51 protein-coding genes, 2 tRNA genes, 2 pseudogenes and 1 riboswitch (1 of these 56 running past the window's edge) are annotated in these 56,027 nt (G+C 70.4%); of the genes and pseudogenes, 21 read left to right on the forward strand and 34 right to left on the reverse strand.

Annotation, left to right across the window (positions count from 1 at the left end; translation table 11 throughout):
• Both ACP4J0_RS26160 and ACP4J0_RS26165 read right to left on the reverse strand, forming a co-directional pair.
• A pseudogene (locus ACP4J0_RS26160) lies at positions 1-208 on the reverse strand (hypothetical protein); the annotation flags it as partial.
• Positions 209-276: 68 nt separating this feature from the next.
• Complete coding sequence (locus ACP4J0_RS26165; RefSeq protein WP_426601182.1) at positions 277-1,386, reverse strand: peptidoglycan-binding protein; 1,110 nt, start codon at positions 1,384-1,386, stop codon at positions 277-279.
• Positions 1,387-1,591: 205 nt separating this feature from the next.
• Here ACP4J0_RS26165 and ACP4J0_RS26170 point away from each other — a divergent pair.
• The 3 genes from ACP4J0_RS26170 to ACP4J0_RS26180 all read left to right on the forward strand — a co-directional run bounded on the left by ACP4J0_RS26170 (position 1,592) and on the right by ACP4J0_RS26180 (position 5,883).
• A tRNA-Lys gene (locus tag ACP4J0_RS26170) sits at positions 1,592-1,665 on the forward strand.
• A 292-nt stretch (positions 1,666-1,957) separates the two neighbouring features.
• Positions 1,958-3,949 carry a glycosyltransferase family 2 protein gene (locus ACP4J0_RS26175; RefSeq protein WP_426601183.1) on the forward strand — a complete coding sequence of 664 codons (1,992 nt, stop codon included), beginning with the start codon at positions 1,958-1,960 and terminating at the stop codon, positions 3,947-3,949.
• The gene (locus ACP4J0_RS26180; protein WP_426601184.1) at positions 3,946-5,883 is read left to right on the forward strand and encodes a galactose oxidase-like domain-containing protein; all 1,938 of its coding nucleotides are present in this window, start codon (positions 3,946-3,948) and stop codon (positions 5,881-5,883) included. Before ACP4J0_RS26175 ends, ACP4J0_RS26180 begins: the two co-directional genes overlap by 4 nt.
• Before the next feature lie 75 nt (positions 5,884-5,958).
• Here the strand turns inward: ACP4J0_RS26180 and ACP4J0_RS26185 are convergent, their stop codons facing one another.
• From ACP4J0_RS26185 to ACP4J0_RS26210, 6 genes and pseudogenes are all read right to left on the reverse strand, one after another.
• Positions 5,959-6,990: a glycoside hydrolase family 6 protein gene (locus tag ACP4J0_RS26185; RefSeq protein WP_426601185.1), complete on the reverse strand. Its 1,032-nt coding sequence runs from the start codon at positions 6,988-6,990 to the stop codon at positions 5,959-5,961.
• 149 nt (positions 6,991-7,139) lie between these two features.
• Complete coding sequence (locus tag ACP4J0_RS26190; protein ID WP_426601186.1) at positions 7,140-7,850, reverse strand: class F sortase; 711 nt, start codon at positions 7,848-7,850, stop codon at positions 7,140-7,142.
• 6 nt (positions 7,851-7,856) lie between these two features.
• Positions 7,857-8,444, reverse strand: coding sequence for a hypothetical protein (locus ACP4J0_RS26195; protein ID WP_426601187.1), 588 nt, complete (start codon positions 8,442-8,444; stop codon positions 7,857-7,859).
• A gap of 116 nt (positions 8,445-8,560) precedes the next feature.
• Positions 8,561-9,340 carry an HAD-IIA family hydrolase gene (locus tag ACP4J0_RS26200; protein WP_426601188.1) on the reverse strand — a complete coding sequence of 260 codons (780 nt, stop codon included), beginning with the start codon at positions 9,338-9,340 and terminating at the stop codon, positions 8,561-8,563.
• A gap of 110 nt (positions 9,341-9,450) precedes the next feature.
• Positions 9,451-9,742, reverse strand: a pseudogene (locus tag ACP4J0_RS26205) (GntR family transcriptional regulator); the annotation flags it as partial.
• 164 nt (positions 9,743-9,906) lie between these two features.
• Positions 9,907-10,791, reverse strand: coding sequence for a hypothetical protein (locus ACP4J0_RS26210; RefSeq protein ID WP_426601189.1), 885 nt, complete (start codon positions 10,789-10,791; stop codon positions 9,907-9,909).
• Positions 10,792-11,140: 349 nt separating this feature from the next.
• Between ACP4J0_RS26210 and ACP4J0_RS26215 the strand changes: the two genes are divergently transcribed.
• Positions 11,141-12,610, forward strand: coding sequence for a PQQ-dependent sugar dehydrogenase (locus tag ACP4J0_RS26215; protein ID WP_426601190.1), 1,470 nt, complete (start codon positions 11,141-11,143; stop codon positions 12,608-12,610).
• Between the two features lie 147 nt (positions 12,611-12,757).
• Here ACP4J0_RS26215 and ACP4J0_RS26220 read toward each other — a convergent pair whose 3' ends face one another.
• On the reverse strand, positions 12,758-14,008 hold the full coding sequence (locus ACP4J0_RS26220) for an ROK family transcriptional regulator (protein ID WP_426601191.1): 1,251 nt from the start codon (positions 14,006-14,008) through the stop codon (positions 12,758-12,760).
• Between the two features lie 212 nt (positions 14,009-14,220).
• On the opposite strand from ACP4J0_RS26220, the gene ACP4J0_RS26225 reads away from it, so the two are divergent.
• The 3 genes from ACP4J0_RS26225 (at position 14,221) to ACP4J0_RS26235 (ending at position 16,805) form a co-directional block, all read left to right on the forward strand.
• On the forward strand, positions 14,221-15,324 hold the full coding sequence (locus ACP4J0_RS26225) for a Gfo/Idh/MocA family oxidoreductase (protein ID WP_426601192.1): 1,104 nt from the start codon (positions 14,221-14,223) through the stop codon (positions 15,322-15,324).
• Positions 15,321-15,803 carry a heme-degrading domain-containing protein gene (locus ACP4J0_RS26230; protein WP_426601193.1) on the forward strand — a complete coding sequence of 161 codons (483 nt, stop codon included), beginning with the start codon at positions 15,321-15,323 and terminating at the stop codon, positions 15,801-15,803. The genes ACP4J0_RS26225 and ACP4J0_RS26230 overlap by 4 nt, the downstream gene beginning before the upstream one ends.
• 129 nt (positions 15,804-15,932) lie before the next feature.
• Complete coding sequence (locus ACP4J0_RS26235) at positions 15,933-16,805, forward strand: LLM class F420-dependent oxidoreductase (RefSeq protein WP_426601194.1); 873 nt, start codon at positions 15,933-15,935, stop codon at positions 16,803-16,805.
• Positions 16,806-16,988: 183 nt separating this feature from the next.
• On the opposite strand, the gene ACP4J0_RS26240 is transcribed toward ACP4J0_RS26235, so the two are convergent.
• Entirely contained in the window at positions 16,989-17,846 is an 858-nt protein-coding gene (locus tag ACP4J0_RS26240) for a fumarylacetoacetate hydrolase family protein (protein WP_426601195.1), read from the reverse strand.
• A 159-nt stretch (positions 17,847-18,005) separates the two neighbouring features.
• The gene (locus tag ACP4J0_RS26245; protein WP_426601196.1) at positions 18,006-18,182 is read right to left on the reverse strand and encodes a hypothetical protein; all 177 of its coding nucleotides are present in this window, start codon (positions 18,180-18,182) and stop codon (positions 18,006-18,008) included.
• Positions 18,183-18,255: 73 nt separating this feature from the next.
• Between ACP4J0_RS26245 and ACP4J0_RS26250 the strand changes: the two genes are divergently transcribed.
• The 3 genes from ACP4J0_RS26250 to ACP4J0_RS26260 all read left to right on the forward strand — a co-directional run bounded on the left by ACP4J0_RS26250 (position 18,256) and on the right by ACP4J0_RS26260 (position 20,472).
• Positions 18,256-19,281 (forward strand): SEC-C domain-containing protein, encoded by a 1,026-nt coding sequence (locus ACP4J0_RS26250; protein ID WP_426601197.1) that lies wholly within the window; start codon positions 18,256-18,258, stop codon positions 19,279-19,281.
• Between the two features lie 89 nt (positions 19,282-19,370).
• Positions 19,371-19,790: a DUF3592 domain-containing protein gene (locus ACP4J0_RS26255; protein WP_426601198.1), complete on the forward strand. Its 420-nt coding sequence runs from the start codon at positions 19,371-19,373 to the stop codon at positions 19,788-19,790.
• A 229-nt stretch (positions 19,791-20,019) separates the two neighbouring features.
• The gene (locus ACP4J0_RS26260) at positions 20,020-20,472 is read left to right on the forward strand and encodes an SRPBCC family protein (protein ID WP_426601199.1); all 453 of its coding nucleotides are present in this window, start codon (positions 20,020-20,022) and stop codon (positions 20,470-20,472) included.
• 302 nt (positions 20,473-20,774) lie between these two features.
• Here the strand turns inward: ACP4J0_RS26260 and ACP4J0_RS26265 are convergent, their stop codons facing one another.
• Positions 20,775-21,362, reverse strand: a complete 588-nt coding sequence (locus ACP4J0_RS26265) for a dihydrofolate reductase family protein (RefSeq protein ID WP_426601200.1) — start codon at positions 21,360-21,362, stop codon at positions 20,775-20,777.
• Between the two features lie 554 nt (positions 21,363-21,916).
• Here ACP4J0_RS26265 and ACP4J0_RS26270 point away from each other — a divergent pair.
• The gene (locus tag ACP4J0_RS26270) at positions 21,917-23,266 is read left to right on the forward strand and encodes a DNA cytosine methyltransferase (protein WP_426601201.1); all 1,350 of its coding nucleotides are present in this window, start codon (positions 21,917-21,919) and stop codon (positions 23,264-23,266) included.
• On the opposite strand, the gene ACP4J0_RS26275 is transcribed toward ACP4J0_RS26270, so the two are convergent.
• From ACP4J0_RS26275 to ACP4J0_RS26290, 4 genes are read right to left on the reverse strand one after another with little or no spacing between them, the layout of a single operon-like run.
• The gene (locus ACP4J0_RS26275) at positions 23,192-23,659 is read right to left on the reverse strand and encodes a very short patch repair endonuclease (protein ID WP_426601202.1); all 468 of its coding nucleotides are present in this window, start codon (positions 23,657-23,659) and stop codon (positions 23,192-23,194) included. The genes ACP4J0_RS26270 and ACP4J0_RS26275 overlap by 75 nt on opposite strands.
• 44 nt (positions 23,660-23,703) lie before the next feature.
• Entirely contained in the window at positions 23,704-25,521 is a 1,818-nt protein-coding gene (locus tag ACP4J0_RS26280; RefSeq protein ID WP_426601203.1) for a DEAD/DEAH box helicase, read from the reverse strand.
• Complete coding sequence (locus tag ACP4J0_RS26285; protein ID WP_426601204.1) at positions 25,518-26,939, reverse strand: hypothetical protein; 1,422 nt, start codon at positions 26,937-26,939, stop codon at positions 25,518-25,520. Before ACP4J0_RS26285 ends, ACP4J0_RS26280 begins: the two co-directional genes overlap by 4 nt.
• A 17-nt stretch (positions 26,940-26,956) precedes the next feature.
• Positions 26,957-27,661: a hypothetical protein gene (locus tag ACP4J0_RS26290; protein ID WP_426601205.1), complete on the reverse strand. Its 705-nt coding sequence runs from the start codon at positions 27,659-27,661 to the stop codon at positions 26,957-26,959.
• 310 nt (positions 27,662-27,971) lie between these two features.
• On the opposite strand from ACP4J0_RS26290, the gene ACP4J0_RS26295 reads away from it, so the two are divergent.
• Positions 27,972-28,958, forward strand: a complete 987-nt coding sequence (locus ACP4J0_RS26295; RefSeq protein WP_426601206.1) for a hypothetical protein — start codon at positions 27,972-27,974, stop codon at positions 28,956-28,958.
• A gap of 138 nt (positions 28,959-29,096) precedes the next feature.
• Here ACP4J0_RS26295 and ACP4J0_RS26300 read toward each other — a convergent pair whose 3' ends face one another.
• Entirely contained in the window at positions 29,097-29,729 is a 633-nt protein-coding gene (locus tag ACP4J0_RS26300; protein WP_426601207.1) for an ATP-binding protein, read from the reverse strand.
• Positions 29,730-29,946: 217 nt separating this feature from the next.
• Here ACP4J0_RS26300 and ACP4J0_RS26305 point away from each other — a divergent pair, with 217 nt between their 5' ends.
• The gene (locus tag ACP4J0_RS26305; RefSeq protein WP_426601208.1) at positions 29,947-30,792 is read left to right on the forward strand and encodes a helix-turn-helix domain-containing protein; all 846 of its coding nucleotides are present in this window, start codon (positions 29,947-29,949) and stop codon (positions 30,790-30,792) included.
• Positions 30,793-31,005: a DUF397 domain-containing protein gene (locus tag ACP4J0_RS26310; RefSeq protein WP_426601209.1), complete on the forward strand. Its 213-nt coding sequence runs from the start codon at positions 30,793-30,795 to the stop codon at positions 31,003-31,005.
• A gap of 507 nt (positions 31,006-31,512) precedes the next feature.
• Here the strand turns inward: ACP4J0_RS26310 and ACP4J0_RS26315 are convergent.
• Complete coding sequence (locus tag ACP4J0_RS26315; RefSeq protein ID WP_426601210.1) at positions 31,513-31,995, reverse strand: helix-turn-helix domain-containing protein; 483 nt, start codon at positions 31,993-31,995, stop codon at positions 31,513-31,515.
• A gap of 1,478 nt (positions 31,996-33,473) precedes the next feature.
• Between ACP4J0_RS26315 and ACP4J0_RS26320 the strand changes: the two genes are divergently transcribed.
• Positions 33,474-35,099 (forward strand): hypothetical protein, encoded by a 1,626-nt coding sequence (locus tag ACP4J0_RS26320; RefSeq protein WP_426601211.1) that lies wholly within the window; start codon positions 33,474-33,476, stop codon positions 35,097-35,099.
• 166 nt (positions 35,100-35,265) lie between these two features.
• Here the strand turns inward: ACP4J0_RS26320 and ACP4J0_RS26325 are convergent, their stop codons facing one another.
• From ACP4J0_RS26325 to ACP4J0_RS26345, 5 genes are all read right to left on the reverse strand, one after another.
• Complete coding sequence (locus ACP4J0_RS26325) at positions 35,266-35,841, reverse strand: L,D-transpeptidase family protein (protein WP_426601212.1); 576 nt, start codon at positions 35,839-35,841, stop codon at positions 35,266-35,268.
• 158 nt (positions 35,842-35,999) lie between these two features.
• Complete coding sequence (locus ACP4J0_RS26330; RefSeq protein WP_426601213.1) at positions 36,000-36,350, reverse strand: hypothetical protein; 351 nt, start codon at positions 36,348-36,350, stop codon at positions 36,000-36,002.
• A gap of 317 nt (positions 36,351-36,667) precedes the next feature.
• Positions 36,668-37,897 carry a peptidoglycan-binding protein gene (locus ACP4J0_RS26335; RefSeq protein ID WP_426601214.1) on the reverse strand — a complete coding sequence of 410 codons (1,230 nt, stop codon included), beginning with the start codon at positions 37,895-37,897 and terminating at the stop codon, positions 36,668-36,670.
• A 478-nt stretch (positions 37,898-38,375) separates the two neighbouring features.
• On the reverse strand, positions 38,376-39,203 hold the full coding sequence (locus ACP4J0_RS26340) for an SAM-dependent methyltransferase (RefSeq protein ID WP_426601215.1): 828 nt from the start codon (positions 39,201-39,203) through the stop codon (positions 38,376-38,378).
• A gap of 281 nt (positions 39,204-39,484) precedes the next feature.
• Positions 39,485-39,955, reverse strand: a complete 471-nt coding sequence (locus ACP4J0_RS26345) for a carboxymuconolactone decarboxylase family protein (RefSeq protein WP_426601216.1) — start codon at positions 39,953-39,955, stop codon at positions 39,485-39,487.
• A 445-nt stretch (positions 39,956-40,400) separates the two neighbouring features.
• Here ACP4J0_RS26345 and ACP4J0_RS26350 point away from each other — a divergent pair, with 445 nt between their 5' ends.
• On the forward strand, positions 40,401-40,703 hold the full coding sequence (locus ACP4J0_RS26350; RefSeq protein WP_426601217.1) for a hypothetical protein: 303 nt from the start codon (positions 40,401-40,403) through the stop codon (positions 40,701-40,703).
• 143 nt (positions 40,704-40,846) lie between these two features.
• Here ACP4J0_RS26350 and ACP4J0_RS26355 read toward each other — a convergent pair whose 3' ends face one another.
• The 3 genes from ACP4J0_RS26355 to ACP4J0_RS26365 all read right to left on the reverse strand — a co-directional run bounded on the left by ACP4J0_RS26355 (position 40,847) and on the right by ACP4J0_RS26365 (position 44,348).
• On the reverse strand, positions 40,847-41,206 hold the full coding sequence (locus tag ACP4J0_RS26355; protein WP_426601218.1) for a VOC family protein: 360 nt from the start codon (positions 41,204-41,206) through the stop codon (positions 40,847-40,849).
• 74 nt (positions 41,207-41,280) lie between these two features.
• Positions 41,281-42,792, reverse strand: coding sequence for an MFS transporter (locus ACP4J0_RS26360; RefSeq protein WP_426601219.1), 1,512 nt, complete (start codon positions 42,790-42,792; stop codon positions 41,281-41,283).
• A gap of 161 nt (positions 42,793-42,953) precedes the next feature.
• A complete protein-coding gene (locus ACP4J0_RS26365; RefSeq protein WP_426601220.1) occupies positions 42,954-44,348 on the reverse strand; it encodes a DUF445 domain-containing protein in 1,395 nt (464 codons plus the stop codon).
• A gap of 440 nt (positions 44,349-44,788) precedes the next feature.
• Here ACP4J0_RS26365 and ACP4J0_RS26370 point away from each other — a divergent pair, with 440 nt between their 5' ends.
• The gene (locus tag ACP4J0_RS26370) at positions 44,789-46,153 is read left to right on the forward strand and encodes an SGNH/GDSL hydrolase family protein (protein WP_426601221.1); all 1,365 of its coding nucleotides are present in this window, start codon (positions 44,789-44,791) and stop codon (positions 46,151-46,153) included.
• Between the two features lie 193 nt (positions 46,154-46,346).
• Here the strand turns inward: ACP4J0_RS26370 and ACP4J0_RS26375 are convergent, their stop codons facing one another.
• The 4 genes from ACP4J0_RS26375 to ACP4J0_RS26390 all read right to left on the reverse strand — a co-directional run bounded on the left by ACP4J0_RS26375 (position 46,347) and on the right by ACP4J0_RS26390 (position 49,996).
• The gene (locus ACP4J0_RS26375; RefSeq protein WP_426601222.1) at positions 46,347-47,183 is read right to left on the reverse strand and encodes a DUF1707 SHOCT-like domain-containing protein; all 837 of its coding nucleotides are present in this window, start codon (positions 47,181-47,183) and stop codon (positions 46,347-46,349) included.
• A 32-nt stretch (positions 47,184-47,215) separates the two neighbouring features.
• A complete protein-coding gene (locus ACP4J0_RS26380; protein ID WP_426601223.1) occupies positions 47,216-48,268 on the reverse strand; it encodes an ABC transporter ATP-binding protein in 1,053 nt (350 codons plus the stop codon).
• 14 nt (positions 48,269-48,282) lie between these two features.
• The gene (locus ACP4J0_RS26385; protein ID WP_426601224.1) at positions 48,283-49,125 is read right to left on the reverse strand and encodes an ABC transporter permease; all 843 of its coding nucleotides are present in this window, start codon (positions 49,123-49,125) and stop codon (positions 48,283-48,285) included.
• Between the two features lie 64 nt (positions 49,126-49,189).
• Positions 49,190-49,996, reverse strand: a complete 807-nt coding sequence (locus tag ACP4J0_RS26390; protein ID WP_426601225.1) for an ABC transporter permease — start codon at positions 49,994-49,996, stop codon at positions 49,190-49,192.
• Between the two features lie 275 nt (positions 49,997-50,271).
• Here ACP4J0_RS26390 and ACP4J0_RS26395 point away from each other — a divergent pair, with 275 nt between their 5' ends.
• On the forward strand, positions 50,272-52,650 hold the full coding sequence (locus tag ACP4J0_RS26395) for a transglycosylase domain-containing protein (RefSeq protein WP_426601226.1): 2,379 nt from the start codon (positions 50,272-50,274) through the stop codon (positions 52,648-52,650).
• A 12-nt stretch (positions 52,651-52,662) separates the two neighbouring features.
• On the opposite strand, the gene ACP4J0_RS26400 is transcribed toward ACP4J0_RS26395, so the two are convergent.
• The 3 genes from ACP4J0_RS26400 to ACP4J0_RS26410 all read right to left on the reverse strand — a co-directional run bounded on the left by ACP4J0_RS26400 (position 52,663) and on the right by ACP4J0_RS26410 (position 53,863).
• A complete protein-coding gene (locus ACP4J0_RS26400) occupies positions 52,663-52,983 on the reverse strand; it encodes a DMT family transporter (protein WP_165685864.1) in 321 nt (106 codons plus the stop codon).
• Between the two features lie 31 nt (positions 52,984-53,014).
• A riboswitch (guanidine-III (ykkC-III) riboswitch) is annotated at positions 53,015-53,084 on the reverse strand.
• A 66-nt stretch (positions 53,085-53,150) separates the two neighbouring features.
• A complete protein-coding gene (locus tag ACP4J0_RS26405; protein ID WP_426516736.1) occupies positions 53,151-53,507 on the reverse strand; it encodes a GroES family chaperonin in 357 nt (118 codons plus the stop codon).
• Positions 53,508-53,530: 23 nt separating this feature from the next.
• A complete protein-coding gene (locus ACP4J0_RS26410) occupies positions 53,531-53,863 on the reverse strand; it encodes a DUF3618 domain-containing protein (protein WP_426601227.1) in 333 nt (110 codons plus the stop codon).
• 94 nt (positions 53,864-53,957) lie between these two features.
• On the opposite strand from ACP4J0_RS26410, the gene bcp reads away from it, so the two are divergent.
• The 3 genes from bcp (at position 53,958) to ACP4J0_RS26425 (ending at position 55,700) form a co-directional block, all read left to right on the forward strand.
• Complete coding sequence (gene bcp, locus ACP4J0_RS26415) at positions 53,958-54,425, forward strand: thioredoxin-dependent thiol peroxidase (RefSeq protein ID WP_426601228.1); 468 nt, start codon at positions 53,958-53,960, stop codon at positions 54,423-54,425.
• A gap of 134 nt (positions 54,426-54,559) precedes the next feature.
• Complete coding sequence (locus ACP4J0_RS26420; protein ID WP_426601229.1) at positions 54,560-55,582, forward strand: HNH endonuclease; 1,023 nt, start codon at positions 54,560-54,562, stop codon at positions 55,580-55,582.
• 33 nt (positions 55,583-55,615) lie between these two features.
• Positions 55,616-55,700 (forward strand) — tRNA-Leu (locus ACP4J0_RS26425).
• Positions 55,701-55,745: 45 nt separating this feature from the next.
• Here ACP4J0_RS26425 and rdgB read toward each other — a convergent pair.
• Positions 55,746-56,027 carry the 3' end of an RdgB/HAM1 family non-canonical purine NTP pyrophosphatase gene (gene rdgB, locus ACP4J0_RS26430; RefSeq protein WP_426601230.1) on the reverse strand. 321 nt of this gene lie beyond the right edge of the window, so only the last 282 of its 603 coding nucleotides appear in the window; the start codon falls outside the window, past its right edge — the gene reads right to left on this strand; it ends in the stop codon at positions 55,746-55,748.

Consider the following 56,027-nt stretch of genomic DNA (forward strand, 5'->3'; position numbering starts at 1 on the left):
ACGGTGCCGGCGCCGGCGCCGGCGCCGGCGCCGGATCGGGGTCGTCGCGGAACAGCAGGTGGACGGGGATCTCGGTGGTGGCCTCGTTGTGGATGAGCCGGACGGACCGGTGGCCGGCCCCCGCCGCCCCTTCGGGCTCGGGAGCGGCCGGCGGCCGGGTCTCCGGGTTCGGCCGGGTCTCCGGGTTCGTGGGAGAGGTCGTACTCATGCGTGCTCCAGCCTCCGCGCCAGATGCGTCACGAACGGGGGAACGGGGGGTCACCGCCGGGGCGGACGTCAGGAGAAGAGCCGCCGCCAGGTCTCCGGGCCCGGGTAGCCGTCCGCCGCGCCGCCGCGCCAGCCCTGGGCGCGCTGGAAGGCCTCGACACCACGCCGGTCCGCCTCGCCCCAGCGCGGACCCGGTCCGCTCGTGTAGTACGTGCCGAATCCCCTCTCCACCAGCCGCCTGCCGAGCCGGGTGACGTACGGGTTCTCGGCGCCCGGCCGGAACATCGCCCGGCCGGGGTATCCGGCCACTCCGTGCGAGGCGGGGGTCGCGGCGGACGGCGAGGCGGGGGTCGCGGCGGACGGCGAGGCGGGAGACGTGGCGGGGGCCGTGGCGGCCGGCGGCCCGCCCGCCGCGCCGGCGGTGCCCGCCGTGGCGCTGGTGAGGCCCTTGTAGCGGTAGGGCAGGTACTTGGCGGAGTTGCTCCAGTAGGCGTAGGGCGTCGACTGCTTGCGGGTGTGCGGCGGGGTCTGCTCGTAGGCCGTGTAGGTGGTGTGCGCGGCGTCCGTCCAGCCGCCGAAGATCACCACGTGGGAGCCGTTCAGGGGGTCGGCCGCGTTGTGGAACAGCAGGATGTCGCCGGGCAGCAGGTCCGCCTTCGTGATGCGGTCGGCGAACGTGCCGAGGCTGCCCGTCCATTCGTTCGTGGGCAGCTTCCAGGCCATCGACACATAACCCGAACAGTCCTGCCGGTAGCCGTCGGACCAGTAGGCGGACGTGCTGTACGGCACCTTCGCGGTGACCCAGGTCTGCGCCCGGGCGATGATCTCCGTTCGGGTGATCGCGGCCAGCTCCGCACCGGCCGGGGGCGCCGCCGGCCGGCCGGGCGGACCGTACAGCGGGGCCCTGACCCCCTGGGGGGTGTCAGGCTCGTCACCTGCCGAAACGCCCGGCCGGTGCGGTGCGTGGGCGGCGGCCGGGGCTGCCGCCGCCGGGCCGGCGCCGAGAGCCGAAGCGGCGGTGGCGGCGGTGGCGGCGGCCACGATCAGCGCGCGGCGGGCCGCCGGATGGGCGGGGGCGCGGCCGTCCGGGGAATGCGGCAGGACGCGGCGCCAGTGGCGGCAGCCGGGGCAGTCGCAGTCACTCGCGGGCTCGATCTCCTCGAATACGGGAGCATCCATGCGATTCCCCTCACACTCCCGGCGAACATGTCCGCAGTGGTGCACTTGTGTACATGACGGTCAGTTTCTCAACTGTCTTGTTCACGCGCCTGTTGACGGTCCGAATGATGTACACGGCGGCGGGCGCCGCCCCGGGGGCTCGCGGGGCGCCCGGGAGCGGTCCGGAGCACCTGTCGGCATCCGGTAGAGTTGTGCAGGTCAGCAGGCGCCGCTAGCTCAGTTGGTTAGAGCAGCTGACTCTTAATCAGCGGGTCCGGGGTTCGAGTCCCTGGCGGCGCACCGACGGCCGAAGGCCCCTCGTAGCACACGAGGGGCCTTCGGTGTATCCGGACCCGTGCATCTTGCGATCATGACGAACACCGTAGAACCCTGGTCCGGTTGGGGGGCCGGGTGCCGTGGGGATGCCGAGGGGGGCATCATGCAACCGGGGGTCGCTGTTCCATGTCTATATAAGGTGTGGATGCCGTGGTGACAGCAACCCACCACAGTTACGTCCGTGAAGGTCGAGGGGGACCGGAGCGGGCGATGGAAGCGACGAAACACGCGTGATGCGCGTGTGGGGGGATGACTCATGACGTCGACGCCGACGGGCGCCGGGCAGGACCACGACCCGTCCCAGACCACGCAGCTCCGGGTGCCCGCGCATCGGACCTGGAACACCGGCTCGTTCCGCCGGCTCAAGAAGACTCTGCCGAGGTACGACTACGAGCACTACAGCCGGCTCGCGGGCCCCCTCACCCAGCCCGACCCGAACAAGCCGTACAAGGTGCAGTACCGGTCGCTGATCTCGCAGGAGCCGCACCGCATACGGGTCGCGCTGATGCTGGCCGCCGCCCCGCTGCTGTCGGTCGTACTGCTGGTCTGGCTGCTCCAGCCCACGCACTGGACCGAGCGCGACTACCCGGCCTTCGACTGGCTGCCCACGCTCGACATCGTGATGCTCGTCTCGATCGGCCTGATCGAGCTGTTCCGCTGCCTGAACGTGCTGTCGAACGCGCACGCGACGCTGGTCGCCCGGGACCCGATCCCGGTGGTGCCGGAGACCGGCACCCGGGTCGCCTTCCTCACCTCCTTCGTGCCCGGCAAGGAGCCGCTGGAGATGGTGACGAAGACCCTGGAGGCGGCCGTCAAGATCCGCCACCGCGGTCTGATGCACGTCTGGCTCCTCGACGAGGGCGACGACCCCGAGGTGAAGGCGGTCTGCGAGCGCCTCGGCGTCCACCACTTCTCCCGCAAGGGCGTCGCGAAGTGGAACATGCCCAAGGGCCCGCACCGCGCCAAGACCAAGCACGGCAACTACAACGCCTGGCTGGACGCGCACGGCGACGACTACGACTTCTTCGCCTCGGTCGACACCGACCACGTGCCGCTGCCGAACTACCTGGAGCGGATGCTCGGCTTCTTCCGCGACCCGGACGTCGGCTTCGTCATCGGCCCGCAGGTCTACGGCAACTACGACAACCCGATCACCAAGGCCGCCGAGTCGCAGCAGTTCCTCTTCCACGCGCTGATCCAGCGCGCCGGCAACCGCTACGGCTCCCCCATGTTCGTGGGCACCTCGAACGCGGTGCGCATCAGGGCCCTGAAGCAGATCGGCGGCCTGTACGACTCGATCACCGAGGACATGGCGACCGGCTTCGAGATCCACCGCCACAAGAACCCGGCGACGGGCCGCAAGTGGCGCTCGGTCTACACCCCGGACGTGCTCGCCGTCGGCGAGGGCCCGAACGCCTGGACGGACTTCTTCACCCAGCAGATGCGCTGGTCGCGAGGGACGTACGAGACGATCCTCAAGCAGTACTGGAAGGGCTGGTACTCGCTCCCGCCGAGCAAGCTCTTCAACTACACGATGATGATCATCTTCTACCCGATGTCGGCCCTGAACTGGATCCTGGCGGCGCTGAGCTGCTGCCTGTTCCTGGGCCTGGGCGCCTCTGGCGTGAACATCGACCCGGCGGTCTGGCTGATGCTCTACGGCAACGCCTCCGCCCTGCAGATCGGCCTGTACGTCTGGAACCGCCGCCACAACGTCTCCCCGCACGAGCCGGAGGGCTCCGGCGGTGTGGCCGGCATGGTCATGTCCGCGCTGTCGGCGCCGCTCTACGCGAAGGCGCTCATCGACTCCGTGCTGCGCCGCAAGAGCAAGTTCGTGGTGACGCCCAAGGGCGACTCGGCCAGCCCCGACACGCTGTTCGGGACCTTCCGGTACCACTGGTACTTCATCCTGATCTTCGCCGGCTCGATCACCGCGGGCTTCGTCTACGGGCACGCGCACCCCGCGATGATCATCTGGGCGACGTTCGCGCTGCTGATCACCGCGTCGCCGATGTTCGCCTGGCGCCACGAACTGCGGAAGGCGAAGAAGCAACCGCCGGCCGTGGCGGCGGAGCCCGAGCCGCGGGTCCCGTCGCAGCAGTCGGCACCCGCGGACCCGGCGCAGGCCCACGCGCCGCACGCGCCGCACGCGCCGCAGCAGAAGCCCAGCTGGGCTGCCTCCGCCGACGGAGGCAGCGACCAGACCATGCAGATCGCCCTTGGTGGACTTGGGGGACGTAAGGAATGAAGGACCGTGCCGGCCGCCGCCGCGCCCGTCGCTTCGCGATAGGCACGGCGGTGGTAGTAGCGCTGGCCGGGATGAACGGGCCGTGGCTCTACCGCTTCGGAACCGAGAAATACCACCAGTACAAGATCAATCAGCCGGAGTACAAGGCCGCCAACGGCAAGTGGGAGATCATCGAGTTTCCCGAGGAGTACCGGCAGAACACCATCCACGCGGCGCTGCTGCGCACCGGCAAGGTGCTGCTCGTCGCCGGGTCGGGAAACAACCAGGACAACTTCGACGCGAAGCAGTACGACACCCGGATCTGGGACCCGGTCAAGGGCAGCATCAAGAAGGTGCCGACGCCGACCGACCTGTTCTGCACCGGCCACACCCAGCTCGCCAACGGCAACCTGCTGATCGCGGGCGGCACCAAGCGGTACGAGAAGCTCAAGGGCGACGTCACCAAGGCCGGCGGCCTGATGATCGTCCACAACGAGAACCCGGACAAGCCGATCACCCTGCCGGCGGGCACGAAGTTCACCGGCAAGGAGAACGGCAAGACGTTCGTCTCCAAGGACCCGGTGCTGGTGCCGCGGGCCGAGAAGGTCTTCGACGAGGAGACCGGGAGGTTCCTGCGCAACGACGCGGGCCTCGGCCGGATCTACGTCGAGGCGGAGAAGAGCGGCCAGAAGTACGCGACCGGCACCCAGGACAACTACACCGTCCAGGGCCTGTCGGGCGCCGACGCGCGTAACACGTACGGCATCGCGGAGAAGCTCGCGCTCGACAAGAAGGACTTCCAGGGCATCCGGGACGCCTTCGAGTTCGACCCGATCGCCGAGAAGTACATCAAGGTCGACCCGATGAAGGAGGCCCGCTGGTACCCGACGCTCACCACCCTGAGCGACGGCAGGATCCTCAGCGTCTCCGGCCTCGACGAGATCGGCCAGATCGTGCCGGGCAAGAACGAGGTCTACGACCCGGAGACCAAGACGTGGGAGTACACCGGCAAGGTCCGTCAGTTCCCGACGTACCCGGCGCTGTTCCTGATGCAGAACGGCAAGATCTTCTACTCGGGTGCGAACGCCGGCTACGGCCCCGCCGACGTGGGCCGTGACCCGGGCGTGTGGGACCTGGACACCTACGAGTTCACCAAGGTCCCCGGCATGAGCGACCCCGACATGCTGGAGACCGCCAACACGGTGCTGCTGCCGCCGGCGCAGGACGAGAAGTACATGGTGATCGGCGGCGGCGGGGTCGGCGAGTCCAAGAAGTCCAGCGAGAAGACCCGGATCGTCGATCTGAAGGCGGACGACCCGAAGTTCGTGGACGGGCCGTCGATGGGCAAGGGCACCCGCTACCCGCAGGCCTCGGTCCTGCCGGACGACAGCGTGCTGGTCTCGGGCGGCTCGGAGGACTACCGGGGCCGCGGCGACTCCAACATCCTGGAGGCCCGGCTGTACCACCCGGACACCAACGAGTTCGAGCAGGTCGCGGACCCGCTGGTGGGCCGCAACTACCACTCGGGTTCGATCCTGCTGCCCGACGGACGCCTGATGTTCTTCGGGTCGGACTCGCTCTACGCCGACAAGGCCAACACCAAGCCGGGCAAGTTCGAGCAGCGCATCGAGATCTACACGCCGCCGTACCTGTACCGGGACTCGCGGCCGGACCTGTCGGGTGGGCCGCAGACCATCGAGCGCGGTGAGTCGGGCACGTTCACCTCGCGGGCGGCGCAGTCGGTCAAGAAGGTGCGGCTGATCCGGCCGAGCGCGTCGACGCACGTCACGGACGTCGACCAGCGGTCGATCGCGCTGGACTTCAAGGCGGACGGGGACAAGCTGACGGTGACGGTGCCGGAGAACAAGAACCTCGTCCAGGCGGGGTGGTACATGATGTTCGTCACCGACGGGGAGGGGACGCCTTCCAAGGCGCAGTGGGTGCGCGTGCCGTAGCGCTCCCGCAGGTGGTGACCAGGGGTGCGGGAGCGCTGTGGCTTGTCGCGCAGTCCCCGCGCCCCTGGGTTTTTCTTATCCCTGCGCCAGCTTCAGGGCGTACTCGGACCACCATTCGCCGGCCTTGGGGCCGCCCTTGCACTCGCCGTCCGACTCCCCCGGGCGCTTGACCCACAGGTAGGCGTCCACGAGGGGGTCGGCCGTCTTCGTCGTCGGGGTCTCACCGAGGGCGCGGCCGGGCGGGTTGCACCAGCGTTCGCCCGGGTCGCCCTCCGTGTAGGGGCCGTTGCCGTTGCGGCTGGTGTCGATGACGAAGTGCTTGCCGCCGACCTTGGCGGAGAGCTGCTTGCCGTAGGCGATGGAGTCCTCGGTGGTGTAGAAGTTCGAGACGTTGACCGAGAAGCCGTCGGCCTGGTCGATGCCCGCCCACTTCAGCGGCTCGAAGATCTGGTCGGGACTGCCCCAGCCGGCGTTGCCCGCGTCCAGGTAGACCTTGGTGTTCTTCAGCGCGGAGAGCTTGCCGATGGCGCCCTTGAGGAGGTCGTACCGCTCCTCGTGGAACTGCTCCGGGGTGCAGCCGTCCACCAGGTGGAGCACCGCGTCCGGTTCCAGGATGACCGTGGCGGAGCGGTCGCCGATGCCCTTGGCCACGCCGTCGATGAAGGCGCGGTAGGCGTTGCCGTCGGCGGCGCCGCCGCCCGAGTACTGGCCGCAGTCGCGGTGCGGGATGTTGTAGAGGACGAGCAGCGCGGTGCGCCCGGCCGCGTCGGCGGCCTCGGTGAAACCGCGGGCCTGCTCCTCGGGGTTCTCGGGGCTGATCCACTCGCCCGTCGGCTGCTGGGCGATCTTGCGGATCTGCTCGGCCTGTTCCTTCTTGTCGGACTTCTCCAGGGCCGCCAGCTGCTGGGCCGCGTTGCCGTCGGGGTTGACCCAGAACGGGTCGGCGTCCTTCGGCTGCTGCGTTATCCCGGCGCCCGCGCCCTTGTCCTTGTTCTTGTCCTCGCCCTCCGAGGACGAGGAGCAGCCCGCGAGCAGCAGTGCCGCCCCCAGCGCCACCGCGGACGCTCGCCTCGTGGACAAGGTTCCGGCCCCCCTGCTGCCGTACATCCAACCCCCCTGGGTGCACTGTTCCGAGAGTCAATCCTGACATACGCCTGTGGCACCCACGAGGGTCCCGGGCACCGCCCCGGAGGTTCCTGGGGTTTCGGAGGTCCCGGAGGTCTCGGAGGTAGTGGAGGTTCCGAAGGTTCCGGGAGTCATCGAGGTCCGGTGCCCGTGAGGTACGCCGAGACGACGACGTTGGCCGTGTAGCTGTCGGTGGCGCGGTCGAAGGTGCCGCCGCAGGTGATCAGGCGGAGTTCGGCGCGTCCCGTGCGGTGCGGGCCGTAGGCCTGCTGGGCGTCGAAGCCGTCGCGGGGGAGGACCCGGACGTCGTCGACGGTGAACTCGGCGACCCCGGCGGCCCCGGTGCCGGCGCGGACCACCCGGATCGTCTCGCCGGGTTCCAGGGTGCTGACCTCGTGGAAGACGGCGGGCCGGGTCTCGGTGTCGACGTGTCCCACCATCAGCGCGGTGCCGGCCGCGCCCGGCATCACGCCGGCCGCGTACCAGCCGACGGTGCCGGGCCGGTCGAAGGGCGGTGGTTCGATCGCTCCCTCGGCGTCGAGGCCGCGGGCCACGACCGGGGCCCGGACACCGAGGGCGGGGATGTCGAGCCGCTGCGGCGGGGCGTCGCCGAGGGGCGTATGGGCGGGCGGCAGCGGTACGTCGGGGGGCCGGCCGGCCGCCGCCATGTCGCCGGTGGCCGGCCGGGACACCTCCTCCCGCACGTCGGTGGCCTCGCGGCCCCACAGCCAGAGCCCGAGGAGCAGCACCACCCAGGCGATGCCGGTCACCAGGCGGCCGGAGCCGGTGGCGTCCTGCTGGTCCTGCCAGTCACGCTGGTCCTGCTGGTCCCGTTCGGACATGGTCGGTCAGTCCGTCCCGCGGCTCCGGCTGCGGACGCCGCGCAGCGCGACGGCGACGGCGGCGATGCCCGCGAGGACCAGGCCGGTCACGGTGTGCGCCGTGCCGGGGGGATCGGGGCGGGCCTCGTCGCGGGCGTCGGCGGCCAGTCGCGCGGTGCCGCCGCCGCCCGCGTCGACGGGCGCGACGGGCGAGGCGTGGGCGGCCGGGCGCCGCTGTTCGACGACGGTGACGGTGCCCTCGCGCACGTCGCGGGCGTCGTGCGCGTCGTGCGCGTCGGCGCCGCACGCGACGCGCACGGTGTACGTGCCGGCCGCCGTGGTGGAGCGGATGCTGCTCGACCCGACGAGGACGCCGTCCTGCGCGGACGGGGTGAGCGGTGCGTCCGAGACGAACGCCGCCGAGGCGGCGACGGCCGTCTGCTCGGCGCAGCCCGCCACGCGGACCGTGACGTCGCTGCCGGGCGCGGGTGTGGACGGTGACACCGAGACGCCTCCCCCGCCCGTCGCGTACGCGGTCGGCGCGAGGGGTGCGACCGGTGCGAGCACCGCGGTCAGGGCGGCCCCGGCACGGAGAGTGGCTTTCAGTGAGCCCATCGTGCACCTCCAGTCACCTGGAGACTCCCCCGCGGGGCGGGCCCCCGCATCCTGCGCGGGGGCCCGGTTGCTCCGAACGGGTGGTACCGGGGGGCTGCGGGTTTACCCGGGTTCGATCAGACCCGGTCGACGAGGTCCGCGATCGAGTCGACCACCTTGGACGGGCGGTACGGGAAGTTCTCGACCTGCTCGGGCCGGGTCAGACCGGTCAGCACCAGGAAGGTCTGCATCCCGGCCTCCATGCCGGCCAGCACGTCGGTGTCCATGCGGTCGCCGATCATCGCGCTGGTCTCGGAGTGGGCGCCGATCGCGTTGAGCCCGGTGCGCATCATCAGCGGGTTGGGCTTGCCGGCGAAGTACGGCTGCTTGCCGGTCGCCTTGGTGATCAGCGCGGCCACCGCGCCGGTCGCCGGGAGCGGGCCCTCGGTGGAGGGGCCGGTCTCGTCCGGGTTGGTGCAGATGAACCGGGCGCCCGCGTTGATCAGCCGTACCGCCTTCGTCATGGCCTCGAAGGAGTACGTACGGGTCTCGCCGAGGACCACGTAGTCGGGGTCGTGGTCGGTGAGGATGTAGCCGATGTCGTGCAGGGCGGTGGTCAGGCCCGCCTCGCCGATGACGTACGCCGAGCCGCCGGGCCGCTGGTCGTCCAGGAACTTGGCGGTGGCCAGCGCCGAGGTCCAGATGGACTCGATCGGCACCTCCAGCCCCATGCGCCGCAGCCGGGCGTGCAGGTCGCGCGGGGTGTAGATCGAGTTGTTGGTGAGGACCAGGAAGGGCTTGCCGGACTCGCGGAGCCTCTTGATGAAGGCGTCGGCGCCGGGGATCGGCACGCCCTCGTGGATGAGGACACCGTCCATGTCGGTGAGCCACGACTCGATGGGCCTGCGTTCTGCCATGTGCGGGATCTCCTGCCTGAGCGGTCCTGCGTGCGCCCCAGCCTAAACGGCGGCCCGATCATGGGGAACGGCCAGTTCCCGGGTCAGCTGCCGGTCGCCTCCTTCCAGGCGTCGACGTACGAGGTGAGGTTCTTCTCGATGTCGTCCCAGTCGGGCTCGAAGACCTCCACCCCCCGCTTGTCCTCCAGCACGAGTCCGCGCGGGGCCTGCCGGGTGGTCTCCCGGGCGACCCCGTACCGCTCGGAGGGGTCCCGCTCGGTGGGGATGGCGCTGCCCTCCCCCAGTTCGGCGACCAGACGGTCGATCCCGCGCCTCGACGGCGTAGTACTTCGGCACGCGGCCGTGCTCCGGGATCCCGGAGCGGACGGGGGCGCCCGGGGCCTGGTCGTTCGGGTAGTCCAGGCAGGGATGGTCGCAGACGGGGGTGACAGGGGTGACGGGGGCTCAGGGTGTGTGGGTGTCCGGACTTACCGGAGTGCGGTGACACCTGGGCGTCCAGGTACCCGACGCCCGGGTGCCGCATGCGTCAGCCGGGTGCCGTACCCGTCAGCCGGGCGCCGTACGCGTCAGCCGCGCCTGCGGGCCAGCAGTACGGCCGCGCCGCCGGCGGCGACGAGCAGGGCGGCGGCTCCCAGGGCCGCGCCCGAGCGCCCCGGGCCGGTGCCGGCGAGTTCGTCGGCGAACGGGACACCGGTGCCGCCCTGGTCGTCCGGGGTGGCGGTGGCGGGATCGGCGCCCTGGCCGGTGGGTTCGTCGGTCGCGCCGCCTGGGGAGTCGCCGGGGGAGTCCCCGGCGGTGTCGTCGGTGGGCTTGCCCGCCCGGATGCGGAAGCGGTAGTCGTTCGACTGGCCGATCCACTCGCCGTCGCCGCCCCGGCGCTGGACGACGGCCGCGTTGGCGGTGACCTCGCCCGGCGCGGCGTCGGAGGTGAGCGCGAGCCGGACCTTGACGGTGAGGGTCTTGCCCGGGCCGACGGTGAAGCCGGGGAAGCGGTCCTCCCGCTGCCCGTCACCCTCCGGCCCCCCGGCATCCTCTCCCCTCCCCTCCCCCTCCCCTTCCCCTTCTCCGAAGGCGCCGATCAGCTCGTCCCGGTCGGTCGTCTCGAAGCCGACGGGGCGCGGGCGGGAACCGTCGTAGAACTCCAGGCGGGGCTGCGACGGCTCCAGCGCCCGCTGTTCGTCGACGAGGACGACGACCGGGTGAATGCCCTCGCAGGTGCGGGACGTGGTGTTGGTGAGGTCCAGGTACCAGGTGCCGTAGCCGCCGCCCGCCGCATAGCCGGCGGGGCCGCCGTGGATGCGGGTGGTGAGGGGGAAGGTGTGGTCGTCCGGGGCCGTACAGGCGGGCAGCGGCGCCTGGGGATCCGCGTACGCGGGAACGACGGACGCGGAGGCCACGAGGAGGGCGGCTGTCGCCACCAGGGAGGGGGACGCGGGCGTGAACAGTCGCATAAACACATGAGCGTGCCGGTGGAACGCGGCTTCGGGCACCGCCATTCGGGCCATGACGCCCGGACGGAGGACAACGGAGGACGGACGTCCCTCGATCGGCGACCGACGGCGCGCCGAGCGGCACCGTTTGCGCCAGGCGGCGTGAAAGTGGCGCAATCACGCGTTGCCGCTCCGCTTCATGAGCCGCAGCCTGAGTGCGGGAGCGCTCCCAAATCCCGCCCCCTCGACCTCCCGCATGCAGAGAGAAGGACTCATGGACGCTCTACCTTGTCATATACATGTCTACCACTTATGGCGCCGTCTCCCGCTCGTCCTGACCGCTCTCACCACGGCTCTCCTACTGATCACCTTGGTCCCGTCCCCCGCAGCGGCAGCAACAGCAGAGAAGCTGGCGGAGAAGACGGCGTCCCCCGTCCCCCTCCCCTCACTCAGCGCCACCACCACCCAGGTCGCCTCCGGGCTGAGACGGCCCACCGCGCTCGCCGCCCCCGACGACGGCACGGACCGGCTGTTCATCACGGAGAAGCGCGGCACCGTCCGCGTCTACCACCCGGACACCGGCCTGGCCGGGACCCCGCTGGTCGACATCACCGCGTCCGTGGACGAGTCCGGGAACGAGCGCGGCCTGCTCGGCCTCGCCCTGCCGCCCGACTTCGCCGACAGCCGGGTGCTGTACCTGGCGTACACGGCACTGCCCGACGGCGCGGTCACGCTCGCCCGCTACCGGCTCGACGAGTCCCGCCTGGAGGTCCTGCTCTCCCAGGAGCACGCCGAGTTCAGCAACCACAACGGCGGGCAGCTCGCGTTCGGCCCGGACGGCAACCTGTACTGGAGCATCGGCGACGGCGGCGGCTCCGGCGACCCCTTCGACGCCGGGCAGCGGCTGGACACCCTGCTGGGCAAGATCCTGCGCGTCGACGTGAGCCGTGCCTGCGGCCCGCTCGCCTACTGCGTCCCCGACGACAACCCCTTCGTCGGCACCCCCGGCGCGCGCGAGGAGATCTGGCTGTACGGGCTGCGCAACCCGTGGCGGTTCTCCTTCGACGCCGCCGACGGTTCCCTGTGGATCGGCGACGTCGGCCAGGGCCGCTGGGAGGAGATCGACCACCTCCCCGCCGGGCAGGGCGGGCTGAATCTCGGCTGGTCCTGCTACGAGGGGCTGGAGAAGTTCGCCGACGGGGACTGCCTGCCCGGCGAGGAGTACACGGACCCGGTCTTCACCTACTCCCCCTACACCGGCGGCTGCTCGGTCATCGGCGGCCACGTCTACCGGGGCGAGCGGTACGCCGGCCTGGTGGGCGGCACCTACATCGCCACCGACTACTGCTCGTCCACCGTCTGGGCGCTGCGCCCCGACGGCCGGGGCGGCTACGAGCAGGCGGAGATCGGCGAGATGCCCACCCAGGTGACGTCCATCGGCACGACGGTCGACGGGGAGTTCTACGTGGTGAACGACCTGCCCGGCGGCCTGCACCGCGTGTCGTTCACGCGCGAGGAACCCACCTGCCGGGTGGACCGCGCGGTCACGGCCTGGGGTACCGGTTCGACGGTCGACCTCACCGTCACCAACACCGGCGACGCCCCGGTGAACGGCTGGACGCTCGAGTTCCCGCTGCCCCTCGGGCAGACCGTCGTCTCCGACTGGAACACGGAGCTGACACAGGGGAGCAACACGATCTCGGCGCGCAGCGCCCCGCACAACGCCGTGATCGCGCCGGGCGCGAGCGTCACACTGGGCTACCTCGTCGACCACACCGGTGACGCGTCGCCGCCGCCGCGGTTCATGCTCAACGGGGACGCGTGCGCGATGGGCCGCTGAGCGACAGCGGCGCCGGTACAACGGTCCGCCCGCCGGGAGTACGTTCCGGAAGGCTCCCGGCGGGAGAACCGGAGCCGGGGGGACCGGAGCCGGGGGACGGAGCCGGGGGGGGACGGGGGCCGGAGCCGGGGGCGGGGGCCGCCCTCGTCAGGCGTCCCCCCGCCCGAACAGCGGCGCGAGCAGCAGCTGGGCCGCGCCCTCCGCGACCCCGCGCGTCCCGCCGGGCGCGATCCGCACCGGTACGGCGCCGTCGCGTCCGCCCTCGCGCCGGGCGCGTGCGTCGAGGACGGCGCCGACGCCGTGGACGAAGGCCTCGGGGTCGGCGGCGACGGTACGGCCGCCGAGCAGCACCAGGTCGATGTCCAGCAGCCCGACGAGGTTCGCGGCGCCCGCGCCCAGCACCCTGGCCGCCTCCGCGAGGTCGCCGCGGGCGACGGCGCCGAGGCACAGGGCCTCTATGCAGCCGCGGGCGCCGCAGGTGCAGGGCGGCCCGTCCAGCTGGACGACCTGGTGCCCGAACTCCCCGGCGCCGGTCCGGGCCCCCCGGTGCACGCCGCCGCCGAAGACGAGGCCGGCGCCGAGTCCCGTACCGAGGTGCAGATACGCGAAGGAACCACCCGCGCCGCCACCCCTCCCGACACCTGCCCCGGCCTCCTCACCGCACGGCTCCCCGCCCCGCTCACCACCTGGCTCACCGCCCTTGCCGCCGGCCGCGAGACCGGCCGTGAGCCCGGCGGTGAGACCGGCCGTGAGTCCGACCGCGAGACCGAGCGCCGCCGCGTTGGTGTCCTTGTCGACGACGACCGGCACCCCGAGCCGTTCCGCCAGTGCGTCCCGCAACGGGAACCCGTCCCACTCCGGGAAGCCGGTGACCCGGTGCAGCACGCCCCGCACGTGGTCGAGCGGGCCCGGGAGGGCGACGCCGAGGCCGAGCAGGGTGGGCGCGGCGGCGAGGGCTGCCCCCGGGGGGACCAGGGTTTCGGTGACCAGCTCCCGGGCGGCCCGCGCCACCGCCTCCACCACGGCCGCCGCGCCCGCCCCCAGGTCCAGCGGGGTGTGCCGCTCCCCCACCACGGCACCGTCGAGATCGACCAGCACCGCCCGCAGTTCGTCCCGGTCCAGGTGGACGCCGAGGGCGTGCCCCGCCCCCGGCACCAGGCGCAGCACGGTGCGCGGCTTGCCGCCCGTGGACGCGCGGCGTCCGGCTTCGGCGGCGAGGCCCTCCGCACGGAGCCGGGCGGTGATCTTGCTGACCGCCTGCGGGGTGAGTCCGGTCCGCTCGGCCAGTTCGAGCCGGCTGATGCCGTCGGCGCCGGCGGTGCGCAGCAGGTCGAGCACCAGGGCGGTGTTGTGGCTGCGCAGGGCGAGCAGGTTGGCGCCGCCCGCCGCACCCCGCATGCCGCCGCCCCTCGCGGGGCCCACGCCCGTACTCGTGCCCGCGCCCGGGCCCGTACCGGTCCCCGCACCCCCGCCCGTGCTCGCACCGGTACCCGCGCCCGTAGCCGTACCCACGCCTCCGCCGTTCGCCCTGTCCCCGTCCCTGTCCCTGTTCACGCCCCCATTGTCTCCGGCGCTTGCACTTTGGCAACACCGTTGCGAAAGTAGGGCGTATGACTGGTACTCCCTCCGGCAATCCCCCTGGCAGCGCTCCGCGCGGCCCGCTGCGCGTCGGCCTCGTGGGCTACGGCCTCGCGGGCTCCGTCTTCCACGCCCCGCTGATCGCGGCCACCGAGGGCCTGGCCCTGGACACGGTGGTCACCTCGAACCCGGAGCGGCAGCGGCAGGCCCGCGCCGAGTTCCCGGACGTGCGGACCGTCGCCACGCCCGACGAGCTGTTCGGCCGGGCCGCCGAGCTGGACCTGATCGTCATCGCGTCCCCGAACAAGACGCACGTGCCGCTCGCGACGACGGCCCTGAAGGCCGGCCTGCCGGTCGTGGTGGACAAGCCGGTCGCGGGTACGGCGGCCGAGGCGCGGGAGCTGGCGGCGCTCGCCGAGGAGCGCGGCCTGCTGCTCTCCGTCTTCCAGAACCGCCGCTGGGACAACGACTTCCTCACCCTCCGCAAGCTGCTGGCCGAGGACGCGCTGGGCGACGTGTGGCGGTTCGAGTCCCGTTTCGAGCGCTGGCGGCCGAAGCCGAAGGGCGGCTGGCGCGAGTCCGGCGACCCGGCAGAGATCGGAGGTCTGCTCTACGACCTCGGCAGCCATGTCGTGGACCAGGCACTCGTCCTCTTCGGTCCGGCCACGCAGGTGTACGCCGAGTCCGTCGTCCGGCGCGCGGGCGCGGAGGCGGACGACGACACGTTCATCGCCGTCACGCACGCCAGCGGCGTCCGCTCCCACCTCTACGTCTCCTCCACCGCCGCCCAGCTCGGCCCCCGTTTCCGGGTGCTGGGTTCGAAGGCCGGGTACGTGAAGCACGGCCTGGACCCGCAGGAGGCGGCGTTGCGCGAGGGCAAGCGGCCCGGCCCGGCCTGGGGCGAGGAGGACGAGTCGCTGTGGGGCCGCGTGGGCTCCGGGGAGTCCCCGGTGACCGGCGGCGGACGCGTCGAGGCGACCGTCGCGGGTGACTACCCCGCGTACTACGCGGCGGTGGCGAAGGCCCTGCTGGAGGGCGGTCCGAACCCGGTCGGCGCCCGGGAGGCGGCCGACGCACTGGACGTACTGGAGGCGGCCCGCCGGTCCGCCCGCGACGGAATGGTGGTCACCCTGTGAGCCCCTCTCCCGGCACGGCGGTCCCGACCGTGGAGGAACTGGAGGCGCAGGAGCGCCGCCTGGTCTTCCGCCGGTTCACGAACGACGACGCGTGGGCGCTCGGTTCCCTCCTGGTGGAGCTGGCCCGGGAGCGTCGGGCGCCGGTCGCCATCGACATCCACCGCGCCGGCCAGCAGCTCTTCCACGCGGCGCTGCCGGGCTCGGCCCCCGACAACGACGCCTGGATCGCCCGCAAGCGCCGGGTGGTGGAGCGGTACGGCTCGGCGTCGTACCTGGTGGGCTCCCGCTTCCGGGCCAAGGGCACGACGTTCGAGGAGTCCTCGCGGCTCGATGCCGACAGGTACGCGGCGCACGGCGGCTCGTTCCCGGTCACGGTGGCCGGTGTCGGTGTGGTCGGCGCGGTGACGGTGTCCGGGCTGCCGCAGGTGGAGGACCACCGGCTCGTCGTGGAGGCGCTGGAGCGGTTCCTGGGCGAGTAGCCCGTACGGCGGCATCCTCGGGTCCGTACGGCGGATCCCGGGAATCACTCCCCGGTCCCTCCGGTTGGCACGCGGTGCAGGCGATGTACGAAGGACGACCACAACGCACCACCGGAGGGATCGCGGCCGATGAACGACACGACGGCGTCTTTGAGGGAATCGATCGGACGGTACGGCGTCTGGAGTGCGCAGATGCGCTCCGGGGGTCCGGACGGAGCCGGTGAACGGGCGGAGGCGGCGGCCGAGTTGGAGAAGCTCGGGTTCGGCGCCCTGTGGCTGGGCGGCAACACGTCCGCCCGGCATGCCGCCCCGCTGATCGAGGCGACCTCGCGCATCGTCGTCGGCACCAGCATCCAGAGCATCTGGGAGCACGAGGCCGCCGCCACCGCCGCGGCCTTCGCCGAGCTGGAGGTGGCCCATCCCGGCCGCTTCGTGCTGGGCCTCGGCGTGAGCCACGGTCCGATGGTGGGCGGGTACAAGCGCCCGTACTCGACGATGGTCGGCTACCTCGACGACCTGGACCGGGCAGGGATGGGGGCCGGGCACCGGGTGCTGGCCGCGCTCGGCCCGAAGATGCTGGAGCTGTCCCGGGACCGGGCGGCGGGCGCGATCCCGTACCTGGTCACTCCCGAGCACACCGCCGAGGCCCGCGAGCGGCTCGGCGAGGGCCCGCTGCTGGCCCCGGAGTTCAAGGTCGTCCTCGACTCCGATCCGTCCCGCGCCCGCGCGACGGCCCGCGCCTACCTCGCCCCGTACCTGGAGTTCCCGAACTACACCAGCAACTTCCTCCGCCTCGGCTTCACCGACGCCGACGTCACCGGCGGCGGCAGCGACCGTCTGATCGACGCGGTCTTCGCCTGGGGCGACGAGGACACGATCCGCGCCCGCGTCGACGCGTTCCACGACGCCGGTGCGGACCACGTGGCCATCCAGGTGGTGGAGAACGACATGACACCGCTCCCCCGGGATGCCTGGCGCCGTCTGGCTTCCCTGCTGGCGTGAGCCGAGGCGCCCCGAAGGGGCGCGGGGCTGTGACATGTGCGGCTCCGCCGCGTGGGCGCGACCGGCCCGCGACGGCCCGCGGCCGACAACGCACCGCGGTGCCGCGGCCGACAACGCACCGCACTCCCCGCGCCCCCAGCGCCCCCAGCGCCCCCAGCGCCCCCAGCGCCCCCAGCGGAGCGCCTACGCGTCCTTCAGTTCCTGCCGCTGCCGCCCGAGCCCGTCGATCTCCAGCTCGACGACGTCCCCCGCCCGCAGGTAGGGCTTGGGCTCGGGCCGCCCCATCGCCACCCCGGCCGGCGTCCCGGTGTTGATGACGTCACCGGGCCGCAGCACCATGAACTGGCTGACGTACCGCACGACCTCCCCCACCGGGAAGATCTGTTCCGCGGTCGTCCCGTCCTGTTTCAGTTCCCCGTTCACCCACAGCCGCAGCGACAGCCGCTGCGGGTCGGGTACCTCGTCGGCGGTCACCAGCCACGGCCCCAGCGGGTTGAACGTCTCGCAGTTCTTGCCCTTGTCCCAGGTCCCGCCCCGCTCGATCTGGAACTCCCGCTCGGACACGTCATGGGCGACCGCGTACCCGGCGACGCACGCGAGGGCTTCCTCGGCCGACTCCAGGTAGCGGGCCGTACGCCCGATCACGACCGCGAGCTCCACCTCCCAGTCGGTCTTGGCGGAGCCGCGCGGTACGAGCACCGTGTCGTCCGGTCCGACCACCGTGTCCGGCGCCTTGAAGAAGACGACGGGCTCGGCGGGCGGCTCGGCCCCGGTCTCGCGGGCGTGGTCGTGGTAGTTGAGGCCGATGCACACGATCTTGCCGATGCGTGCCACGGGCGGTCCGACGCGCAGTCCCGTGCCGTCCAGGGCGGGCAGTTCACCGGCCTCGGCGGCGGCCCGTATCCGGCCGAGCGCGGCGTCGTCGGCGAGCAGCGCTCCGTCGATGTCCGGCACCACGCCCGACAGGTCTCGCAGGGTTCCGTCGGCGTCGAGCAGTGCGGGTCGCTCCGACCCCGCCGTACCGACTCGCAACAGCTTCATGATCCCCAACTCCTCGATCGCGGGCAGCCCGCCCGATGAGGTGCGCCTGGATGCGGCCGTGCGCAGCCATCGGAGGACTGGTCGATCGTCCAAGGTCGGGGTCCACTCCGCAATACCCCGTTCACGTACTGGACCGTAGCCACGCCGTCCTCCTGCGGCTCACCGGTACAGGACGGCCCGCTCGACGGCGCTCCACGTCGTGCTGGTGATGACGTACAGCGCGGCGGTCAGCGGCACCACGGCGACGGTGACGGTGACGGTGACGAGCGTGCTCGTGCGCGCGTTTGCGCCGGTTGTACTGGGAGCCCGGCCGGGGCCCGGTATCGGCGCCGTCACGTGCTGTCCTGGCCCGGGTCTGGGGCCTGCGGGGGCCTCACCTTCGTCACCTGTCGGCAGTACGGTGTCACCCATGCGCCCCGACACGCCTGCCGAAAACGTCGACCACTCCGCCGAGGCGGCACGCCTGGAGCGGACCGCCGGCCTCTATCCCGAGGACGCCGAGGCCCTGCTCCTGCGTGCGGCGGCCCACCTGGAGCTTTCCGGTGACCGCCCTGCCGCGACGAAGCTGTACGACCGCCTGCTGTCCTCCGGTTCCGCGTCCGCCGCGCTGGAGAACCCGTCCCTGGTTCGCGCTCTCAAGGCGTCGAATCTCTGGGAGTACGGCCATGAGGCGGAGGCCCGGGCGATCATCGACGGCGTCCGCGCGGCGTCGCCGCGCGACCCTGCCCCTTGGGTGATCGTGGCCGAGTCCCTGGAGGCCCATGACGAGCTGGAGGCGGCGCACGAGTCGTTCACGGAGGGCGCCCGTCTGCTCCTGACGGACGTGGCGGAACCGCCGTACTCGACGCATCCTCTCCTCTACGGCCGCCACCGGGTGCGCAGGATGCTGGGCCTGGCCCACGACGAGTGGGATGCCCTCGCCGACACTCTGCATTCCATGCCGGTCTCCTTGGACGAGTTGCACGACCCGAAGCGTGTCTGGTCGCTGGGTTCGGACAATCCGGCGGATCTGGAGGCGGAGATCTCCCGCCTGCGCGCCGAACTGGGCGCCTACCGGGAGGCTCTGTCCCGTCCTTTCCCGGTGGCGATGCTGCACTGGCCGGCGGAGGAACTGGCGGAACTCGTCGAGGCGTACCCGCCGCTGGCGGCCGAGTACCCCTCGTACGGGGAGCACTCGGCGGCCATAGAGGCGGCGCTGCGGGAGCTGGCGTCGTCCGGTACCCCGAACCTGGGTGTGGTCCGTGGGACGGTGCCGTCGTACGAGGCGTTCGCGGCGTCGGAGGGTGTGTCCCCGGCCGATCCGGCTCTTCTCCCGCAGTACGCGACGACGCTGGCGGCACGGGGGCGTGCGGTGGTGTGGCCGCCGCAGCGGGGGGCGGCGTGCTGGTGCGGTTCGGGCCGCCCGTACGGGGAGTGCCACGGAACCGGGGTGTGACGGGGCGCGTCTTCCCGGCCACCTGACGCCGGTGCCGGTCCTGGTCGGCGTTCGGGGGTGACTGTCGTGTGCTTCGGGGGGAGCCTGCCGTGTCGCAGCCCTGGTTGACCATCGCTCTGCTCTTCGCCGCCGGCTGGGCGGCCTTCGGTGTCCGCGTCGTCCATCTCGCCCTCCGCGGCCGGCGGGGCCTGCGCCTTCTCGGTGTCCGGGGCGCCCGCGCGGAGGGTGAGGTCGCCCGCGGTCCGCGCCGGGAGGGCCCGGACCTTCACCCGGCGCAGGTCCGCTACCGGGCGGGCCCGCATCACCAGACGTATCGCCGCGTTCCGCTCAACTCCGGCCTCCACACGCTCCGCGCCGGGTACTCGGTCGTGGTGCGTTACGACCCGGCGGACCCGCGCCGTGTGGTCGTGGTCCGGACGCAGAAGACGTTCGCTCCGACGACGTACCTGGTGTGGGGGGTGCTGGTGTGCCTGTTCGGGGTGGGGCTGGGGGTGTGGGCGGTCGTCTGAGGCCGGGCCGGCCGGCGTGCCGCGCCGACGTGGTGTGCCGGCGGGGCCCGGACGGGGTGGCCGGAAGCCTGGGGGCGAGCGTGCCGGGCGGCCCCGGAGGGGCGTGCGGGACCGGGACACCGCGGAGAACCGTCCCGGTGCGTACCGATGAGGTTTCGCGGGGGCGGGGGTCTACAGATGCGACGGCCTCACGCGAGGGGCGCACGGATCCGAGAAGGGGAGACAGAACATGTCCGACGAGCAGACCTCAGCGGCCAACGGCTACTCCTACACCCTGACCCGCACCCTGGACGCCTCCGCGGCCCGGGTCTGGCAGGCGTGGACCACGCCCGGCGAGTACGCCCAGTGGGCCCATGCCGCCCCCGGCTCCGTCGAACTGGACGTACGTCCGGGCGGCGCCTGGAAGGCCACGATGCTCACCCCCGACGGCGCCGAGTTCCCCCTGACGGGCACCTACCAGCAGGTCACGGAGAACCGCCACCTGACCATCGGCATGGACGTCCCCGGCCGCCCCGCGCCCTCGACGATGACCATGGAGCTCACCGAGCAGGGCCCCCGCAACACCGTGATCGTCCTCCGCCAGACCTGCGACACGGCAGAGGAACGGGACATGGCGGAACAGGGCAGCGGCATGCTCCTGGACGGCCTGACGGCGTTCCTGGCGGACGGGGCGAAGGACTGAGCCCCCGCGACGGGACCGGCCCCCGGCCTTCCGGGGGCCGGTCCCGTCCCGCCGGTGTCCCCTCTGCCGGGGCACGGCTGCGAAAGCGTGAACATTCCCGCCGAAAAGTTCACGACCCGCTCAGATGAGCGCGACAGCGGAAACCCCGGACCGCCGCCCGGCCCGGGAGGCACTCGGCGCTCCCCGTCACCGCCGCGACCGCCGCGTGACCGGGGCCGCCAGGAGGCCGCCGTCGGCACGCCGGCCAGGGGCACCGCCCCGCCAGGACCGGACTGCCCGACGACCCGGGTACGCCGATGGACTCAGCCGTGCAGGGTGGGCCGGTAGACGAGCTCCTGGGTGTGGCCGTCGAGCGTCCGGTGCTCGATCAGCTCGAGGTCGAAGTCGGCCGCACCCCGGAAGACCGGGTCCAGCCCGGTCCGCCCGGTGATCACGGGAAAGATCGTCACCTGAACGCGGTCGACCAGACCGGCGGCCATCAGCGCCCGGTTCATCGACAGACTGCCGTGCGAGCGCAACGGCACCTCGGACTCCTCCTTGAGCCGGGCTACCACGTCGACGGCGTCGCCGCCCACGACGTCCGCGTCCGGCCAGTCGAGGGGCCCTTCCAGCGTGGTCGACACCACCGTCGCCGGCAGGCTCCTCATCCGCGTCACCCACGGGTCACGCACCTCGGACTCCTCGGTACTCTCGGCCACCATCCGCGCGAACCCCCGATACGTGTGGGCCCCGAAGACCATCCGCTGCGCCTCGCCGTACAGGGCGAGACGGTGGTCGAGGAGCTCGGGGCCCTGCTTGCCCCAGTAACCGCCCCAGTCGCCGCTGCTGTCGTCGTAGGAGCCGTAACCGTCGAGGCTGGAGAAGACGTCGAATGTGTAGGTGGCGGTCATGATGCTCTCTCCTCGATTGCGGTTGATCACCTCTCGCAGATACAGACCGCGGACCACGGCGGAATTCATCGCCTCGGACTCCTGGACGTCGGCCGCCCCGGACGCGGCCCCGGAGGCTGCGTCACGGCGGAGAAGGTGCTGGGGTCACGAGGGCAACGCGGCCCGATCGGATTCCGTCGGCAACACGCGGGACACGTTGCGCCCGGGTCGGCGAGAACGACCCGACGCCGGCCTTCGGGCTTGCGGCGATCGGCGACCAAGGGGCGCCCAAGCTCAGCAGCCGCTCGACCTCGGCGTCACTCAAGGTGTCGGGGCACAGGCCCACGTGGATCCTGTCTAGCCCGACTTGCGCTCCGGCACTTCGTTGAAGTGCAAGGCCAGGCCGCCGGGCAGCATGATCTCAGTCTCACCGGGAGCTGCTGGCTTCGCCTCCCTCCCCTCTCACCTCACGTGTGATGCCTCAGTGGCCCAGTAAAAGTGCGAGACTCTTGATGTCGAGAGGCTCGCACGTGATCATCGCCTCTCCCAGAACGACCACCTTCAGGAGGAGCGGCATGCCCCGCAGCGGCCAGACGCGACCGCGGTTCGCCTCGCCATTGACCTCGATCGAGATCTGTGCGGGTGCCGGGGGGCAAGCCGTCGGACTTCACAACGCCGGTTTCGATCACCGCGCTCTCGTTGAGTGGGACCCGCACGCCGTGGCCACCTTGCGGGCCAACGTGGGCGGTTGGCCCGGCTGGAATCAGCACAAAGCTGAAAATATCCACCCTATGGACGTCAAGGATTTCCTGGACTCCGAGGTACGAACAAATCTCGGCCTCAAGCCAGGAGAACTCGACCTCCTCGCCGGCGGGGTGCCATGCCCCCCATTCTCCTTGGCCGGACACCGGCTTGGCCCGGACGATGAGCGCGACCTTTTCCCGGCAGCGCTTGACATCATCGACGCTCTCAGGCCGAAAGCGGTGATGATCGAGAACGTCAGAGGCATCCTTGAGCCTCCGGAAGTCTTCATTGAGTACAGGAATTCCATTCTTGACACTCTGCGCGACCTCGGTTACCTAGTCCCTGAGATTGACCAGAACCAGTCAGCCAGTGCACAAGACGTGGCTATGCGAAAAGTCTGGCGCCGGATGGATGCGAAGCACTTCGGAGTACCGCAGCTCCGGCCTCGTGCAATCTTGGTAGCTATTCATCAGGACGCGGTAAAGCCGGGATGTCCCGGATTCCAGTGGCCTACGGGCACAAAGGGCAGTGCGACTACTGCTTTCGAGAAGCTCGATGAGAGCATGCTCGCGCGCTGCAAGGCATTCTGGGATAAGAACGCGGCTGGCGAACCCGCCCGACCCGGCGAGCGAACTGGGCAAATGGTCTATGAAGACTGGAAGAGGAAAATCTCCCTCGCCGCGGCTGCGGGTAAGAAAGTCGCCCCGACACTCGTAGGCGGCTCGAGGAAGCACGGCGGTGCCGACCTGGGACCCACGCGCGCCAAGCGTGCGTGGGCCGAGCTGGGCGTCGACGGGATGGGGATCGCCAACGATCCGGAAAACTGCGACCCGGAACGCGATCTGTTCCGCCCGACCGGCCCCATGCTCACTGTCGCCCAGGCGGCAGCCATTCAAGGCTTCCCGGAAGAGTGGAAGTTCCAAGGGCGGAAGACAGCCCGTTACCGTCAGGTCGGGAACGCCTTCCCGCCGCCGGTTGCCGAGGCAGTGGGACGCGCTATCGCCGCAGTCCTCCTCCCTGAATACAGCGAGGCTCTCACCAGGGACTACGAAATGGAGCCCGCAGGGGCGACCCTCATCGAGGACGTTCCGCAGCAACTGGAGATTTCAGTCGCCCCGCGCCGGTCCTCCCTCACGCCGAGCCAAGACCGTCGCAGCGATTTTGTCAGCACAGGTGTCTGATGGCTCGTGCTCCCAGAAGCGGAGTACGAGCCAGCCAGCTTCCCGCAGCTTTTCGTCGGTTTCCCGGTCCCTCTTGACATTGCGAACAACTTTTTCCGACCAGTAACCGGAATTAGTCTTCGGTGGGACGTAATGCTCAGGACAGCCATGCCAGTAGCAACCGTCGATGAACACCGCGACCTTCGCCGAGCGGAAGACCATGTCCGCCGTCCGGCGAAGATCGGGGAGGGGACGGGCAGCGACCCGGTACCGCAGCCCTGTGGCATGTACGAGCCGCCTGATCAGGATCTCCGGCTTCGTGTCACGGCTGCGGATCGCCTGCATGTTGCGGCGGCGTGCTGCGGAGGAAGCCCAGGAACCTTCCGGGGCCTCCCATTCGGCTTCGGGGGACACACCGCAGAGGGTAGTCCCGTCAGTCCCACAGCACGCAGCCAGTCCTAGCGACCTCCCATGTGACTCAGAAGCGCCTCGATGTCAGTCGGTGCGAGACCAGCCGCCACTGAAGGCTCCTCCTCAAGATCGGCGAGCTGCTGCACGGTGGGGTCGTCCAGGATGCGCCCCATGAATTCCAGCTTTCGCTCCAGGCTCGCGGCCACAACCTCGTCGACGGAGTTCCGCACCGCCAGGACTGTCACCCGGGTCTCTGTGCCGGGGGCGAGCCCGAGACGGTGGATCCGGTCCAGGCTCTGGAGGAACCGCCCCGCCATGAAGTCACGGTCCACGTAGACCGCGTCATGGCAGACGTGGTGCAGGCTGATTCCCTCTCCCAGAGTGGCCGGGTTCGAGATGAGCACCATGCACGCCGGGTCCTCCCTGAACCGGCGAATCTGCTCCTCGCGGTCAGGCGTACCGCCGTAAACGACAGCCGGACTGTACTTCTCCAGCATGCGCTCCAGCGTGGTGAGACTCCTGACGAACGTCGTCCAGACCAGCGTCTTCCGGCCCTGTGCAGCGTTCTCCGCGATGATCGCCACGGCCTCCTTGTACTTGGGCGAAAGCTCGTAGTCGGGAAGGTTCTGCATGAGCGAGTACAGCGAACCTCCCTCGGGAATCTCCATCGGCGGCAGCTGATACGCGAGTGGTTCGTAGCGGCTGCCTCCTTCCAGGAGAAGGGCGGGGCTCGTGGCAGCCATGAGGAGGCGGAGTGCCGTCTTCCCGAGGGAACTCAAGTCCTCGCGCGCGGCGCCGCTCTTCTCGCCGCCCACGATTGCCGTGTAGATCTCGTCATGCAGCGGCGGCATGTCAACGAAGCGCAGTCCCAGCTGCACGGGGGGCAGGCCGAGTTCGTGCTTTGTCGTGCGGGTGAACAGCGGCCGGAGGACAGTGCTGGCGTGTGCGAGATCTCCTCCAGCAACCGCCTGGACCACCGTGCGCTGGCCGTGGCCGGGCCAGACGAAACCCAAAAGATTCTCCAGGTCCCGTGAACCGTTCGGAGCCGGCGTACCGGTCAGGATCAGCCGGCGTGCGGCCAGAGGTCCCAGCGCCATGCAGGCCGCTCCGTAGGTTCCCCGGGCACCCAGTTTCATCCGGTGCGCCTCGTCCAGGATGATCATGGAGGGAGCCGACTTGAGCCATCCAGCCAGCATGGACAGTGACCGGTCGAGACGCTCGTAGTTCACCACGAGCACCTCAGCCCACTGATCCAGCGACCCGTCCAGGACGTTGATGCGCAGCGGATGGATAAGGCACTCTGCGGTCTCGTAACGCCATGACTCGTATGCCGACTTAGGGCACACGACCAGCAGTCGGCTCACCCGGCCTGCCGCCTTCTGGGCTGCGTACACAGCGAGCGCGACCCGGGTCTTGCCGGCGCCGGGCACGCTGAAGTTGGCGCCGTGCTGAAGCGACAGGAGCTTCGCGATATCCCGGCGCTGGAACTCGCTGAGTTCACCCTTCCAGCTATCGCCGAGAAGCATGGACACGTCATCGGACGCGACCTCGCCGGCCGTCGGCCGCCCAGCGAGCCGCTGCTGCACGGTGTGGGCATCCTGGACCACTCCGGATACCAGGTCCCGAAGGTCGTCCGCCCACTCCACACCGGCGGGGTCTGACCACGTACCGAGCAGGCCGAGGTCCGCGAGCAGCTCGTTCAGGGAGACAGAGGCGCTCAGCGGGCCAAGCTGGCCGCCGGTACGAAAGCGGGCGGCCAGCTGTACGAGTTCCTGCTGGAACGATTCCGTGGTTCGCAGCACCACTCGGGTCCGGGTCTCATCGAACCCAAGACGCAGCGACTTCTCGCTGACGGAACTGCTCACCGGGAACCCTCCGCCGCGACCGCTTCCAGCAGCCAGGCCACGCCGTCTCCCGGCTGCGGCAGCCCGCGGCCGGCCTGCTGCGCGAGCTTCAGCAGACTGCCCCGCAGTTTGAGCACCGCGTCATCGAACGCCTCCTCGTCCAAGCTACGGGAGGTACGTGCCTGCACCAGGTCGCTCACGCACTGGTCGATGCTCGCGCAGGCGTCGGCCAGCCGGGCGGGGGCGAGTTGCTTGCGCTTGCGCAGCCGGGCGCTCCGACCCGCCGCCTCGATCACCTCGTCGAACGCCTGCCAGGTGTTGTCCCAGGTATCCTGCGCGGCGGCCTTCCGCTCGTCACCGAGGTCCGAGGCTTCGTTCCTCACCACGGCGGCGGTGCGGAGGATCTCGTCGTTCATCGCCCGGGCCTCCGCGACGGCGGAGGAGGCGGCGGGCACCTCCAGGCCCAAACCGGGGATGGACACCGACTGCGGCTGCGCGGTCGTCGTACCGCCCATGGGCAACCGCTGCTCAAACCCCGCCTTCAGGAAGTCCTCGTTGATGTGACGGACGTCGGTCTTCGAGAAGTTGAGAAGGATCGCGGCCAGGCGCAGTTCCTTCAGGACCTCAGCCTGGTCGCGGTCCACCGTTTCCAGCTTCACGTACAGCCTGTGGAGCTCCTTGAGACGCTCCTGCGCGCCCTCCCAGTCCACCAGGCGCAGTCCGTTGCCGCCGCCGGTGCGGCTGCGCTCGTTCAGCTCTCGGATCGTGCTGAGGATCCACCGCTCCTGGTGGTAGGTGCGGACCTGAATCCGGAAATCCTTGGCGATCTGCTCCGGCGTCCGTCCCAGCGCCGCCTGCTCCTCCATGGCGAGGAGACGGTTGATGTAGGAGTAGTCACGCCGGTGGTCCTTGCGAAGCTGCAAGGACAGTTCGACGGCGTTGATGTCGGCCCAGGTAAACGACGCCGGCAGCACGCCGACGCGCATCGACTGCGCGCCGAGCTCGCGCAGCGCTGCGGCCCGGGTGTTGCCGTTGACCAATACCCCGTGCCGGGTCACCAGCCCGGGGTCGTTCTGCCCGAACTGGTCAAGGCTGTCCTTCAGGACATCGAAGTCCTTGTCCCGCACATTCGTGTTCTCAGGGTCCGCCTTGAGCAGGAACCCGAGATAGTCCTGGCTCTCCGCGCTCCACGGGTCCTTGTCCAACGCCGCGTCCCGCTCGGCGTCATGGCTGCGCTGAGCCCGGATGCGGTGGGTGCTCGGGTTGTAGAAGAGGCTGCTGAGCGGCAGGTCGATCACTTCGACATGGGCCTGCTGCCCGTTCCAGTCGACGGTGACCGTCTCCCGGGTGCCGCCTGACGTCTTGACCTCCTCGACCTTCTTGCTGATCAGCTCGCTGAACTCGGCCGCCCGCGGCGGGGCCGGAAACTCGCGCATCATCGTTATCCCGTCCTGTCTCAGTCGTCCGTACCGTCAAGAGCGTCGGCCACAGCCTTGCGGGACTCCTCCGGCAGCGTCCGGTACATCCCCCACAGCACCTCCAGCGAGCTGTACGTACGCTGGTCGTTCTTCACCCAGCCGCTCAGCACGCTCCGCTCGAGGGGCGCCAACGACTCGATCCGGGAGAGCACCTCCGGCAGGTGCACGGCCCGGTCTACGGTGCCCCGCCCGCACCGCTGGCACTCGGTTACCAGCTGGTGGGTAACGCTGCCGTCCACCAGCGTCACCTGCCGCCGGGCAACGTTGAGTACCGCCTGCGTGACTCCGTCCTCGTACGCCTCGCCGGCCGCGATGCCGCACGTACGGCACAGGTACGCGTCGGCCTGCATCACCTTCGCCCGCTGGGCGTTGGTGATGCTCGACTTGTGGCTCGGGCCCTTCGCCTGGCCCGGCACCCACACGTCCTTGCCCCGCGTCACGAACCGGCGCTCCTGCGGAAGCAGCTCCGGGTCCTCGCGGGCGGTCGAGATCTCCCAGCCATAGTCGCGCAGACCGCGCATGCGCCGGTCGATCTGCGCGACGTCCGGGAAAGCCTCGCGCAGCTTGGCCACGGTGAAGATCTCCCCCTCCCCGACGACCTGGATCAGCCAGAGAGCGGCACGCGCCATGCTCCCCAGCTTGTGGTTTCCGGCACTGGTCTCCTGCCAAGACGGCAACGTCACGATGGGTCCCCTCCCATTAAGAACGCACACAATTAGGCGATCTGCCGCACACGTCTACGAAATGACATGAACGCACCATTCGTGAATGCGACTCGCGCCACCCCCGCACCACTGGCGGCTGACCTCTAAAGCGTGGCACATCGAAACCGCTTTGAACCCTCTCGATGAAACTTGCGCACCAACTGGCAAGAGAAGAAGCAAAAACCGCCAGGCGGCAGCCCGTTGCCCTCCGGCACAATGGCGAACAACGTCGCCGCCTGGCGACACAAACGGCCAGCCAGTTCGGCCCAAAATGCGGAGGTTTGTCGCTATGGCAGCACGCAGCAGCAGTCGCCGTCCGTTCGCATGGACCAAGAAGGCACTCGACGAAAGCGTCTTGCCTGAGAGGCGGCGGCTGGCTGCCGCACTGCAAGAGATCTGCCGCCACCTGGTCGTCACGACTCAAGAGGGGGCCACGCTTACTCATCCGACGCAGGCCCAGGCCGCCGAGTACCTGAAGGTCAGCGAGACCACTCTGACGCGATACCTCCAGGGCCAGCGCGTCCCGCCAGACCAGGTGGTCGCCTTCATCTTCGACACCGCCTGCCGGGACGCGGGAGGCGGCCAGAACGTCGGCATCAAGTGGGAAGAGATGCGGGAACTGCACATAAGAGCCGAGCAGGAACGATGCGGCAACTGCTCGCGTCACAGAGAGGCGGCCCGCGTCGCTGGGCAGAAACTCCGGGCTTTGCAGGAAACCCACGGACAGCTCGAACGGTCGGCGGCAGCAAGGGACCGAGAACTCGGGGAGCTCCGCCAGCGCGTCACCGTACTCAAGCAGGAGACGCACCGGATGAGGACCGCTCAGCCGATGCCTGTAGGTGAAGCCGGCCCGCAAAAGGGCCGGGAGGCGGCACGCGCCGCAAGTCTGTTGCCGGTCCCCCGCCGAGAGGGGGACCGGCAACAGAGCAAAAACGAAACCGTGGCAGCCCGCCATGTCGGCCGCCGCGCCGAAGAGCTGCTCCGCGGCGGCCGGCCGGACAGCACCCTCGCACTCCTGCGGCATACGGCAGAGGCTTCAACGCCCACAGAAGTAGCATTGCTGGTAGCCCTGTTGCGGTCACAGGAGCAGGACGACCTGGCCGACAACCTCGTGCACATCTATGCGCGCGACCGTCACGATCAGGACGTGGTGCGGACAGCACTGATACTGCACGAGCGACAGGCCCTCGCGGACGCGGAGGTGCTCTTGCGCACGGCCGCCGCTCACCCGGGATCGGCTCTCTCCCGGGCCGAGGAGTCCGGGCCACCCAGATAGCTACGGTCGGCGCGCCATCCGTGCCGACGCAGACCGCAAGCGGGCTTGCCGCTGGTACGGACGCAGTATGGTCCTGACCGGCTAACGCCCGTTTCACCGCGGCGCCATACCGGCATGCAGTGAAGGGGCCGGCGAACTTCAGGCGGCAATGCCGGGCTCAGCTTCGTAGTGCAGTTGGGCCTGGTCCAAGACGTCGTCTGGATCAAAGCCACAGGAAGCCGTCCAGTGCAGCAAGTCAGCGATCAGCTCAACCGCTGACTCCTTGAGAGCGACGTCTCGCATCCGGCCCTCCAGAGCCGTGCCGCCCGCAGGGCGGTAGCTCCGCAGAGCCGCAGCCGCCCGTTCCGTCCGCTGGCACACCGGATCGGATCCGAGCGCGATCTCGCACCACACCGACTTTCCGGCCGCCGTCAGAACCGTCCCCCAATCCGCCGTCACGGCGGCGAGCAGGTGCAGTCCTCGCCCGCATTCGTCGTCGCAGCCGGCTGCCGACAAGGACGGCACGGAGTGGCTCTTGTCGTGGACTTCTACGCGCAGCCGCTCGCCGTCCCACTCCAGGACCAGCGTGGCGGACGTGCCCTCGCCCACGTGTTTGATGACATTGGTGGCCAGCTCCGTGACCACCAGTTCCGTTTCCTCCACGGCGTGGGGCATGCCCCACTGCCCCAGCTGGGCAGTAGTGGCCTGCCGCAGCAGCCGCACCTCGGCCGGCGCTGCCATGAAGGGCAGAACAGATCGTTGTCGGTGTTCCCTGACTTCGTCGCCGGGCATGCGAACTCCTCCCTCCCAAGCCACGCGTACGTGAGCCTAACGTGTCCACTCGACTGCATTGCGTAGCGGTTCGTAAGGGAGAATGGCACAGAGAAGTCTCTCCATGTAACTTCTCACGAGAATCCATCGAGTGAATCTGATGGTGGGAGGTCCCCTCGCTGCCTAGCCTGATCAGGCCCGGAGCGACCGCCCGGCGCACGTGCAGGAGGAAGTCCGCATGACCGTGAGGGCCACCACTCGCCGACGTCAACTCGGCGCGACATTAAGGAAGTTGCGCGCCAGCAAGGGCCTGACCCTGGAAGAGGCCGGCCGACTCGTCGGGGTCTCCAAGGCCACGGTCAGCCGGTACGAAACCCAGGCAGGCCCCGTGAAATGGATCATCGTCGACGCACTGTGCCGCGCATACGGGGCTGCCGACTCCGAGCGCGAAGCCGTCGTACGGCTGGCCAAGGACGCCAAGCAGCAAGGCTGGTGGAGCTCGTTCTCCGACTCCATCCCGGAGGACATGAACCTGCTGCTCACCCTTGAGGACGAGGCCGTACGCGAGAATCACTTTGCCTGCGTCTACGTTCCCGGGCTCCTTCAGACTCGCGCCTACAGCACCGCCCTTCAGCGGGCCAATGAGGTTCCCCTGTCGCCGGATGAGATCGAACGGCTTGTGGACATCCGCATGAAGCGACAGGAGATCCTCACTCGCCCCAAGCCGCTGCACCTGTGGGCGATCATCGACGAGTCCGTCATCCGTCGCGTTGTCGGGTCGCCGCAAACGATGAAAGAGCAGCTGGAACGGCTGCTCACGGAAAACGACTCACCTCACACCACGCTCCAGGTGCTCCCCTTCGCGAAGGGCGCTCACGCCGCGGCTCTCGGGAGCTTCGTCATGATCGGCGGCGCTGAGCCGGCCCTCGACGTCGTGTACGTCGACTTCCACACCGGGTCGCTCTTCCTGGAGAAGGACGAGGAACTGGAGCGCTACCGACTTGCGTTCGAGTACCTGCGCGCACAAGCGTTGGACATGGAGGCCTCCTCCGACCTGATCCATCGCGTCCGCAAGGAGCTGTAGATGCCGACCGCTGACCAGCATCACTCTGAACTCACCTGGTTGAAATCGTCGTACAGCGGCGGCAACACCACGGAATGCGTGGAAGCCGCCTTCGTCCGCTCAGGGGTGCTCATACGGGACTCCAAGCAGCCGGAAGGCCCATGCCTCGGCGTGTCAGCTGGGGCATGGTGCCACTTCCTGGCCACTTGGCCGGAGCCCCTCACCGACGCCTGACCACATCCCCGTGCCGGTGATCTCCGGCAGAAGAGGCACTGTTGGCGTCTGCCGCCTCCCTGAAAGAGTGAGACAACGCTGAAGGAGAGCGAACGGGGCTACGGTGCGGAGGTGGAGACCCGTGCAACCCAAACTCGGACCCAGCGGGTTGAGGACTATGCATGGCGAGACTGGCAACTTACCGCCGTTGCCGTTGAAGACCACTGGCGACCTAAGAGCCGCTCTGCGGTCCGGGCACGGATTTCCCGGCGACCCGGAGACCTTCGAGGCTGACTTGCAGAGCGCGTTGGAGGGGGCGACGGAGATGGAGCACAAGGCCGTGCCGCTGTGATCGCCGGCTTCCGCGGCAGGATCCGCCTGCACCAGGAACCCGGCCTCGACATCGCCGTTCGGGAAAGCCTCGCTCTCACCGCGCGGCTGAAGCGGGAGGCCCCGGGCCAGTGAACGATGACCCCGGACACCGCGACCCCCGAGTGCGCTCCGCGAACCCGTGGCTCGGAGGGCGCGTCATTCCCGACCGTCAGTGGGTTCCTCGTTCCCGCCCTCGATGACGGTCAGGTCCGTACGCCCACCGGCGTACGGATCGGGTGTGCCGACGGGGATGTTCTGCACCGCCTGTCCCTGGGCCGCACCGTTGCCGTTGAACACGAAGTCGGGCCGGATGCGCCAGTTGCGGCCCTCGCGGTAGATGAAGCCCTGGGCCGCGAGCTGCTTGAGGCTGCGCGAGACGGAGGCCTGTGACATGCCGACCTGCTCGGCGAACTTCACCTGGCTCTCGACGAGGACGAGGCCGTGGTCCTTGCGGTTCTGGAGGGCGCACATCTTGTGGAACAGCTTGTACGCGCTGACGCTGAGGTCGGCGTCAGCGAGGGCGTTGTGGGCCGCGTATCCCATCGTGGTGAAGCCTCCTCCCCTGAACCAGAGGGCATGAGCGGCCGAGACCGACGAGTGGACGGTGAAGTCGTTCACCTCACCCGTCCTCTTGTTCACGGTCTCGATCCGGGTCACTCGCCGGGCCGCACGCACAGAGTACTCCCAAGGGTGAATAGAAGGCATGCAGTGCTGACTCGCCTGTTCCAGCACTGATGCGGGAGGATTCGGTGCTGAATAGCGTAGGCGACATATGCAGTACTGAATAGCTGCATCCAGAGTTGGAACGCTTCCTTCATGTTCCCGCACGTCAGCGACGTGTCCGCCAGCGCGCGTCTTTATAGGCGAAGGAGCCCCTCCGTACCTCCGCCCCTAGCCAGCCACTCGGCGGGCCACCTCCTCCGGCCGCCGGGCCGTCGCGGCCACGCGCGGTCGTCAAGGAGGCGTGGCTGATACCGGTGCGGGGCTGAGGGAGGCACACGTGACGGGCGACCGCCCGGCTCTCCCGCCGTTGTGGCGTGCTTGCGACGGCTGAGGATTCGAGGTCCGTGGATGCTCAGGGCAGTTGTTCCGCATGACCGCCGGACGGCGCCGGCGGCGGCGGCAAAGGCGATGGAGTACCCGGGCGCGGGCGTCATGATGTGTCGCGACCGCCCGGTGCGGCGCGTCCTCGGCGTGTGCGGTGCCGGGGCAGGTGCACGACAGGTGGACGCGCGCGGGCTGGACGACGCCCCGTCCCAAAAAGGCGTGAACACTTTGACTCCACTGTCCTCGTGCGGCTCATTTGAGCGCTGCAGGGACACTTGCCGTCGATTGTTCACGCTTTTCAGCAAGGTGCCCGCACCCGGCCCCGGCGGGTCGCTGACCACTGGGCCACCGGCGAGCGGGCCCGGTGGCCGCAGCAGTTCCTCAGCGCTTGTGCGGACGAGTGCAAGACCGTCGCCGCACACGGGGGCTCCAGCGGGTGACCGATTCGTGCCCGTGTTCTGTCCGCCGGATCATTCCTGTGCCGCGGTGCCCTGGTACGCAACAGACCACCGCTCGCCCACGCATACGGGGGAACCCGTCCGGCGAAGCCCGTCTGATCTGCTGGAACGGACCCACGGAACTTTCGTCCAAGACAAAGCCCGTGAAGTCGGCGACGGTGGAGGCATGCGCAGACACGAAGTGGGGGTCACCCGCATGGATCGCGATGCCGAGAACGGGGTGGTGAGGGCCGCGGGCGTGCCGGCCGGGACGGCCGACGTGGTCATGCCCCTGGGGAGCGGGCCGCGGAGTTGATCACGCCGTGGCGGCAATCGGGTCCGGTGCCCTCGGCACGGCCGGGGTCCAGGCGTCGCAGACCGCGACGATGCCGTCCGGCTCGTGGTCCGGCGGCTTCCCACGTCGACGCCCGCTCCTCGCGACGGCCCGCCGCTCGCGACGGTGGGCCGTACGCGGAGCAGGTGGCTCGGCAGGCGTACGTCACCCCGCCCACCTCAGCCACCACCACAACGCTTCCCACAGCATCCACGAGGAGTTCCCCCGCCACACCCCTCCCGTTAGCCACCCCTGGCTACCTTCACCTCGCCCGGTCCGGCAGCAGGAGAGGCATGCCCATGAGCACCCCGGTCCACCGCACCCCGACACGGCCGTCCGTGGCCACGCTGACGTCGGTCCAGCAGCGTCGGGAGGGCAGCCGGGCCGGGAGTCCGTCCGGGAACTCCGCGGAGCACGCCTTACTCCGGCTCCAGTCCAGCGCCGGCAACCGGGCCGCCACCGCGGCGGTGCAGCGTGCCAGAAGCGCGACCACGGAACAGGCGGCCGGGTCCACCGGCACGACCACGGAACAGACACCGGGAGGCGGTGGCGCGGCCGACGGGGCGCGGCAGACGAAGAGCTACCGCGAACGGATCCAGGCGCTGCTGGACCGGTTCAAGAAGAACCTCGAACCCGCGGACAACGCCGTCAAGGGTGGCCAGACCCCCACCAACGCCGCCCTCACCCACCAGGCCGGCGCCACCGCCGACGGGGCCCTGGCGCACAACGCCGCCAGCTCGGGGACCTCCGCCGCGGGGTGGAACCTCCTCACGGAGGCCAGCGGCGTCGTGGTCAACACCATGGACACGTACAAGAACGTGAAGAGCGCCAAGGAGAACGAGACCGGGGCCAAACACCACACGGCCAACCGGAAGGCCAAGGTCAAGGGGACCGACGCGGGCATCGGTGCCGTCAGCTCGGGTTCCTACAGCGCCGCCATCGCCAAGGAGGCGACCAAGCTCCAGGGGGCGGCGAACGCCGCGACGGCGGCCGAGGCGAGCGGTGCCCTCAGCGCCGTCACCGGCCTGGCGAAGGGCGCCCGGGCCGCGGTCCGTGTCAAGGGAGCGGCCAGCAAGTACAAGGAACTGAAGAACCTCGGAGATGCCGAGGAGGTCAACGCGGATCTGCTCACCCGGATGGACCGGGAGGTGCGCCTGGCCAAGTTCCGGACCGACGAGGCCAGGGCGGAGGTGTACGCCAGGTTGGACGCGGCCGAGGCGCACCCGCACGAAGGCTGGCAGACGGGCGTCGACGCGGCCTTCGCGAACTTCGAGAAGGAACTCCGCAAGATCAGGCCCGCCGAAGAGAAGTACAACCGTGCCGTGAAGGAGACGGCGGACCTGCACCAGGCGCAGGAGTACGCCAAGAAGAAGCAGCTCTACAAGATGGGCAAGGAGACGATGGGCGGCGTCGTCGGCGAACCCGCCAAGGCCGCGGCCGGCGTCCTGACGCTGGTCACGGCGACGGGAGCGATGGCGAGCAACCCGGCCGGCTGGATTCTCGCCGCGATCGGGGCCGGTTTCGTCCTGGGCACCACCGGTTACAAGGCGGGCCGCGCGGCCAACAAGCGCTACAAAGAGAAACGCCACCCCGATCGCTACACGCTGGAGGGCGAGACGGCGGAGGACGCCGCGCCCCGCACGGAGTCGCTGTCGCACGCCCTGAAGTTCTGGAAGAAGGTGTCGAAGGGCAAACGCCAGGCCATGGCACGCAGGATCTACGGCCTGGCGGCGGGCCCCGACGTGCCCGGGAGCGGCAGCACGACACCCGAGCTGCGGCAGTCCGCCCGGGATCTGCTCATCGCACTCAAGGCGGGTCCCACACAGCACAACCTGAACCTCAAGGATTGGTCGGACACCCTCAACGACCCGACGAAGAAGGACGGCTGGATCGCGGAGATCGCGGAGCAGCTGGCCTCGGGGTGACCGTGGGGCACCGCGATCACCTCACGGCTTGCGCGCCGTCCCGCGACGGACATCGACGGAGGCGGCGGTCGGACGTACGGCCCGGCGCGCCGGCCGGGCCCTCCCCCCTTCGGCCCGGCCGCGCCGCGGCGGCTGCCGTACGTGTCGGCAGCCGCCGCGCCCCGGGTCAGGACACCACGCGCAGGTGGGTCGGCCAGCCGATGCGGTCGAGGAGGCGGAACATCTTCTTGATGTCCGTCGGGTTCAGCTTCACGCAGCCGTTGGACTTGTAGTCACCGGCGCCGTCCCAGCGGCGGGCCTCGGTCCGGCCCGCGCTGCCGTCGCGGTTCATCTCGGAGTGGATGAACATCTCCGTGCGGGTCAGGGTGCCCTTGGAGCACTTCATGTCCTGCAGGTAGACGGCGTACCCCTTGATGAGATTGCCGTTGTACGTGCGGGTCTTGAGCTTGATCTTCCAGTTGCCGTTCGGCATCCAGCCCTTGGCGCGGGCGCAGTCGTCCTTGACGCCGAGGCCCGATCCCGCCCGGTAGGTGGCCCAGAGCTTCTTGCCCCGGTAGACGGAGAGCTTCGAGTTGGCGGGGTCGCCCGGATTCTTGTCGAACACCAGGGTCGTCGCCGGCGCGGCCGCCGCCGCCTTGGCCTCGGCGGGACCCTGGGCGGCCGCGGCCGGCGCCAGGGCCAGCGCGGTCGCCACGGCCCCGGCGACCAGGGCGCCGCGCAGGTGACGTCCGTTGCTGTTCATGTGTGTTCCTCGCTTCTTGTCGTCCGGGCCGGGCAGCCGGCCTCGCGTGTGTGGATCGGGTACGTGGATCGGGTGGCCGGCCGCTGCGGTCCGGGGGTGGGCGCACCCGGGGCCGACGGAGGGGGCGGGCGTCGTGGCCCGCCCCCCTCCGTACGAGGTCAGGCGATGGCCAGGCGGACCTCGGCCTTGTTCGTCCCGGCGAAGCTGTGGCTGAACTGCTCACGGACACCGGAGCTGCACGCCGTCGACCTCTTGGTCTCGCCGTTGCCGCCGACGAGGCGGACCAGGGCGCACTTGCCGTCCATGCGGGTGTCCTCGAGCCAGCCGGAGACCGTCACCTTGCCGCCCGAGCAGCGCAGGGACCAGCTGGCCTTCGCGCCGTCGATCACCGGGGAGGCCGACGACGGGCACGTGGCCGCGCTCGCCGGGGCGGCGGCACCCACGGCCAGTCCACCGGCGAGGACGACGGCCGACAGGACGGACGTGATGGTCTTGCGGAAAGCAGACATGGGTTACCCCTTCAAGCAGAGAACTGACGGGACGCGGACCGGAACGAGACTCCGTGCGTGACGCCCCGCCGACGGGGCGGGGCGGGATCCGGAGTTCCGGCTGCGACACCAGCATCACCGGAGGAAGCGGGTACGAGAAGACGATCCCGGCCGCTTGCCGAGGCGCATCCATGCACCCCGTATGAAAGGGTCCTGACCTGCCGTCATGCCCTCATGCCCTCATGCCGTCATGCGGGGGCCTGCACGGCATGCGTCCGGCGCAGCGCCCGCGCGTGGGGCCGGCCCACTCGCGCGGACGCGGACGCGGCCCCTCACGCTCACGCGGACGCGGACGCGGACGCGGGATTCCTCGGGGACGTCTGGTACGCCGGGGCCCGGTCGGGCGGGAGCTGTCGCACGAGCAGGACCAGCCAGGTCTCCGTGTCCGCCCTGCCGGTCACGGGCAGATGGTGATTGCTCTGGAAGAACCTCAGGTCCGCGGCGGTCACCGCGGTGAACTTCCCCGACACCACCGTGCCGCCCTGGCCCACGTTGTCCAGGAGCTCCTGTACGGCCAGAACATGTGCGCCCTTGTCCCCGGGGGCGGCTTCCTTCACCAGCTCCGGCCACGTGTCCTTGCCCACCTTGCCGTCGGGCGCCAGATCGTGCTTCCGCTGGAAGTCCATGACGGCGTCCCGGGTCTCCTCGTCGAAGAAGCCGTCCGCCCGGACCTCGTACCCGTGCGCGTTCAGCAGGTGCTGGAGGGCCCGGCCGCGGGTGTGGTGGTCCTCCTTCTGCATCATCAGCAGCGGCCACTCGTGCGGTCCCACACGCGCGGGCGCGGCACCGGCCGCACCGGCGACCGGAACGTCACGGCTGGGGGCGACCAGTTCGCGAACGCCCGCTCCGGCGGCGAACGCCAGGACCACGGCCGCCACCACCAACGCCGGCAGCGCCCGCCGGAAGCGGGGGCGGCCCGACGCTTCGCCCGCGTCGGCCCCGTCCGCGGCGTCGGCTCCGACTGCGGTGTCGGTCCCGAGGGTGGCGTCGGTACCGGCGGGGGCGTCGGTACCGGTGGCGGAGCCGGGCCCGTCCGTGCGGCCGGTCGTGGCGCCGGCCGCGGGCGCGGTGTCCGGTCGGCTGGTGGAACCCGGTCCGCCGGTGGAACCGGTCCCGGCGGCCGAACCCGGCACCTCCGTGGAACGGGACCCGTCCGCGGTGTCGGCCACGGCGGTGGGCACCTGCTTGCCGCCGGCGAGCCGTTGACGGCTGCTCTCCTCCAGCGCGGCCCGGCACAGTGCCCGCGCCAGCTCCAGTTCCACGTCCGGAGCACGCAACTGCGCGTGCAGGGCCTCCACCACTCGCGGCGGAGCGTTCGACGTGTGCTTCGGATTCAAGTAGCGCGAGAGCGTGGTCTGGTCGACCCCCAGTCTCGTGGCCAGCGCCTGCTGGGTCGGCCTCGAACCGCCGGACGCGTGCCCGGCCTCCTCCCACCAGCCCCGAAGCAGCAGCGCCAACCGCTCCCCCGGCGGTTGCTCCCGGCCCGAGCCCTCCTGCTCGTACGCCATGTCGTGTCTCTCCCCGTCGTCAGGCGGAACAGCCGGGCGTCCACACCGCTGCATGACGGCATAGCGGCACGTCAGCCGCGTATGCACCGGCGTGCATGGACGCATCGGCCCACAGCGGCGCAGATCGTAGCGACGTCAGAGCCGACGTGGGCACGCCTGCTCCGGGGTGGTCCGTGCCTTCCCACGGCCGGCGGATGTGCCGCGGCCCCGCAGTACGGCGCCTCCGGGCACTTGGGAGGGGCGTGCCGAAGACCGGTGCCATGGGCGTGCGCGTTCACCCGGAAGAGTGCCTGCCCGATGGCGGGCTGGTCCCGGAAGAGTGGGCGGGTGCGGTGTCCCCGGGCCGGGTGGCGGGTGCGGTGATCCCGGGCCGGGCTCGGGGGCGGTGCCTCGGTCCCGGGGTCACGGGTTTCGAGCCCCTGCGGCGCGGCTCGGGCGGGAGGGGCCGGCCCTCGGTGCTGCCCGAGCCGCGCCCGCCTCACGGCTTGCGTCCCACCCCGCAGTACGCGTCGACGGAGGCGGCGGCCGGGCCGGTGGGGCTGTCCGGGTCCGGGCGCCAGGACGTGACCTGGGTGATGCCGGGGGCGACCAGTTCCAGTCCGTCGAAGAAGCCGGTGATCTCCTCGACGCCGCGTACGTAGTACGGCGTGGCGCCACTGGCGTTGTAGGCGTTCGAGGCGGCGATCATGCCCTCGCTCGTCGCGGTGCTGTCGCTGATCACCAGGTAGCTGCCCGACGGGAGGCCCGCCATCAGGCGGCCCACCAGGTCGCGTGCCTGGTCGTAGTCGGCGACGTGGCCGAGGGTGTTGAGGATGATCAGGGCGATCGGCCGGGAGAAGTCGAGGGTCTGGGCGGCGGCCTCCAGGACGGTGTCGGGGGCGTAGAGGTCGGCGTCCAGGTAGGCGGTCCTGCCCTCGGGCGTGCTGGTGAGCAGCGCGTTGGCGTGGGCCAGCACGATCGGGTCGTTGTCGACGTACACGATCCGGGCCTCGGGAGCCACGCGCTGCGCCACTTCGTGCGTGTTGTCGGCGGTGGGGAGCCCGGTGCCGATGTCCAGGAACTGCTGGATGCCCTGCTCCCGGATCAGATGGCGGACGGCGCGTCCCAGGAAGAGCCGGCTGGCGAGTGCCACGTCGACGAGGCCCGGGAAGATCCCCTTGATCTCGTCCCCGATCTCCCGGTCGATCTCGTAGTGGTCCTTGCCGCCGACGAAGTAGTTCCAGAAACGGGCCGAGTGCGGTGTGGTGGTGTCGATCCGGGCACGTATCTCCGCGCTGGCCTCGATCTGGGAGTTGGTGTCCGACACAGCGGGGTCTCCTAGGGTTGGCGTGGGTGATCGGCACCTCAATCTAAGAGCACTCGGCTCCCGGCCGCAGCAGTTGGCGACGATCACGAACTCGTCGGCCGGGGCGTCCCCGCCCGGACGGCGTGCGGGCGGGTTCGCGTCCTGGCATCCGGCCGATCCGGCGGCCACGGACTGCCGTACCTGCGGCACCGCCATGGAGCTGCTGACCACCGTCGACAGCTCCGAGCGGGACGGCGGGAGCGGCAGCGGCAGCGGCAGCGGCAGCGGCAGCGGGCGAACGGTCAGCCGAACATGCCCGGCACGTAGTCGCCCGCCGGCTGCTGGGTGATGACGTTCAGCCGGTTGTAGGCGTTGATCACGGCGATCAGGCCGGTCAGTGCGATGAGCTGGTCCTCGTCGTAGTGCCGGGCCGCGTTCGCCCAGGCCTCGTCGGTGACGCCGCCTGCGCCGTCGGCGAGGCGGGTGCCCTGCTCGGTCAGTTCCAGGGCGGCGCGCTCGGCGTCGGTGAAGACCTTGGCCTCCCGCCATGCCGCGATCAGGTTCAGACGCTGCGCGGTCTCGCCGGCCTTCTCGGCGTCCTTGGTGTGCATGTCGAGGCAGAAGCCGCAGCCGTTGATCTGACTGGCACGGATCTTGACCAGCTCCTGGGTCGCGGCCGGCAGCGACGAGTCCAGGGCCTTGGCCGCCGAGTTGATGTGCCGCAGGAACTTACCGGCGAGCGGGCTGCCGAACACGTTGAGACGGGCTTCCATGATGAGTTCCTCCATCGTTGTGACATCGGGCCGGGCGTCGGGGCCGGGGCGCCGAGCCCGGCCGTGGGCTTGGGCCGTGGGCTTGGTCGGTAGTCGTTCGCCCTTCGGCGTACACCGCTACGACGGAGCGCGCGGGCGGGATGTGACAGCCCCGGGGCAGACACGCGGTGTGACCTGCGTCTCAGTCGCCCGGGGTGGTTCGTGCCGGGGCTCGGCGTACTCATCGGCTTCTCGCTCCCTCGTTCCGCCCGTCGTCTCCCTCCCCCTCCGTGCTCCCTCCGACGCGGCGGACACCCGGACGTGACGCGGTCGGGGCACGGTGTTCGGCCAAGGGAGCGACGCGCTGCCGCCGGGGAACGACGGCACCGCGGCCACCCCCGGAGCGCGTGGCGCGGCCGGCGAGGTCTAGGTTCGGTAGCGGTAGCCGGCACGGCAGGAGGCAGACATGGCGAAGGTTCCCAGCTCGGTGGTCGCCGCAGGTGGTCTCGTCGGCGGGTACGGCGTCGCCCGCTGGACGAAGAAGCGGCAGCTCGGCGGGGCCGTACTCGCCGTCGCCGGGGCCGCCGCCGCACAGCAGTGGCGGGAACGGGCCGGCGGGAGGGCCGCCGGAGCGCTGACGGCCGCCTACGTCGCCGGCTTCGCCGGGTCCCACCCGCTGGCCAGGAAGGTGGGCGCCTGGCCCGCCGTCCTCGGTGTCGCCGGAGCCGTGGCGCTGGCCTCGTGGGCGGTCGCCGACCGGCGGGGCTGAATCCCGCCCAGACGGGCTCGGGGCGGGGTGCGTCACTGCGCTCCCAGATCGGGTGCGTCCGCACGTCACCGGGCCGGGTGCGGCGGTACGTCACCAGGCCGGGTGCGGCGGTACGTTCGCGGGCCGGGCGCGTCAGCACGCCCTCAGGTCAGATGCGTCAGTACGTTCACCACCCGCCCGTTCGGATCCCGTACGAAGAAGCGCCGTACGCCCCACTCCTCGTCCCGCACCTCCCGTACGATCTCCGCGCCCGACGCGGCGACCTGCGCGTACACCGCGTCCACGTCCTCGACCTCCACGCTCAGGTCGGGGACGACGGGCGCGGTGCGTTCCCCGGTGAAGAGGCTGATCTGGGCGGTGGGGTTGGACGGGGAGGCCAGCGTCGTCATCCAGCCCGTGTTCATGACCTCCTCGAAGCCCAGCAGGCCGTAGAAGTCACGGTTCGCGTGCAGCTGCTCCTCACTCTCGACCCGGATGTCGGGGACGATCCTGCGGACGGTCATCGGACGGCTCCTCGCAGTCGGCCGGACGGTCGGGCGGTCGGGGCGTCAGGGCATCAGGACGTACGCCCGCGAGGCTACTTGGCCGGGGTGCCGGAACTCCGCGGCGCCGCCGAGCCCGCCTCCACCACCGACAGCGGCTCCGCGATGTCCTCCAGCGAGCGGCGTTCCGCCTTCACCGCCAGGAACGCCGCCACCAGTCCGGCCGCGCACATCAGCCCGGCACCGATCTGGAAGGCCAGGACCGTGTCGCCGACCACGCCGGACTCGGTGAGGCTGGCGAAGAGCAGCGGGCCGCTGATGCCGCCCGCGGCGGTGCCGATGGCGTAGAAGAAGGCGATGGCCATGGCACGGGTCTCCATGGGGAAGATCTCGGAGACGGTCAGGTACGCGCTGGATGCGCCCGCCGACGCGAAGAACAGCACCACGCACCAGCAGGCCGTCATCGTCGTGGCCGAGAGCGAGCCCCGGTCGAAGAGCCACGCCGTGCCGAAGAGCAGGACGCCCGACAGCAGATACGTGCCCGAGATCATGATCCGGCGGCCGACCGTGTCGAAGAGCGGGCCGAGGACCAGCGGGCCGCAGAAGTTGCCGGCGGCGATGACGGCGAAGTAGTAGCCGGTGCTGCCGGTCGGCACGTCGAAGAAGGTGATGAGGATGGTGCCGAAGCCGAACGTGATCGCGTTGTAGAGGAAGGCCTGTCCGATGAAGAGGGACAGGCCGAGGACGGCGCGGCGCGGGTAGCGGCGGAAGACCGTCTTGGCGATCAGGCCGAAGCCGATGCTCTTGCGCTGGTGGATGGTGATCTCACCGGCCGGCGGCGGCAGCTTCTCGCCCTTCTCCTCCTCGATCTCCCGTTCGACGGACGAGACGAGGGTGTCGGCCTTCTCGCCGTGGCCGTGGATGAACTGCCAGCGCGGGCTCTCCGGGACGTGCCGTCGTACGAGGAGGATGACCAGGCCCAGGACGACGCCGAGGGCGAAGCTGAGCCGCCAGCCGAGGTCCTTCGGGAAGATGTCGGTGTCCAGCAGCACGATGGACAGCAGGGCGCCGCCGATCGCGCCGAGCCAGTAGCTGCCGTTGATGATGAGGTCGACCCGGCCCCGGTACCGGGACGGGATCAGCTCGTCGATCGCGGAGTTGATCGCCGCGTACTCGCCGCCGATACCGAAACCGGTGAGGAAACGGAAGAGGAAGAACCACCAGGACTCGAAGGACAGCGCCGTCAGCGCGGTTGCCGCCAGATAGACGGCCAGCGTGGCCATGAACAGCTTCTTGCGGCCGTAACGGTCGGTCAGCCAGCCGAAGAACAGCGCCCCGGAGCACGCGCCCGCCACGTACAGGGCGGCGGCGAGGCCCGTGATCTGGGCGGAGCTGATGTCCAGGCCGCTGCCCTCCTCGGCGATGCGGCCCGCGACGTTTCCGACGATCGTGACTTCCAGGCCGTCCAGGATCCAGACGGTGCCCAGACCGATCACGATCATCCAGTGCCACCGTGACCAGGGCAGCCGGTCCAGGCGGGCCGGGACGGCCGTGGTGACGATCTGCGTGGAGGCGGGCACTGAGGCCGGCGACGCTTCTCCTGTCATGGCTCCCTCTCCGTCGAGCGAACGCCTCCCGTGTGCCCGGCACCGGAAGGGACACGCCCGCCGCGCCGGGAGGCCGCAGGGCCCGCCCTCGCCCTCGGAGGAGTACCGGAGGAGTACCGGAGGAGTACCGGGAGAGAGTCCGGACCGGGTCCGGAGGGGCTCTACGCCCCCAGCATGCGGGAGACCGTGTAGATCAGCAGCCCGGCCAGCGAGCCGACCACCGTGCCGTTGATGCGGATGAACTGCAGGTCGCGGCCGATGTTCGCCTCGATCTTCTTCGTGGTGTGCTCGGCGTCCCAGCTCGCCACCGTGTCGGTGATCAGGGAGGTGATCTCCTTGCGGTAGGTGGTGACCACGTACACCGCGGCACCCTCCACCCACGAGTCGACCTTGCCCTGCACCTTGGGGTCGGAGGCCATCCGGGCGCCCAGCGACAGCAGCGAGGCCCGCACCCGCATGCGCAGCTCGCTGCGTTCGTCCTCCGCCGCCGAGACGATCATGGAGCGTACGGCCGTCCAGGCGGACGCGATCAGATCCTGCACCTCCCCGCGGCCCAGCACCTCGGTCTTCAGCCGCTCCACCCGCGCGCGGGTCTCCGTGTCGGACTGGAGGTCGGAGGCGAAGTCCGCGAGGAAGCGGTCGAGGGCGCCGCGCGCCGGATGGGCCGGCATGTCCCGCATCTCGGTGACGAAGCGCAGCAGTTCCTTGTAGACGCGGTCGCCGATCTTCTTGTCCACGAACCGGGGCGTCCATCCGGGTGCCCCGCCCTGCACGGCGTCCATCACGGAGTCGCCGTGCACGACCAGCCAGTCGTGGGCGCGGGAGACGATCAGGTCGACGGCCCGCTTGTGGCCGCCGTCGGCGACGATCCGGTCCAGCAGCTTGCCGATGCCGGGGGCGATCTCCTGCGCGTCGGCACGGCGCGTGATCGCCTCCCCCACCACCGCCTGCACATCGGAGTCGCGCAGCACGGTGAGCGCGCCGCGCAGGGCGGCGGACAGCTCGGCCGTCACCCGGTCGGCGTGTTCCGGCACGGCGAGCCAGGCGCCGAGCCGGCTGCCGATGCCGACGGCGCGCAGCCGCCCGCGCACCACGTCCTCGGAGAGGAAGTTCTCGCCGACGAACTCGCCCAGCGAGACACCCAGCTGGTCCTTCTTCTTCGGGATGATCGCGGTGTGCGGGATGGGGATGCCGAGCGGGTGGCGGAAGAGGGCGGTGACCGCGAACCAGTCGGCGAGCGCGCCGACCATGCCGGCCTCGGCGGCGGCCGACACATAGCCCGCCCAGGCGCCCGCGCCCTGATGGGAGGCCCACTCGGACAGGACGTAGACCACGGCGACGAACAGCAGCAGGCCGGTGGCGGTGAGCTTCATGCGGCGCACGCCGCGACGCTTGACCTCGTCGGCCGGGCTGAAGGCCGTCATCGCGCGGTCGCGCACGACGCCGTCGCCCGGGGCAGGCCCTCCCGCGCCCGCGGCGGGCCGCGCCGCGCCCGCCCCGGCGTCCTGCCCGGTACCTTCGGAACCCTCAGGAAGTTCCGCTCTCGCGCGTTCCATCCACTCCACCGTTCGCTGATCCGTCCCGCACACATTGTCCCTGCCTGACCGACTCCTGGAACGGAACACAAGTTCCCGGCGTCTGTACCGGAGGGGAACACCCGTGGGGTCCGCGGAAGTCCCGCGCGGTCCTGCGGGAGTCCTGCCGGAGCCACGCGGAAGTCCCGCGAGGCCTTACGGAAGCCCGCGGGGTCCTGCGGAAGTCCCGCGAGGTACCGCGGGAGTCCTGCCGGAGCCACGCGGAAGTCCCGCGAGGTCCTACGGAAGCCCGGGGGTCCTGCGGAAGTCCCGCGAGGTACCGCGGGAGTCGCGGGCCGGGGTCCCGGCGGAAGTCCCGCAGGACCCCGCGGGGTCCTGCGGCCGTTCCCCGGCCCATGACGCATCATGGGTTCACCGGACCGGAGCCTCGGGCTCCCCTCGCCCGAGGAGAACAGCACAGCATGACCCGGGGTCGTGACGGGGGTGCGGGGGCGCCCCCCACCAAGCACCGTGCCCTGCTCGCGGCGATCGTCACCCTGGTAGTGGCGATCTCCGCGGCCATATACGCCGGAGTGTCCGCCGACGACGGCGCCAAGGACCGCACACCGCTCGCCGGCGGCCGTTTCCCGCGCGGCGACGCCGCTCCCGCCTCCACCGGCACCTGGGTCGGCGCCTGGTCCGCCTCCCCCGCCTCCGCCGAACCGGGCACCGGCACGACCGGCATGGCGGGCCGCTCCGTGCGCAACGTCGTGCACACGAGCATCGGCGGCACCAGTGCCCGCATCACCCTGTCCAACCTCTACGGGCAGTCCCCGCTGACCGTCACGCACGCCACCATCGCCCTGGCCGACGGCCCGGACACCGCCGCCGCGCTCGCCGGCACCATGCGCCGGCTCACCTTCGGCGGCAGCCCCCGGGTCGTCATCCCGGCGGGCGGACAGGTGATGAGCGACCTCGCCCGCCTCACCGTCCCGTACGGCACCGACGTCCTGGTCACCACCTACTCCCCCGTCCCGTCCGGCCCGGTCACCCACCACCCGCACGCCCGGCAGACCAGCTACGTCGCCGACGGCGAGCACACCGCGGACGTCACCGCCGTCGCCTACACGACCGAAACCCCGTACTGGCGCTACCTGACCGCGCTGGACGTGCTGAGCCACGAGGCCGACGGCACCGTCGTCGCCCTCGGCGACTCGATCACCGACGGTTTCGGCGCCGCGATGAACGCCAACCACCGCTGGACCGACGTCCTCGCCGAACGGCTGCACGACGCGGCCGCAGCCGGACGGGACGCGCCCCGCTACGGCGTCGTCAACCAGGGCATCAGCGGCAACCGGATCCTCACCGGCAGGTCGGGCCGGCCCGCCGACAACCCCAGTGCCCTCAGCCGCTTCGAACGGGACGTGCTGGACCGCACCAACGTCAAGGTCGTCGTCATCGCCCTCGGCGTCAACGACATCCTGCACAGCCCGGACCTCGCCGACCGGGAAAGCATCCTCGACGGCCTGCGCACGCTGACCGACCGGGCCCACGCCCGCGGCCTGAAGGTAGTCGGCGCGACGATCATGCCGTTCGGCGGCTACGGCCGCTACACCCAGGACCGCGAGACGATACGGCAGGAGATCAACGAGGAGATCCGCTCGGGACGCGTGTTCGACGCGGTCGTCGACTTCGACAAGGCCCTGCGCGACCCCTACGACCCGCGCCGCCTGCGCTCCGACTACGACAGCGGCGACCACCTGCACCCCAGCGACAAGGGGTACGCACGGATGGGCCGGCTCCTCGACCTGGACGACCTGAAGGGCGCGGCACCGGTCCAGCTGTGACCCGGGCACCGGGACCGCACCCCGGACCCAGACCCAGACCCAGACCCAGACCCGGACCCGGACCCGGACCCGGACCCGGACCCGGACGGCCCCAGACCCAGACCCGGAACCCCGACGGACGGCACGGCCCGGCGTCCGGAGCCACCGGCACGGGAAGCAAAGCCCGCACCGACCCGGCGCGGCAAGCCCCCGCTCAGTCCTCGTCCCACCTGCGGCGGTCCCGCTCCTCGCGGCGCAGTTCACGCTGCTCGCGGCGTTCGTCGCGGTGCTCGCGCATCAGGTCCCGGTGCCCGTCCAGCATCCTGCGGTGGGCGCCCTCCACGTCCTCCCGGAGAGCGGAGTGCCGCTCCCGGGCCGCGGCCCTGCGCGCCAGCTTCTCCTGCCGGCGCTCCTCCTTCTGCCGCTGCCGCTCCGCCCGCGTCAGCTTGCGCTCGACACCGACCCCGCCCCAGAAGGCGAACCCCGTCACCACGACGCGCGGCGCACCCGGATCGCCGGGCACGCCCTCCTCACGGTGGTCGAAGCCGCCCATGACGCCGATGCCGCGCACGATCACCTCGACGCCCGGCGGCACGATCACGTTCACCCCGCCCATGATCGCCACGCAGTTGATCACGACCTCGCGGTCGGCGAAGACCGCCTCACGCAGGTCGATGTCCCCGCCGCCCCAGAACGCGAACGAATTGAACCGCCTCGGCACCGTCCAGCGCCCCTTGCGCTGGAACCCGGACATCACGGCGACCGCCCACGACGACGACCCCTCACCGCCGGTGATCCGGCCCGCCCAGTCCCCGCTCCGCTCGGGCTCCTTGGTCATCGACACCCGGGACGGCCCCTCCACGGGACCGACCGGCAGGTCCCGGGTGATCGGCGCCAGCTCCCCGTACGTCCGCGCGCCGTACGTGGTGTCCAGCCGCTCCTGGAACTCCGCCATGTCCAGACGACCCTCCGCGAGGGCGTCCCGCAGGACCTCGGCGACTCGTTCACGGTCGGCGTCGGATGCCCGGAGCTCCGGGGCGTCGTCGGTCATACAAGCAGCCTACGAGGTCGCCGCGCCGGACACTACGCGCCCGCGCGTTCCGCGTACATCTTGGCGATCACCGACTCGATGTCCGGCTCCCGCACCGACAGGTCCACCAGCGGATACTCCGCCGCGATCCGCGCCACCAGCCCCGCCGCCGACGCCGACGCCGGAAACGCCAGCCACTGCCGCGGCCCCTCCACCCGCACCACCCGCGCGGGTTCCGGCGCCTCGATCGGCGGCAACTCCCGTTCCAGGTCCACCACCAGGGTCCGCTCGCTCTCCCCCGCCTCGTGCAGCCCGTCCAGCGCACCGTCGTACATCAGCCGCCCGTGGTCGATCACCATCACCCGCGAGCACAACTGCTCGATGTCCTGCAGGTCGTGCGTGGTCAGCAGCACCGTAGTGCCGCGCTCCGCGTTCAGGTCCCGCAGGAAACCCCGCACCTTCGCCTTCGACACCACGTCCAGACCGATCGTCGGCTCGTCCAGGTACAGCACCTCCGGATCGTGCAGCAGCGCCGCCGCGATGTCGCCCCGCATCCGCTGCCCCAGCGACAGCTGCCGCACCGGCACGTCCAACAGCTCCCCCAGCCGCAGGAGTTCCACACAGCGGTCCAGGTTCTCCCGGTACCGGACGTCCGGGATGCGGTACATGCGGTGCATCAGCCGGTAGGAGTCGATCAGCGGCAGGTCCCACCACAACGTCGTCCGCTGCCCGAACACCACCCCCATGCGGTGCGCCAGCCGCGCCCGCTCCCGGGACGGATCGATGCCGGCCACCCGCAGCCGGCCGCCGCTCGGCGTCAGGATGCCGGTCAGCATCTTGATCGTCGTCGACTTGCCGGCACCGTTCGGCCCGATGTAACCGACCATCTCGCCGCGCGCCACCGTGAACGACAGCCCGTCCACGGCCCGCACCTGCCGCCGCTCCCGCTTCAGGAAACCGGCCTTCTTGCGTACGTCGAAGACCTTCTCCACGCCGTCGAGCTCGATGAAGCCCCCACCCGGCCGCCGCCCCTCACGGTCCGCCCCGGCCGCCGCCCCCGGTTCTCCCGACTCCCTCAGCTCCCTCAGCTCCCTCGACTCCTCCATCTCCTCCAACTCCCTCAGCTCCCCGTACTCCGGTACGAACGCAGCCCCGCCCGCCAGGCCAGCCCCGCCAGCACACAGCAGGCCACGGCCGCGAGCGGCGGCGTGAACGCCACCCACCCGGGCAGATCCAGCGGATACGGCCGCCCCAGCACGTAACTCGCCGGCAGCCAGTTGACGAAGGCCAGCGGCACCACGAACGTCACCCCCCGCACCAGGTCCAGCGCGAACACCGTCGGCGGGTACTGCAGCATCGTCGTACCGCCGTAGGTGAAGGCGTTCGCCACCTCCGAGGCGTCCTGCGCCACGAACTGGAACGCCCCCGCCGCCACGAACACCGCGCAGAAGATCCCCGCCCCGCTGAGCAGCATCACCGGCATCAGCAGCAGCTTCGCCACCGTCCAGTCGATGTCCACGACCACCAGGGCATACCCCAGCACCAGCACCCCCTGCGTCACCCGGCCCAGCCGGCGCAGCGCGAACCGGTCCGCCGCCGCCTGCGCCAGCACCGGCGCCGGACGCACCAGCAGCGTGTCGAGCGTGCCGTCCCGCACCCGGCGGCCCAACCGTTCCATCGAGCCGATCGCCAGGTCGGCCAGTCCGAAGGACACACCCGACAGGCCGTACAGGAACGCCACCTCGGCCAGCGAGTAACCACCCAGCGCGTCGACCCGCGAGAACATCAGCAGGATCGCCACGAAGTCCAGCGCGGTCATCGCGAAGTTCCCGAAGGTCGTCAGCACGAACGACGTCCGGTACGCCATCGTCGACCGGACCCACATCGCGCAGATCAGACCGTACGCACGCAGCCCCTCGACGACCCGCCCACGCGGCTCACCCCACTCAGCCGCCTCAGCCACCTCAGCCGCCTCAGCCACTCCAGCCACCTCGGTGACCCCGCTGCCCCCGCTGACCCCAGCCCCCTCAGCCACCCTGCACCACCACCCGCCGCGTCGCCGCCGACTGCACCAGCCGCCCCACCGCCAGCAGCACCACCGCCCAGGACGCCTGGAAGAGATACGTCCCCAGCGGATCGGCCTCCCCCAGCAGCACGTCCGCCGGCGCCTGGAGCAGCGACGACCACGGCAGCGCCCGCACGACCTCACCGAGCGCCCCCGGAAACACGTTCAGCGGCAGCAGCATCCCCGAGCAGAACAACCCCGCGAGCCACGCCATCTGCGTCACCCCCGTCCCGTCCATCAGCCAGAACGCCGACAGCGCCACCAGATACCGCAGCGCGAAACCCACCACCATCGCCAGCGCCACCGCCACCAGGAACGCCACCCACGTGGACACCTCCCGCGGCAGCGCCGCCGGGAAGAACAGCGACCCGAACACGAACGGCAGCACCCCGCGCCCCGCCAACTGGAACAGCGCCCGCCCCACGTCCGCCGCCAGCCACCACAGCTGAAGATCCGCCGGCCGGTACAGATCGACGGCGATGTCACCCGAACGGATGCGCTCCATCAGCTCGTCCTCGAACCCGCCGCCCCCGATCGCCAACGCCGCCAGCAGGGCCTGCCCCAGCCACACGAAGGTGACGGCCTGCGCCTGGTCGTAACCCCCGAGCTGCGGTTTCTCGTCCCACAGGGCCAAATAGGTATAAACCAGGATCAACCCGAAGACGGTGTTGGTGAAAACCCCGGCGGCGGTAGCCACCCGATACGTCGCGTACCGTCGGAATCCCCCCACCGCGACAGCCACGTACAACCGCCCCGACCCCACACCCACCACCCCCTCCTCCGACCAGGCACCGAAGCGCAGGAGCCTAGTGCGACGGCGACCGCCCGTGCCACGCGAATTTCACAGGCATGCCGTCGAGCGGGAACGGAACCCCCGGTACGAGAGTCTTCCCCAGAGGCCGCAGAGGACCCAATGGACCCAATGGACCCAATGGACCCAGAGGAGCCAGAGGAGCCAGAGGGCCCAGAGCGCGCAGAAGCACACAAGGCCGTACGAGACACGAGACCAGACCGTACGACGCGAAACAGGAGTCCGTGCACGAGATGAGTGACGAGCCTCAGCCGCAGCAGCCGAACCAGGGCTGGGCGCCGAGAGAGCCACAGACGGCCGGCGAGGGGAAGACCGGGAAACCCGAGCGGCCACGGCGCACCGGCTGGCGCCGGCTGATCCCGACCTGGCGCATCACGCTCAGCACCTGCCTCATCGGCGCCATGCTGCTGATCGGCGGCTTCTTCCTCGGCTACCACCTGGTACAGATCCCGGCCGCCAACGCGCTCGCCACCAAACAGTCCAACGTCTACCTGTACGCCGACGGCAGCGTCCTCGCCCGCGACGGCGAGGTCAACCGGGAAAGCGTAGGCCTCGCCCGCATCTCCAAGGACGCCCAGCACGCCGTCCTCGCCGCCGAGGACCGCGATTTCTACACCGAGTCCGCCATCGACCCCATGGCCATGGTCCGCGCCGGCTGGAACACCGCCACCGGCCAGGGCAAGCAGTCCGGCTCCACCATCACCCAGCAGTACGTCAAGAACTACTACCTGGCCCAGGAACAGACCATCACCCGCAAGGTGAAGGAATTCTTCATCTCGATCAAACTCGATCGTGAGAAGAGCAAGAACGAAATCCTCGAGGGCTACCTCAACACCAGCTTCTTCGGCCGCGGCGCCTACGGCATCCAAGCCGCCGCCCAGGCCTACTACGGCATCGACGCCAAGGACCTCACCGCCGCCCAGGGCGCCTACCTCGCCTCCCTCCTCAACGCACCCAGCCAGTACGACATCGTCGCCCACCCCGAGAACCGGCCCGCCGCCGAGGCCCGCTGGAACTACGTCCTGGACGGCATGGTCGAAAAAGGCTGGCTCACCGCCACCGAACGCACCGGAACCAAGTTCCCGATGCCCAAGGAGACCACCGTCTCCACCAGCATGTCCGGACAGCGCGGCTACCTCGTCAACATCATCAAGGCCTACCTCGACAAGAACGACATCGTCACCGAGGAAGACCTCGACCGCGGCGGCTACCGCGTCACCACCACCCTCCAGAAAGACAAACAAGACGCCTTCGTCAAAGCCGTCGACGACAAACTGATGTCCAAACTGGACAAGAAGAACCGCAAGGTCGACACCTACGTCCGCGCCGGCGGCGCCTCCGTCGACCCGAAAACCGGCAAGGTCGTCGCCATGTACAACGGCATCGACTACGTCAAGCAGTACACAGCCAACGCCACCCGCCGCGACTTCCAGGTCGGCTCCACCTTCAAACCCTTCGTCTTCACCTCCGCCGTCGCCAACGGCTCCCGAACCCAGGACGGCCGCCTCATCAGGCCGGGCACCCTCTACGACGGCACCAGCGAACGCCCCGTCCAAGGCTGGAGCGGCGACCGCTACGCCCCCGAGAACGAAGACCACCACGACTACGGCGACGTCACCGTCACCGAGGCCACCGACAAATCCATCAACGCCGTCTACGCCCAGATGGCCGTCGACGTCGGCTCCGACAAGGTCAAACAGACCGCCATCGACCTCGGCCTCTCCCCCGACACCCCCGAACTGGTGCCCTCACCGTCCATCGCCCTCGGCGTCGCCCACGCCAGCCCGCTCGACATGGCCGAGGCCTACGCGACCCTCGCCAACCACGGCCGGCACGGCACCTACACCCTCGTCGAAAAAGTCCTGAAGGACGGCAAGCACGAGGTCGAACTGCCCGAACGGCACGAAGAACAAGTCGTCAGCCGCGAAGCCGCCGACACCACCACCTCCGTCCTGCGCAGCGTCGTCCAGAACGGCACCGCGACCGCCGCCCAGACCGCAGGCCGCCCCGCCGCCGGCAAGACCGGCACCGCCGAAGAGGACAAGGCCGCCTGGTTCGCCGGCTACACCCCCGAACTCGCCACCGTCGTCGCCGTCATGGGCCAGGACCCCGTCACCGCCGCCCACAAACCGCTCTACGGCGCCATGGGCCTGGACCGGATCAACGGCGGCGGCGCCCCCGCCGAGATCTGGGGCCAGTACACCCGCAACGCCCTCAAGGGCGAACCCGTCACCGACTTCGACCTCCAGCTCCAGGCCGGCGCCAACATCACCGAATCCCCGTCCGCCGGCACCTCCGACGAACCGGGAGCCGGCGAGGAGAGCGGCAGCCGGAAACCCGGCGACGAGTCCTCCGGCGACAACGAACGGAACGACACCCGGACCCCGGGCCGGACCGACGGCGGCAGCACCCCGCCCGGCGGCGACACCGGCGCCCCCACCGCCGGCGGCCCCACCGCCGACGCGGGCCCCACCGGCAACGACGACCCGGCGAACGGCGACGGCACCACCGAGGGAGACAACGGCGACGGCGACTCGACCGGCACCGGCGGCGACGACGACTCGGACCACGGAACCATCGCCGGCATCCCCCTCTCACCCCGCCGCCAGTGACACCGCACCGGATCAGTGACCCGAAGTCGCCTTCAGCCCCACCACGGCGACCAGCAGCAGACAGATGAAGAAGATCCGGGCGGCGGTCACCGGCTCCCCCAGCACCACCATGCCCAGCACCGCCGCACCGGCCGCACCGATCCCCACCCACACGCCGTACGCGGTCCCGATCGGCAGCGTCCGGGCCGCGTACGACAGCAGCACCATGCTCGCGACGATCCCCGCACCGGTGAACACACTCGGCCACAACCGCGTGAAACCGTCCGTGTACTTCATCCCGATCGACCAGCCGACCTCGAGCAGACCGGCGACGAGCAACAGAACCCAGGCCACGACAGACACCTCCGTGAACGAACTGAACGGTGGTGCGTCGTCTTTTCCTTCAGCCCGGTACGGCGCGTCTCGTCGGGTACCTCCAAGCTAGCAAAGACAGGAGAAAGGGGCTGGTGACCTTGATCACCAGCCCCCGAAGCCTCCTGAGGCCTTCGCCTACCGCCGATTCAGAGATACAGCCCGGTCGAATCCTCCGACCCCTCGAACCGGTCCGCGGCCACGGCATGCAGATCACGCTCGCGCATGAGCACGTACGCCGTACCCCGCACCTCGACCTCCGCACGGTCCTCCGGGTCGTACAGCACCCGGTCACCCGGCTCCACGGTCCGCACGTTCTGCCCCACCGCGACGACCTCGGCCCAGGCCAGCCGCTTACCGACCGCCGCCGTGGCGGGGATCAGGATCCCGCCCCCGGAACGCCGCTCGCCCTCACCGGTGTCCTGCTTCACGAGTACGCGGTCGTGCAGCATCCGGATGGGCAGCTTGTCGTCCGGGGAACTGTGCTCGTTTCTCTTGGCGCTCACGCCACGAACCTACCTGCCCCGGCTCAGCGCCTGCGCCGCCGGGTACCGCCCAGGGCGAACAGCCCCACCACCCCGACCACGACGAGCGCGACGGGCACGACCCGCTCCATCCGCGGCGCGCCCTCCTCGTCCACGAACTGCGCCTTCACATCGCTGACCACACGGTTGACCCCGACGTACGCCCGTCCGAGGGTGTGATCGACGCTGGAAGCGACCTTGGCCTTCGCATCGCCCACGATCGTCTTCGGATGCACCCGCATCCCGATCTCGTCGAGCGTCTCGGCCAGCACCTCGCGGCGGCGCTTGATGTCCGCCTCGATCTGCGCCGGGGTCCTGATGTCCGACGTGTCCGCCACCGTACGCCTCCGAAGTCTGCTCTGACGCTGTCCCGGACAGTCTGTCAGCTACTGGCGCCGCCGCACTGTCAGGACCCCCCGTTACGCTGGATCGATGAGCGAGCGACTCCAGCCCGGGGACCCGGCCCCCGCCTTCACCCTCCCGGACGCCGACGGCAACGAGGTGTCCCTGTCGGACCACAAGGGCCGCAAGGTCATCGTCTACTTCTACCCTGCCGCGCTTACCCCCGGCTGCACGAAGCAGGCGTGCGACTTCACGGACAACCTGGAGCTGCTGGCCGGCGCCGGGTACGACGTCATCGGCATCTCCCCGGACAAGCCGGAGAAGCTGGCCAAGTTCCGCGAGACCGAGTCCCTGAAGGTCACCCTCCTGGCCGATCCGGACAAGAAGGTCCTCGACGCGTACGGCGCCTTCGGCGAGAAGAAGAACTACGGCAAGACCTACATGGGCGTCATCCGCTCCACGATCGTCGTGGACGAGGAGGGCAAGGTCGAACGGGCCCTGTACAACGTCCGCGCGACGGGCCACGTAGCCAAGATCATCAAAGACCTGGGCATCTGAGACCCCGTCCTCACAGGGGCCGTACCGCACGACCGGTACGGCCCCTTCCGTTTATCGTGCGTGACTGTCCGATAACCGGTTCGTTACTCCGTACGAGGCCGCGAACGCGCGGTCGGGACGGAGGGGATGGGCCGGTGGGGAGCAGTACGTATACGCGGGAACGGCTCGCGGAAGCGGTTGCCGCCGCGCGCAACTGGACGGACCTGATGCGGCGGCTGGGGCTTCGGGGGAGCGGAGGACAACGCCGGGTACTGCAGGAGAAGGTCGCTGCTTACGGGCTCAGCACCAGCCACTTCGTCAAGCGCAGCCCGTGGTGCAAGTACCCGGACGCCGCCATCGCGGTGGCTGCCGCATCTTCGTCTTCACTCCGCGAGGTAGCCCTCAAGCTGGGCGCCACTCCGGCCACCGGGACGCTCTCCCACATTCGCCGCCGGATCAGCGCTGCGGGAATCGACGTGAGCCATTTTCCCGGGTTGAAGGGGCCCGAGCCGGACCTGCCCTTCACACCAGAGGAGCTGAGCGCCGCCGCAGCGACGGCCACGAGCCTCCGCGGTGTGGCCAGAGCCCTGGGTGTACCGGACGACAGCCGCTCCCGCGCGACCCTGCAGCGCATGCTGCGCGACCAGGGCATCGACACGGGCCACTTCTCCCACCGTCGCGTCACTGTCCCCGAGGGCGCTTTGCGGGAAGCGGTGAAACACTCGTCGAGTTATGCGGACGTCATGCGTCGGCTCGGCCTGGACGTCAACGACACCAACCACCGGCGCGTCCGACGGGCAGCCGACCGACTGGGTCTTGATACGAGCCACTTCAGACGCCGGTCATGGGCTCGGCCAGGACGCCCCGCGCCCGAGCCTGTCGCCCCACGCGTGCTCATCAAGCTGCCGCTCGACGCCGGTCGGACGAACCGAACGCAACTCCACCGAGCCCTGACCGAGATCGGCGTGCCGTACGCATGCGAGACCTGCGGAAACAGTGGCGAGTGGCGGGGGCAGCCCATCACCCTGCAGATCGACCACGTCAACGGCGACTGGCGTGACAATCGCCGCGAGAATCTGCGTTATCTCTGCCCCAACTGTCATGCTCTGACAGAGACCTGGTGCCGGCGGAAGAGGAAGGCACCTCTCGCCGAGCGAACCGTACTGCCCGTAGACTGAGCGCCGTCGGTCGAGCGTGATGACCGTTTTTGAGCGGCCGTGATGGAATTTGGCAGTCATGCTGGGTTTAGGTCCCAGTGGGTTCACACCCGTGTGGGTTCGAGTCCCACCGGCCGCACACCACAGGAGGGGCCCTCCCCAACGGGCGGCCCCTCCGCCGCTCTCAGCCCAACAGCTCCCGCACCACCGGCACCAGCGCCCTGAATGCCTTCCCCCGGTGGCTGATCGCGTTCTTCTCGTCCGCGCTGAGTTCCGCGCAGGTCCTCGTCTCGCCCTCCGGCTGGAGGATCGGGTCGTAGCCGAAGCCGCCCGTGCCGACGGGGGTGTGGCGGAGGGTGCCTCGGAGCCGGCCCTCGACGACCCGTTCCGTGCCGTCGGGCAGGGCCAGGGCCGCCGCGCAGGCGAAGTGGGCGCCGCGGTGTTCGTCGGCGATGTCGCCGAGCTG

Origin of the sequence: Streptomyces sp. WG7, assembly GCF_049975785.1 — a bacterium.
Classification (GTDB): Bacteria; Actinomycetota; Actinomycetes; order Streptomycetales; family Streptomycetaceae; genus Streptomyces.

Coding starts and splice junctions, on each gene's coding strand:
- ACP4J0_RS26235 (WP_426601194.1), top strand. CDS start 15,933: ATGAACGACACGACGGCGTCTTTGAGGGAATCGATCGGACGGTACGGC.
- ACP4J0_RS26225 (WP_426601192.1), top strand. CDS start 14,221: ATGACTGGTACTCCCTCCGGCAATCCCCCTGGCAGCGCTCCGCGCGGC.
- ACP4J0_RS26190 (WP_426601186.1), bottom strand. CDS start 7,850: ATGTCCGAACGGGACCAGCAGGACCAGCGTGACTGGCAGGACCAGCAG.
- ACP4J0_RS26330 (WP_426601213.1), bottom strand. CDS start 36,350: ATGTCTGCTTTCCGCAAGACCATCACGTCCGTCCTGTCGGCCGTCGTC.
- bcp (WP_426601228.1), top strand. CDS start 53,958: ATGAGCGAGCGACTCCAGCCCGGGGACCCGGCCCCCGCCTTCACCCTC.
- ACP4J0_RS26305 (WP_426601208.1), top strand. CDS start 29,947: ATGACCGTGAGGGCCACCACTCGCCGACGTCAACTCGGCGCGACATTA.
- ACP4J0_RS26370 (WP_426601221.1), top strand. CDS start 44,789: ATGACCCGGGGTCGTGACGGGGGTGCGGGGGCGCCCCCCACCAAGCAC.
- ACP4J0_RS26175 (WP_426601183.1), top strand. CDS start 1,958: ATGACGTCGACGCCGACGGGCGCCGGGCAGGACCACGACCCGTCCCAG.
- ACP4J0_RS26180 (WP_426601184.1), top strand. CDS start 3,946: ATGAAGGACCGTGCCGGCCGCCGCCGCGCCCGTCGCTTCGCGATAGGC.
- ACP4J0_RS26365 (WP_426601220.1), bottom strand. CDS start 44,348: ATGGAACGCGCGAGAGCGGAACTTCCTGAGGGTTCCGAAGGTACCGGG.
- ACP4J0_RS26380 (WP_426601223.1), bottom strand. CDS start 48,268: ATGGAGGAGTCGAGGGAGCTGAGGGAGCTGAGGGAGTCGGGAGAACCG.
- ACP4J0_RS26185 (WP_426601185.1), bottom strand. CDS start 6,990: ATGTACGGCAGCAGGGGGGCCGGAACCTTGTCCACGAGGCGAGCGTCC.
- ACP4J0_RS26345 (WP_426601216.1), bottom strand. CDS start 39,955: ATGGAAGCCCGTCTCAACGTGTTCGGCAGCCCGCTCGCCGGTAAGTTC.
- ACP4J0_RS26375 (WP_426601222.1), bottom strand. CDS start 47,183: ATGACCGACGACGCCCCGGAGCTCCGGGCATCCGACGCCGACCGTGAA.
- ACP4J0_RS26220 (WP_426601191.1), bottom strand. CDS start 14,008: ATGCGGGGTGCGGCGGGCGGCGCCAACCTGCTCGCCCTGCGCAGCCAC.
- ACP4J0_RS26240 (WP_426601195.1), bottom strand. CDS start 17,846: ATGAAGCTGTTGCGAGTCGGTACGGCGGGGTCGGAGCGACCCGCACTG.
- ACP4J0_RS26250 (WP_426601197.1), top strand. CDS start 18,256: ATGCGCCCCGACACGCCTGCCGAAAACGTCGACCACTCCGCCGAGGCG.
- ACP4J0_RS26320 (WP_426601211.1), top strand. CDS start 33,474: ATGAGCACCCCGGTCCACCGCACCCCGACACGGCCGTCCGTGGCCACG.
- ACP4J0_RS26300 (WP_426601207.1), bottom strand. CDS start 29,729: ATGCCCGGCGACGAAGTCAGGGAACACCGACAACGATCTGTTCTGCCC.
- ACP4J0_RS26335 (WP_426601214.1), bottom strand. CDS start 37,897: ATGGCGTACGAGCAGGAGGGCTCGGGCCGGGAGCAACCGCCGGGGGAG.
- ACP4J0_RS26195 (WP_426601187.1), bottom strand. CDS start 8,444: ATGGGCTCACTGAAAGCCACTCTCCGTGCCGGGGCCGCCCTGACCGCG.
- ACP4J0_RS26310 (WP_426601209.1), top strand. CDS start 30,793: ATGCCGACCGCTGACCAGCATCACTCTGAACTCACCTGGTTGAAATCG.
- ACP4J0_RS26165 (WP_426601182.1), bottom strand. CDS start 1,386: ATGGATGCTCCCGTATTCGAGGAGATCGAGCCCGCGAGTGACTGCGAC.
- ACP4J0_RS26395 (WP_426601226.1), top strand. CDS start 50,272: ATGAGTGACGAGCCTCAGCCGCAGCAGCCGAACCAGGGCTGGGCGCCG.
- ACP4J0_RS26350 (WP_426601217.1), top strand. CDS start 40,401: ATGGCGAAGGTTCCCAGCTCGGTGGTCGCCGCAGGTGGTCTCGTCGGC.
- ACP4J0_RS26355 (WP_426601218.1), bottom strand. CDS start 41,206: ATGACCGTCCGCAGGATCGTCCCCGACATCCGGGTCGAGAGTGAGGAG.
- ACP4J0_RS26210 (WP_426601189.1), bottom strand. CDS start 10,791: ATGCGACTGTTCACGCCCGCGTCCCCCTCCCTGGTGGCGACAGCCGCC.
- ACP4J0_RS26285 (WP_426601204.1), bottom strand. CDS start 26,939: ATGATGCGCGAGTTTCCGGCCCCGCCGCGGGCGGCCGAGTTCAGCGAG.
- ACP4J0_RS26200 (WP_426601188.1), bottom strand. CDS start 9,340: ATGGCAGAACGCAGGCCCATCGAGTCGTGGCTCACCGACATGGACGGT.
- ACP4J0_RS26360 (WP_426601219.1), bottom strand. CDS start 42,792: ATGACAGGAGAAGCGTCGCCGGCCTCAGTGCCCGCCTCCACGCAGATC.
- ACP4J0_RS26270 (WP_426601201.1), top strand. CDS start 21,917: ATGCCCCGCAGCGGCCAGACGCGACCGCGGTTCGCCTCGCCATTGACC.
- ACP4J0_RS26260 (WP_426601199.1), top strand. CDS start 20,020: ATGTCCGACGAGCAGACCTCAGCGGCCAACGGCTACTCCTACACCCTG.
- ACP4J0_RS26325 (WP_426601212.1), bottom strand. CDS start 35,841: ATGAACAGCAACGGACGTCACCTGCGCGGCGCCCTGGTCGCCGGGGCC.
- ACP4J0_RS26295 (WP_426601206.1), top strand. CDS start 27,972: ATGGCAGCACGCAGCAGCAGTCGCCGTCCGTTCGCATGGACCAAGAAG.
- ACP4J0_RS26265 (WP_426601200.1), bottom strand. CDS start 21,362: ATGACCGCCACCTACACATTCGACGTCTTCTCCAGCCTCGACGGTTAC.